We start from the raw sequence: 56414 nt of genomic DNA on the forward strand, positions 1-56414 counted from the left end.
CTTTACTTCAGCTACAGTTACAACTTGCCGTCCGGAGCGACGATTGTCATGGCAGCAGCTATGTTTTTCATTGTGGCATTCATTTTTGCCCCGAAGAAGGGCCTTGTTGGTCAATTAAGAAAGGAGAATGTACATAATGAAGAATAAACTAATGTTGCTTGCTGCGGTGCTGTTTGTGGGTGTTTTGGGAGGATGCGGGAATTCTCCGGAAGAAGATAAAGGAAGTACGGATGCATCAGAAACAACAGAAACCAAACTTAAAGTTGTCTCCACCAACTCCATTATTGGCGACATGGTAGAAAAAGTTGGAGGGGATCTGATCGATGCCCACAGTATCGTGCCAGTTGGGACTGATCCGCACGAATACGAACCCTTGCCAGTAGACATTCGAAAAGCCAGCGAAGCCGATGTTGTGTTTTACAACGGATTGAATCTGGAAACTGGCAATGGCTGGTTTGATAAATTGATGGAAACTGCTGGTAAGTCGGAAGATGAGGATTACTTCGTTGTCAGTAAAAATGTTGAACCGCTATATCTGTCGGGAAACAGTTCGCAACAAGATCCTCATGCTTGGTTGGACATTTCAAACGGCATTCAGTACATCACCGAAATCACTCGCGTCATGAGTGAAAAAGATCCTGAAAATAAAGCAACCTATGAAAAAAATGCGGATGCATACATTGCCGTTTTGACGGAACTGGACAGCGAAGCAAAAAATGAATTTGCTGATATCCCCGAGGAAAAGAAACTGTTGGTGACGAGCGAAGGAGCTTTCAAGTATTTCTCCCAAGCTTACGGATTACAAGCCGCCTATATTTGGGAAATCAATACCGAAGGTCAAGGTACGCCTGACCAGATGAAGCAAATCATTGAAAAAGTACGAAATTCAGAAGTTCCGGTTCTCTTTGTGGAGACGAGTGTCGATCACAGAAGCATGGAACGATTATCAAATGAGGTGGATCTTCCCGTTTACAGCAATCTGTTCACGGATTCTATTGCGAAAGAAGGGGAAGACGGCGACAGCTACTACGATATGATGAAATGGAATCTGGAAAAGATTCATGAAGGTTTGAGCCAGTAAAAGCGATTCGTTACCCTTCTGTTATGGTGCTTGACATTTTGAACAGGTATCGCTAAATTGGAGAAAAGTATATCGTTATCCATGCTTATTAACCATTTGTATAACCTGGTACCAGAAGAGGTGTCCACTCATGACAGCAAAATCATTCACTTTCCAATCAATCGACGGAACGGAAATCTTCGCGATGAAATGGTCGCCGGAAGGTATTCAGAAACCAAAAGCCGCCGTCCAACTTGCACATGGTTACGCAGAACATATCGGACGCTATGATGTTTTTGCAAGCAAACTGGCGGAAGCAGGGATAGTCGTCTACGGAAATGATCATCGCGGCCACGGCAAAACGAACGGGAATGTCGGCAAAGCAATCTGCTTTGCGGATGAGGCAGGATTCGACAAGGTCGTCGCAGATATGCGTGCGCTGACTGAAATCATCCAATCAGAAAACCCAGCCGTTCCGCTGTTCCTGTTTGGCCACAGCATGGGTTCAATGTTGACCAGACGCTACATTCAGTTGTACGGGGACGATCTTACCGGCGCAGTTCTGTCCGGTTCCGGGGTGTTTTCGAATGCCTTGCTGAAGCTCGGCACAGTCGTGGCAGCTTCGGAAATCAAAAGAAATGGAAGAGCATATCCGAGCCTTTTGCTGGACAAGCTGGTCTTCCAGAACTTCAACCGGGGTTTCAAGCCCGCCCGGACGGATTTGGACTGGCTCAGCCGTGACGGAGCAGAAGTGGATAGGTTCTTGGCGGATCCGTTGCGAGGAAAAATCGGTTCAGCTGGCTATTTCCATGATTTCTTCAGCGGTTTGTTGGCCATGAACGATTCTGCGAATATCCAATCGATACCGAAGGACCTGCCGCTGCATTTCATTTCAGGCACCGCCGACCCGGTCGGAGGCAAGGCCGGAAAAGGCATCATCCAGACATGCAGGGCTTACCAACAAGTTGGCCTTCAGGATGTGAGCTACAAACTATATGAGGGTGCCCGTCATGAACTGCTCAATGAAACGAACAAAGATGCGGTAACGCAGGACGTTATCGAGTGGATTGCTGCTCATGTGGAGACCGTTTGATAGGTGCAAAATTAATGGAGCTTACCTGACTTTTCCGGAAATGGAGAAATCAGGTGGGCTTTTTTTGATTTATTTGTGTTTGGAGACAATTCATTGACAAATATATCGTTAGGCGATATATTGTATATAACGATACACGATATATCGGAAGGAGAGATATGTGATGGGAGCACCACTTACGGAATCGATGTTTTACATCCTGCTTTCTTTGTTGCAGCCGAACCACGGTTACGGCATCATGCAACAGGTGGAGGAGCGTACGAAGGGCAGGGTAGCTCTGGGAGCCGGTACGCTGTATGGTGCGTTGAATTCTTTATTGGAGAAGAAATGGATCATGCTGCATAGTCAGGACGATCAGTCCCGCAAAAAGAAGGAATATCTGATTACGGCACTCGGAAAAGAAGTTCTGAATGAGGAAATCGCCAGACTGGGCGAACTTCTCGAAAACGGCAGAAAGGCGATGGGAAATGATGAAAAAATTTAAGCTGTACTACGACAAAGATAAGGAAGAAGCATTCCTGAATGACATGTCCGCAAAAGGCTATGCCATGAAACGTTTCTTCCTGGGGGTGTATACTTTCGAAAAATGCCAGCCGGATGAATATACTTACCGGGTCGATCTCATCAGCGACAAGACGGTCGAGCAGCGCAATGAACTGTACGATTTGATACGTGACTCAGGTGGGGAACTCGTACAGACTTGGGGCATCTGGGCAATCTTCCGGAAAAAAGGCAACTTCGAACTGTATACGGATCCGGAAAGCCAGATCAAACAATTCGAACGTATCCGTACGATATTTGTCCGTTTGGCCATTGTGGAATTCCTGCTTTCCATCCCGCAGTGGTACAATGCAATCCAAACAAAGGAGCCGATTCTCATCTTGATGTCTATGCTTTTGACATTGATTGCCTTTATTTTCCTGAAGCAAGTCGGGACATGCACAAAGAAAATAACAGAACTGGAAAAATTGGCTTAAGTAATTTTTGTTTTCGCTATAAAAGTATTGTTACTGCTTATCCTGAAAATAAGGTTGCTTACAATTTTACTCTTATGCTATGATGGCTGAGTGAATTCATTAAATTTTAATTAAATTAGAATGATGAAACATGTCATTATTTATTTTGGAGGGTAACTATGGATAAAGCATTAATTTTTATGGCGATGGCCGGCTACATGTCGATCATCATCGGTATCGGTTTTTATTACTACAAGCGGTCTAATGAAAGCTCCGATAATTTCTTCTTGGGCGGACGCAGTCTGGGTCCTTGGGTTGCCGCAATCAGTGCGGGAGCTTCGGACATGAGCGGTTGGCTCCTGATGGGTCTTCCGGGCGTGGCTTATTGGTCTGGATTGTCAGACGCATTCTGGACCGCGATCGGCTTGGCATTGGGAACATCTTTGAACTGGATCATCGTCTCGAAACGGTTGCGTCATTATTCCGAATCAGCGGAAGCAATCACATTGCCGGAATTCTTCAGCAATCGATTCCATGAGGACAAACGAGTCATTTTAACGGTATCTTCCACGTTCATATTCGTTTTCTTTTCCGTCTATGCAGCCAGCTGTTTTGTGACGGTAGGGAAGCTCTTCGCTACCTTGTTCGAAGTGCCTTATATCCCGGTGATGATCGCCGGAGCGGTGTTCGTCGTGTTCTACACGTTCATCGGCGGATTTTTGGCTGAGAGTGTTTCCGACTTTATGCAAGGCATCATCATGATTGCGGCTTTGGCTATTGTTTTGGTCGGAGGCGTCGTGCATGCCGGTGGTCCCGGAGCGGTCATCGATAACCTGAAAGGCATCCCAGGATTTTTGGATTTCTTCGGAATTGCAACACCGACATTAGTTGATGGTGTGCAACAAGCTGATGGCGCGATGGCTGCCTTTGGACCTGCAGGCAAATACGGCTTGATCACAATTGCGTCGAGCATGGCTTGGGGACTCGGTTACTTCGGTATGCCACAAGTGCTGTTGCGCTTTATGGCGATCCGTTCGGCTGATGATATCAAGCAATCACGCCGCATCGGCATCATTTGGGCGACACTTTCATTGGGCGCTGCCGTCCTGATCGGTCTGATCGGACGCTCGATGTTCCCGATGGCGTTGACGACTGCTTCAACTTCAGAAACGATCTTCATTGAGATGGCGACGTTATTGTTCCCGCCGCTATTGGCCGGAATCGTCATGTCAGGCATTTTGGCGGCGACGATCAGTTCCGCGGATTCTTATCTGCTGATCGCCGCAAGTGCTTTTTCGAAAAACATCTACAAAGGCGTACTGCGCAAGGATGCCTCCGACCAGCAAATCATGGCAATGACACGGATGATTTTGATTGTTTTGGCTATCGTCGGAATCATCATCGCTTTGGATGAAAACTCCGTCATCTTCACAATCGTTTCCTTCGCCTGGGCGGGCTTCGGTGCAACATTCGGACCGTTGATGCTGTTCTCCTTGTTCTGGAAAAAAACAACGCGTCAAGGTGCCATCGCGGGCATGTTGACAGGCGGAATCGCTGTTTTCATCTGGAAACTTCTGATCAAACCAATCGGCGGCGTGTTCGGCATATACGAACTGTTACCGGCATTCATCCTTTCTTGTGTGGCGATCGTGATCTTCTCCTTGATCGGGGAAAAACCATCCGCTGCGATGGAAGAGGAGTTCGAAATGGTGAAAAGCCAGTCGAAAGGCTAAGTAATACATGTGAAAAAATCAGTGGGCTGTCTCTTAGAGGCAGCCTTTTCGAATTATCCCAGAGATGGAATCTCGGATGTTTCGGAAAGTTGTCACAAAATCGATGCGAATGGTCCTAATATTTGTGATAAGCTGAAAAAGGATTGAAGCAGCGTTTATTTCAGATAAAGCTGTTTTTTTGTTGGGCAAAAGTGAATGAAAAAAATAAGGGAGTGGTTAACTATCAAAGGACACATCAAAGAGATGCTGCACATCAGACAAACGGACGATACTTTGACGCGGGTGATCGGATCCGGGCTGAGCACCGCGGTCCCGTTGATCATCGGACTCATGGCGGGGAACATGCGCATCGGGACATTCGGTGCTCTGGGGGCTTTCGCGTTCCTTTCTTTCCAGCCGTTTACGCCGACGAAACTGGCGAAACGCATTCTCAAGGCAGGGCTTGCCATCATGGCTGGGTTCTTGGCCGGCGCGCTCTCCACATTCGTTCCTTGGATGATACCGATCACGATCAGTCTGGTCAGCCTGATCGGCTTCCTGGTCGTCCGTATCCTGCATATCCCGAATCCAGGCGCCTTCTTCGTCATCATGGTTACATCCATGGGGGCAGGCGTAAAATTGGATATTCCGGGCATGCTCCAAGCGGTCTCCTTCGTGGGCATCGGGGTAGCGGCATCCATCTTCTGGGCGGTTTTGGCGGTCACCTTCAACGAACGTATGTTGAACCGACCTTACCGGAACGACACCCGGAGTTACCGGGAGCACCTTTATGACGCAGTCGAAAATGACTCGGAATTGTTGCTGTCTTCGGTTCATCATGCGGGCATCCTGTTCCTTGCGACCTATCTGGCGCATTCCTTGGGCATAGGCAACTTTTATTGGGTTGCCGTCTCCTGTGCGGCTGTCCTGCAGGGACGCGAACTGAAGGTCATTTTCCATCGCCATGTGCAGCGGATAGTCGGCGGCATGGTGGGCCTTGGCATCGGGATCTTCCTCTTCAGTCTTCAGTTCAGCACGGTGGAAACGGTCGTGGTGCTGATCGTTTTGAATTTCTTTGTGGAATATGCGATGGTGCGGAATTACGGTTTGGCGAACTTCTTTACAAATCCATTGGCGTTGTTGCTGTCCAACTTGTCGAGCAGCGCATTCGAAATGGATTTGATCGGGTTCCGCTTCTACGGATTGGTGCTGGGCAGCATCGTCGGCTTTGCCGGAGCCGCATTGATATCATTCGCTATGGGCATGTACCAGAAGGAACTGAAATTGGCCCATAAGTACCATAAGCGCCAGGAAACACCTTCACGAACGGATTAAAGGCTATAGGACGGCAAATCCGCCGATTTCATGAATATTCATAAACAAATGTCAAATCATCGTTCGGAAAATCCGTGTGAAAAAAATTATAATTTTCTATTCAAAATCATTGACATATACACCATATTTGTATAGAATTTAGCTTGCATAAATTGAATATCTCTTATTAATAGCCGTTGAGACGAGGGGTCGAAGATACGGTGGCAAACCAATCAATCTAATTTTTTTCAGTACAGATTGATATTGGGTGCCCAACCTGAGCGTAGGATTATCCAAGTCCTATGAGCAATAAGAGGAAAAGCAGCTGATAGATATCGAAGCTTTCCTTTGGTTGGAGAGCTTTTTTTATGCCCATTTTTTATATCAAAGGGGGAAATCTATTTGGCTGAAAAGGTTTTATTCAATTCAGACACTTATTTGGAAGGTCATTCTGATAAAATTACTTACCAAATTTCTAACGTTAAAGCAAAAAATATTACACATATCAAAATGCCGCTTTTCGAAGCGCTTGTTAAAAATGCGAAGCAGGACGTTACGCCTTTCGATGTCCCTGGACATAAAATGGGTGCGCAGATGACGCCATTTAAAATGGCAGTCGGTGATATGACGATGCAGATGGATGTCAACTCCATGAAAGAATTGGACTTGTTGAGCCATCCGCAATCCGTCATAAAAGAAGCACAGGAATTGGCTGCAAAAGCATACAATGCCGATCAAGCCTTTTTCTTGGTGAACGGTACGACTGTAGGCATCCAAGCGATGATCATGAGCGTAGTGGGGCCGAACGATTCGATCTTGGTTCCCCGCAACTGCCATAAGTCAGTGATGAGCGGGTTGATCTTGAGCGGCGCAAAGCCGATCTTCATCCAGCCCGAAATGGATTTGGCCTTCGGAATTTCACACGGTATCTCCGTGGAACGCATCATCAAAGGCTTGGATGAAAATCCTAAAGCGAAAGCTCTTTTGGTCACTTATCCGACTTATTTCGGATCCTTGAACGATCTTGAGACTATCTGTGATATCGCACATGAACGCGGTGTTGTTGTCATCGTCGACAGTGCGCACGGCGCGCATTTGCCGTTCATGCCCGGAAAAATGAAGGATCCGATGAAAGCTGGAGCCGATGCGGTGACTTATTCCATGCACAAAACCGGCGGATCTTTGACGCAGAGCTCCTTGATGGTGATGCAAGGGGAGCGCATTTCCGCAACAAAATTACAAAAAGTGCTGAACATGCTGCAATCGACAAGCGCGAACTACTTGTTGATGAGCTCGATCGATGCCGCACGCAGCGAATTGGCGATGTACGGCAAAGACCGCTACAAAAAACTACGTCCGATCGTCAGCGAAGCGATTGAAGCAATCGAAGCATTCGGCGACTATGAAGTATTGAAATCCGACTACATCAAAGATAAATTTGACCAGACTTATGACTGGTCAAAATTGGTGATCCGCGTGAATGATATCGGCCTGACGGGCTTCGAAGTATACACAATCTTGAAGGAAGAATACGGCATCCAAATGGAGTTGGCTGAAGGCTATGTAGTGATGGCAGTGATCAGCACAGCCGATACGCGCGAATCAATCGGAAGACTGGTTGATGCCTTGATGGATGTCCGTAGACGCTACAAAAAAGCAAGCCAACATTTCGATGCGCACGTGATGACTTGCAGCATCAACAAATTGGCCTGCACCCCGCGTGACGCTTTCTATGCCGACAATGAAGTGGTCGGCATCGACGACGCCATCGGCCGCATCAGTGCTGACTCGATCATGATCTACCCGCCAGGAATTCCGTTGATCATCCCTGGTGAAGTGATCTCTGAGGCAGTCGTGCAGCATTACCACTACTACAATGAAACTTTAGGCAACGTCCTGACTGAGGAAAAAATGCCTCATCAGATCAAAGTCCTGAAAGACTGATCAATCGAAACAACAATCAAATAGCATACAGTTGGAGGACGGCAGAAAGTGAAAAATAACATGAACATCCAGACCTTTATCGGCTGCGAATCTTCATTTGAAGAAGCATCTACCGTATTATTCGGGATTCCATTCGACGGAACAACCAGTTTCCGGCCAGGCACACGCTTTGCCATGCAGGCGATCCGCCAAGATTCATTTGGCTTGGAAAGTTATTCCCCTTATTTGGATCGTGATCTTGAAGAAGAGGCCATCCATGATGGCGGAGATCTGGATCTGCCTTTCGGCAACACAGAGCGCGTTTTGAGCGATATCGCAACCTACACAAAAGAAGTATTGGACAATGGCAAAAAATTCTTGATGGTCGGCGGCGAGCACCTCGTGAGCCTGCCTACCATCGAGGCTGCCTATGAAAAATACCCAGATCTGCATGTCATCCATATCGATGCCCACACAGATCTGCGTGAAGACTACATGGGGGAATCCTTGTCGCATGCTTCAGTCATCCGCCGCTGCTTCGACTTCCTGGGAGACGGCCGTATTTTCCAATTCGGTATCCGTTCCGGTCTGAAGGAAGAATTCGAATGGGCGAAAGAGCATACTTATATGGAGAAATTCACCATCGACACGCTGCCGCAGATTGTGCAGCAATTGAAGGATGTTCCCGTTTATGTGACGATTGATCTGGACGTGTTGGATCCTGGTACTTTACCTGGGACGGGCACACCTGAGCCAGGCGGCATTACCTATAAGGAATTGTTGGCGGGTATCGCTGCGTTGCAGGATTTGAACCAGATCGTTTCTGCTGACGTCGTTGAACTTTCTCCGCAATACGATCCGTCAGGCGCTTCTACCGCTATGGCCTGCAAGACTGTCAGAGAAATGCTTTTGACACTTACTAAATAGTACAAAATCAATTACCCGACCTTCAAACTAATCAAGGTCGGGTATTTTTTAATAAAAATCAGCTATTTTCAATCAGAATGTCATGATGAAAGCATCTTGCATTAAAAAGTAATGAAAACGGTAATTGTTTACATGATGATGTTACGAAATCTATCACAAGTCAGTCACCGGTCGTCAGGTTGTATAATTGTGTTATATCAAATGTTTTTTCCAAAGTTAATATTGTTACTATCAAAAAAAAGATGCAACTAATTGTGAAAAAATGAATGAAAATGGATTGTATTTAAATTAGAGTTTGATTATAATATCAGAATAACATAATAGAAAGTAGGGACGCCGAAATGAATAGTTACACTCCTCCAAAAAAACAAGGAATGTATGATCCCGCCTACGAGCATGATGCATGCGGTATGGGATTTGTCGTTGATATCAATGGTAATGGCTCTTATAAATTAGTCTCTGATGCGTTGGATTTATTGGAAAACATGGAGCATAGGGGTGCTTCCGGCGCTGATGCCAAAACAGGTGACGGAGCAGGTATCATGGTGCAGATTCCTCATCATTTTTTCAGCAGGGAGTGCGACGTCCTGGGAATCCATTTGCCTAAAAAAGGTGATTATGGAGTAGGGATGCTCTTTGCCCATAAATATGACGATCTACGTCACGAACAAATGAGAATGGTGGAAGAGATTGTCACTTCCGAAGGTCAAAAAGTATTGGGTTGGCGTGAGGTTCCAATCGACAGCTCTGAAATCGGTGTGACTGCAAAAGCAGCCATTCCGCGTTTTATCCAAGTCTTTGTCGGTAAAGGAAATCCTGAGATGACTGAAATGGATTTCGAACGCAAATTGTTCGTCATCCGTAAATTATCCGAAAAACTAATCGTACCGATGAGCGAAAAAAGAGGCGGCTCGTTCTATTTTGCCAGTTTCTCTTCGAAAACAATCGTCTACAAAGGGATGCTGACTGCAGAACAATTGCGCAGCTTCTATCTTGATTTGACGGATTTGGATTTCACATCCGCTTTGGCGATGGTCCATTCCCGTTTCAGTACGAATACTTTCCCAAGTTGGGAAAGAGCCCATCCAAACCGTTACTTGATCCACAATGGCGAAATCAACACAATCCGCGGGAACATCAATTGGATGCGCGCCCGTCAAGGCAGCATGTCCCAAGATTTGTTGGATGCTAGTGAAAAAATCTATCCGATCGTCGACGAAACAGGGAGCGACTCTTCCCAATTCGACAACAATCTGGAATTCTTGTATCTGAACGGCCGCTCATTGCCGGAAGCTGTCATGATGATGGTTCCTGAGCCTTGGGAAAAGAACAAAACGATGTCGAAATCCAAAAAAGATTTCTATAACTTCAACAACTTCCTGATGGAACCATGGGATGGCCCTGCAGCAATGGGCTTCACGGATGGCGAAATCGTCGGAGCGGTGTTGGACAGAAATGGTTTGCGTCCGTCCCGTTACTATGTGACGAAAGATGATCGCGTAATCCTTTCATCCGAAGTAGGTGTCGTAGATGTACGTCCGGAAGATGTAGCCTATAAAGGCCGTCTGGAGCCAGGCAAGATGCTGTTGATCGATACGAAGCAAAAACGTATCATCTCGGATGAAGAAATCAAAGAAACTGTAGCTGCTAAACAACCTTACGGAGAATGGGCTGAGAAGCATCTGTCCAAAATGAAGGACATTGCGCCTGCTCCATTGACCGAAACGGTTGAGCCTGAAGAATTGTTGCACCAACAGAAAGCTTTCGGTTATACGTTCGAGGACATCCAGTTACTGATCAAACCGATGGCCGTTACAGGTGGCGATTCAGTCGGAGCAATGGGGATCGATTCTCCGTTGGCAGTCCTATCAGACAAACCACAGATGCTTTATCTGTACTTCAAACAATTATTTGCGCAAGTTACGAACCCTCCGATTGATGGGATCCGTGAGGAAATCGTTACTTCCGATACAATGCTTGTCGGAAATTGCGGTAACCTGCTAGATCCGGATAAGGCTGATACGCATGCCATCTACTTGGATAGCCCAATTTTGACGGATTCTGAATTAGCGAAAATCAAAGCATTGCAGGACGACAAATTCAAAACAGCCACTCTTTCCCTTCTTTATCGCGTCGAAGAAGATGCGAAAGGGATGGAAAAAGCTTTGGAACGACTTTTCAGTGCAGCGGACAAAGCCATTGCTTCAGGCGCCAACATTTTGGTCCTTTCCGACCGTGGTGTGAACGCTGAATGGGCAGCCATTCCGGCTTTATTGGCTGTTTCCGGTCTGCATCATCACTTGATCCGCGAAGAAACACGCACGAGCGTCGGCCTTGTGCTGGAATCCGGTGAACCAAGAGAAGTGCATCATTACTGTACATTAGTCGGATACGGCTGTAACGCGGTCAATCCATACTTGACTTATGCGACCATCCGCGAACTTGCTGAAGAAGGCTTGTTGGACGGACTGGATGCTGAGGCAGCGGAAGCGAACTACATCCACGCAGCTGTCCATGGTATGTCCAAAGTATTGACTAAGATGGGTATCTCAACAATGCGCAGTTATCATGGTGCACAAATTTTTGAAGCACTGGGAGTCAACAGCGAAGTTGTCGCTAAATACTTCACAGGTACGCCTACCCGTATCGAAGGTATCGGTCTGCAGGAAATTGCGACAGAAAACAGAATGCGTCATGACAGTGCCTATAAAGCTACAGCGCCTTACAGCGATACGCTGGGAGTGGGCGGTCATTTCCAATACTCGGCCATGGGTGAAGAACACTTGTACAATCCGAGCACGATCTACCGTCTGCAGCAAGCGACTCGCCAAGGGGACTATGAGCAATACAAAGAGTTCTCCCGCGAAATCAATGCTGAAACGAAGGCGTACACGCTGCGTCAACTTATGCAATTCAAGCCAAACGCACAAGACGCAATTCCGATCGAAGAAGTCGAATCGGCTGAAAGCATCGTGAAACGCTTCAAGACCGGTGCGATGTCTTACGGTTCGATCAGTATCGAAGCGCACCAAACCTTAGCGATCGCTATGAACCGTCTCGGCGGGATGAGCAATTCGGGTGAGGGTGGAGAAGATCCGCGCCGTTTCGAATTGGATGAAAACGGAGATTCCCGCAACAGTGCCATCAAGCAAGTCGCTTCCGGACGTTTCGGCGTTACCAGCCACTACTTGGTGAACGCGAAGGAAATCCAGATCAAGATGGCCCAAGGTGCAAAACCGGGTGAAGGCGGACAATTGCCAGGACAGAAAGTGTATCCTGAAATCGCCAAAACACGTGGCTCCATCGCGGGTGTAGGCTTGATTTCACCGCCTCCGCATCATGACATCTACTCCATCGAAGATTTGAAAGAATTGATCTTCGACTTGAAGAATGCCAACCGCCATGCGCGCATCAACGTGAAGTTGGTTTCTGAAGCCGGCGTTGGTACGATTGCTGCCGGTGTTGCGAAAGCAAATGCCGATACGATCCTGATCAGCGGTTATGACGGCGGTACAGGTGCAGCACCAAGAACCAGCATCCGTAATACCGGCTTGCCGTGGGAACTGGGCTTGGCTGAAGCGCACCAAACATTAGTTTTGAACAAATTGCGTGACCGTGTCCGCGTTGAGACCGATGGTAAATTATTGACCGGTCGCGATGTTGCGATCGCCTGCATGTTGGGTGCCGAAGAATTCGGCTTTGCGACAACACCGCTAGTGGCTATCGGCTGCATCATGATGCGTGTCTGCCACCTGAACACATGTCCAGTGGGTATCGCTACGCAAGATGAAACGTTGCGCAAGAACTTCCAAGGCAAACCAGAATACGTCGTGAACTTCATGATGTTCGTTGCCGAAGAATTGCGTGAAATCATGGCGAAATTAGGCTTCCGCACGATCAATGAAATGGTCGGACGCAGCGACAAGCTGAAGATGAAAGAAAATGTGAAGCATTGGAAAGCGAAGACAGTCGATCTGTCAAGCGTGTTGTACCAACCATATGCAGCACCGAATGTCGGCAGATACAACATGACTGAGCAAGACCATGAGTTAGAGAAAACATTGGATATGCGTCGTCTGTTGAGAATCGTGAAACCGGCAATCGACTCCAAGAAACGCATCGTAGCGAAATCCGCTATCCAAAACATCGACCGCGTTGTCGGAACCATCATCGGCAGCGAAATATCGAAAAAATATGGTGCTGAAGGCTTGCCGGAAGATACAATCCAATTGACGTTCGTGGGCTCGGCAGGACAAAGTTTCGGCGCATTCATTCCTAAAGGCATGACATTGACGCTGGAAGGCGATTCGAATGACTACATCGGTAAAGGCTTGTCCGGTGGTAAAATCATCGTACGCGTACCGAATGAGGCTACATTCGCACCTGAAGAAAACATCATCACAGGTAACGTCGCTTTCTATGGCGCAACCAGTGGTAAAGCATACATCAACGGAATCGCCGGAGAACGTTTCTGCGTCCGTAACAGTGGCGTGGATACTGTTGTTGAAGGAATCGGCGACCACGGTTGTGAGTACATGACTGGCGGAACGGTTCTGATCATCGGAAAAACCGGTCGTAACTTCGCTGCCGGGATGTCGGGCGGGGTAGCTTATATCCTTGATTTCGACGAAAACAACCTGAACATGGAAATGGTCAGCGCAACGACAGATTTGAACGGTACAGAGCATGACACAATCAAACGCATGCTGCAGGAGCATATGATCTTTACGGGAAGTCCAAAAGCGCAAAATATCTTGGCTAATTGGGATCAAATGAAATCCCGCTTCACTAAGGTCATCTCCAACGACTACAAGTTCATCCTGGAAAACATCGAAATAGCGAACCAGATGGGCATCACCGGTCAAGACGCAATGCGTTATGCCTTTGATGAGCGCTACAAACCAGTTGTGACAAACTAAGGAGGAGGGATAAGATGGGAAAAGTTACTGGATTTAAGGAATATAGCCGTTCCAATTATGAAAAGATTTCTCCGGAAGTCCGCATCAAAAATTGGGGCGAAATGCGTGAAGAAACATCAGAAGAAAAAATCCGGACCCAAGCGGCCCGTTGTATGAGCTGTGGCATTCCGTTCTGTTCAGCAGGCATCATGCTGCCGAACGGAGCGTCCGGTTGCCCACTGCACAATCTCATCCCCGAATGGAATGACATGGTGTATCGTGGCCAATGGCAAGAAGCATACGAACGTCTAGCCTTGACCAATCCGTTTCCGGAATTCACGGGTCGTGTCTGTCCTGCTCCTTGTGAAGGATCTTGTACAGTCGGACTTATCGGTGAACCCGTTACGATCAGCAGCATCGAATACGAAATCATCGAACACGCTTTCCAGAATGGTTGGGTAAAACCGGCTAAAGCTCCGGCAACCGGCAAACGCGTTGCAGTTGTTGGCTCCGGTCCTGCCGGCCTAGCGACTGCGCACTACTTGACTTCAGTCGGCCATGCGGTCACTGTCTTCGAAAGAAGCGACCGTCCGGGTGGTTTGTTGATGTACGGTATCCCGAACATGAAATTGGACAAGGATATCATCCAAAGAAGACTGGATATCCTGGAAGAAGCCGGCGTGGCCTTTGTCTGCAACACCGAAATCGGCAAAGACATCACTGCCCAGGAATTGGTTGATACGTATGATGCAGTCGTCCTGTGCGGCGGCGCAACCCGCGCCCGTGGGATCAATGTTGAAGGCAACGATGCAAAAGGCGTGCACATGGCCATGGACTTCCTGACTGCAAACACACAAAATATCCTTGCGGGCGAACCGCAGGAAAGTAAAATCACTGCCAAAGACAAACACGTCATCGTAATCGGTGGCGGGGATACCGGTACCGACTGTGTCGGTACATCCATCCGTCATGGCGCGAAGAGCGTTCATCAATTCGAGATCATGCCGAAAGCTCCGGACAAACGTGATGCAGACACGAATCCGTGGCCAGAATGGCCTAAAAAGCTGAAAACGGACTACGGCCAAGAAGAAGCGATCTACTTGACCGGCTCTGATCCGCGCAGCTATGAAATCAATACGACTAAAATCGAAAAGAATGAGGCAGGCGAAGTTACGGCTGTCCATACTGTTCAGATCGAATGGAAACGTGATGCGTTAGGCAGAATGAATCCAGTACCCGTTGAAGGATCCGAAAAAGTCTGGAAAGCGGACTTAGTCTTGCTGGCTATGGGCTTCACCGGTCCTGAAGATACAATTCCGGATGAATTAGCTTTGAAACGCGATCTGCGCAGCAATATCCAAGCAACAGAGACCGACTACAAAACAAACGTGGAAAAAGTCTTTACCTGCGGCGATATGCGCCGTGGACAAAGCTTGGTCGTGTGGGCTTTGCAAGAAGGAAAACTAGCCGCAGGCGAAGTGGACCGTTTCTTGTCAGGCGATACGGACATCTACTAATCAATTGAAAAAACCCGGAGCAGCGTGAATTCGCTGCTTCGGGTTTTTTGTGGTTTTTTGGTGCCGCTGGGGTTGGGATCGCCAGATCCGGCGAGGGCGCGTCTGGCCGGAGGAGGGAATCAGCTCATAGTGTGAACTCCGGTGAAGCCGCGGTGGCCGGAGGAGGAGGTCGAAAATGTACGCCAACTCCGGCGGCCTCCGCCTGGCCGGAGCACACGACGATCCGGGAGTGCTATCCTCCGGTGAACCCACATTTCTGCATTTATTGAAATTCGAAATATAGCTCAAAAAAATGGTATAATACTAGCAACAAATCCTTAAGTGGTTTAAAAAGGATGATTCGAAGGAAAAGAAAGGGTGCAGAGTTGTGAAAAATTGGAAAAGTGTGGCGATTGCCTATGGCCTACCAGCAGTCGTTCTTTTAGGGTATTGGTATTCGGCGTTGACCCCAGTGTCGATCCAGTCACCGGAGTTTTGGACGAATATGTTTTTGTATTTGGTCGCAAGTGCAGCATTGATGAACATCTTGGATCGGTCGAAAGCCGATAAAGTCAACAAAGTTACTGGAGCCATCATCGGAGTCAGTATTGTCTTCATCATCGGAGGAATGCTCTTTGGCTCCCAAATTTTCAGGGCCAAAGATTACGCCAGCCTGATTACGCATACGGAAGGCAATTTTGAGGAGGACCTGACCATCACGGACCCTTCGCAGATACCGACGATCGACCGCGATATGGCGGAGCGTCTGGGAAGCCGTAAGCTTGGCGAAGTCCTCAATTTGGTTTCGCAATTCGACGTCAGCACGGAATACACGCAGATCGCTTATAAAGGCGATTCGGTCCGCGTTTCACCATTGGAATACGTCAGCTTTTTCCGCTGGTTGAACAACCGCGCCGATGGGATTCCGCATTATGTGACCGTCGATATGGTGACGGGTGATTCTGAATTGGTGAATCTGGAGAAGAACATCCGCTATTCACATTCCGGCTATTTCGGTGATGATATCACGCGGCATATCTTTTTCAACTATCCGACTGTGATGTTCGAAAATCCGGTCTTTGAATTGGACGAAGAAGGCAATCCGTATTACATCGCGCCTATCGTTGAAAAGAAATTCAGCTTCATGGGTCCTAAGGAAGTCGTCGGCGTTTTCGTCGTGGATGCTTCCACCGGTGACATCACGCGCTATAGCGTTGCCGATGTGCCTGATTGGGTCGATCGCGTGTTCCCTGCGAACATGGTGATGACGCAGATCAATTACAACGGACAATACCAAGGCGGATACCTGAACAGCGTCATCAGCAAGAAGGGTGTCATTCAAAATGCGGAGGGCTACAACTACATCGTGCTGAATGACGATCTGTATCTGTATACCGGTTTGACTTCCGTCGCGGCAGATGAATCGAATATCGGTTTTGTGCTGGTCAATTCCAGGACCAAGGAATCGAAACGCTACAACATCAGCACAGCGACCGAATGGAGTGCCATGGAGAGCGCCCAGGGATCGGTGCAGGAAAAAGGCTACATCAGCACATTCCCGCTTTTGTTCAATATGGAAAACAAGCCGGTCTATCAATTGTCCTTGAAGGATGATGCTGGTTTGATCAAAATGTACGCCTTTGTGAATGCGACGAACTATCAGAAAGTCGGGACCGGTAATTCCTTGGCTGCTGCCTGGAACGCTTATACTGGCGGCGTCGTTTCCACAACGACCGACGAGGAGGCAGAGGTCGTCGAGACCGAAACACTCAGCGGTGCCATCACTGCTTTGGAATCAGTCGTCATCGACGGCGAAACGACTTATTACTTCATGTTGGAAGGCGATGCAGAAACCATCTATATCGCTAAAGTGTCCATCGATAAGCAATTGCCGTTCATCAAAGCCGGCGACAGTGTGACGATAGAAGTGGACGGCGCTCGCGTCGTATCCATCATCAAACAGTAAGAATAATTTGGAAGAAGAGTCTGCCTCATTTGAAGGTGGGCTCTTTTTTGTTGTGCACTAATGTTGGTGCTGTTGATTCGCCGGAGGAAAAGATCCAAAAAAGATCATCACCTCCGACCACGGCGGCTTCGCCGGAGTTCGGTCTTCCGCAACGCAGCTCTCCTCCGATGAGGGAACTCTCATCGGAGCTGACATTCAAAAAACAACCATTGGCTAAAAAACCGGATAAAACAAAAAACGAAAAAATGACTTTCCTGCAAATGCAAAAAATTGACGGAACAAGGGATGTTGTTGCATAGTAAAGATAAGAATGCATGCGAAAGGAAGCGCTGCGCCATGGCAAATAAAGTAACCCATCCGATCCTGTTTCAAGGCGACCTGAAAAAGAAAGGTCCCTATTTTGAAGGGTGGTATTTCAAGAGTGTTTCAGCAGATGAAAAGACCGTCCTTAGTCTGATTCCCGGCATTTCGATCACCGAGGAAGACCCGCACTGTTTTATCCAGTATTCCTATGTCCATGTCGGAGAAGCGCTCGAAAAAGAGCTGCGGACCGGCTACATCCGTTATCCATTGTCTGCCTTTCGATATAACCAAACTCCTTTTGTGCTGAAAGTCGGCAACAGCGTTTTTTCGGAAACGCTCGTCAGTGTGCATCTCGAAGAGGATGATTTCCGGATAGAAGGCATCCTGAAACTAGGGCCATTCCAAGCGGTCAAACGCACACCGGTGTCGCCATCCATCATGGGTTTTTTTGCCTACATCCCCAACATGGAATGCTACCACGGCGTCATCAGCATGACTCATGCCATCGACGGAACGGTGGCAATCGGGAACAAAACCCGTGATTTTACGGGCGGCAAAGGCTACCTCGAAAAGGACTGGGGAACGTCTTTTCCGCAGGAGTATGTCTGGATCCAATGCAACCATTTTCGGGAGGATAGGACCAGCCTCTTCTTCTCGGTGGCGAAAATCCCTTTCCGGGGGTCCTCGTTCGAAGGCTTCATCTGCAATTTTATCGTGGATGGAGAGGAGTACCGTTTTGCGACCTATAACCGCAGCAAATTCACGTTGGGCCTGTTGACCGATGACCGGATCGAAATCGAAGTGTCCCATGCCTCCGCCTCCCTTACCATCTGTGCGGAAGTGCTCCACGGGGCTGCCTTGGTGGCGCCGACCGAACAGGGGATGAATAAAATCGTCAAAGAAGGGCTTTCCGGCATCATCACAGTCGACTTCACCGACAAGAAGACCGGGAAAATTTATCACGATGTCGGGAATGTTGCCGGCATCGAAGTCGTGCGCTAGTTGTTTGAAAAGTAATAAAAATAATAAAAATTGAAAGAAGGAATCCATATGTTGACAAGCTTATTTCCTTATCTGAATTTCGACGGCAACGCCAAAGAGGCAACGCATTATTATGTTGAGGCACTTGATGGCGAGCTGCTTGGCATCACAACATTCGGGGAGGCTCCGAAGGACGATTCAATTGAGTCTGAGGAATTCTCCTTGCCGCCGGGTGTGGAGGATCTGATCATGAATGCGCAGATCAAACTGAAGAACGGCGCTATGCTGATGGTTTCCGATGTTTTCCCGGGAAGAGGATTCCAAATCGGAAACCATATCTCCTTGACGCTGACATACGATGATGTGGAGGAAGCCCGGGTTGTATTCAACCGCTTGGCTGATGGCGGCTCCATCGGCATGGAACTCCAACAGACTTTCTGGAGCCCGCTGTACGGCAGCCTGACAGACCGCTACGGCATCGAGTGGCAGATTTCCGTGGACGCAGTTTGAACTTCTGCTTTTCAGGAAACTGTCTGATGTTGCAGAATGGAGGGGAAGCAATTGAGCCAAAATCTGTTTACATACCGCATCCAAACGAGCGGCAAACAGTCGCTGACGAACATTGATGTCTATCTCGAGGACGCTCTGGCGAAAAGCGGCGTGAAGGACGGCATCATGGTCGTCTTCTGTCCGCATACGACAGCCGCCATCACGATTAATGAAAACGCCGACCCGGATGTGCAGAAAGACATGAATTGGGGTTATACGGATACGTTTCCGAACAAAGGCAGCTATCACCATGTCGAAGGCAATTCCGATGCCCACATCAAGTCATCCTTGACCGGTGTCAGCGAAACAATCATCGTGGCGGAAGGACGGATGCTGTTGGGTACTTGGCAAAGCATCTATTTCTGGGATTACGATGGCCCGCGCAACCGCAAATTCCACGTGAAGATCATCGCCGGATAGATTTGAAAAGGATTTGAGCAAATTGTTTCGAATTCGAGATAATATCATGTATAATGTAAGAAAAACTAGCGGTAGGTGATGGCATAATGCTGGAGGATATCAAAAAAATATTGGCGGAACACGAACCCGAGCCGATCGGGGAACAGCGCTACTTCTCCGTCCTGCTCCCTTTAATCAGGGTGGATGGGGCGCTTCATGTGCTTTATGAAGTGCGGGGCGAGCATATCTCCCAACCTGGGGATACCTCATTCCCGGGCGGCGCAGTGGAGCCAGGGGAGAGCTTTGAAGAGACGGCAATCCGGGAAACAATGGAAGAGCTGAACATAAAAAGGGACAACATCAATATTTTGGGAGAAATGGACTATATCATGAATGAGCGCGCGATCATCCATTGCTACGTCGGGGAAATCGTCGGCGTAGAAAAGAATGATATCCGCTTCAATAAGGAAGTGCAGGAAATTTTCACCGTGCCGCTACAGTATTTCATGGAAAACCGGCCGACCTACTACTCTTCGACGGTCCGGCTTGAACACCCGGATGATTTCCCGTTCGAACTGATTCCGAACGGCAGGGACTACAAATTCAGGATCGGCGTCCATTCTGTGCCGTTCTACCATCTGGAAACCTATCGGCTCTGGGGATTCACCGCGAACCTGACGGACCGCTTCGTGAGCATACTGGAGCAAAATGAAAATAAGACTGCAGAATAAAAAGCATGAGCCCATTCATTCGAGGGCTCATGCTTTTTTTCGATAGATAAAGGTACCGTGATTGCCTGTTCGGGTGATGAGTACTTCTGCAGCATCCACAACAGGTTTCTCCCTTAAAGGCCGCTTTTGCGAAGCTGAGGGGCAGGCTGGTGCTTTGGTGAGGTTATTTTCTTGGCAGAGATCCTATTTCACTCACTCAAACGCTGAAAACATGCTCACGATAGGTTTCGAAGCTGGTATGCACATGCGGTTGGACTTTTTTCAACGAAACAGGTCGGCCTTCTTCGTTCAGGAAGCAATGCTTGCTTTTGCCGGTCGTGCGCAACTCGCCAGTTGCGACATCGATGACACGGTAGGTCAGGACTAATTTCACTCCGCTGTACGAGTCGATTTCGGTCAGGACATAGACGGAGTCTCCGAAGCGGACCATCGTTTTGTAATGCGCTTCGACGGAAAGGACTGGGCTGATGATACCGGCTTCTTCCAATTTCGCATAATTCGCGCCGATCTGGTCAAGAAAGTCCACGCGGGCTTCCTCGAACCAACGGATGTAATTGGAGTGGTGGATGATCTTCATCTGATCCGTTTCGTAATATTGGGCGACGTGGATATAGGGGTTCAGTTCATTTTTCAAAAAAAGGTTCCTCCTTGTTACAGCATTCTTTCAATAAGAAAAGGAGCAGAAATCTGCTCCTTCTAGTACATATTATTTTGCTTCGATCTCGATCAAGAGGTCTCCGGCTTCGATCTGATCGCCGTCGATGACGTAGATCTGATCGACGACACCGCTGATTGTGGAACGGATCATCGTTTCCATCTTCATCGCTTCGGTGATCACGACTGGATCGCCTTGAGAAACGCGATCGCCGCGTTTGACGAGAACTTCCAATACAGAACCCGGCATTGTTGCGCCGACGTGTTCTTTGTTGGTAGGTTCCGCTTTTTTACGGATCGCTTTCGTGCTGGTGATGGACATGTCTTTGACTTCAATCTCACGGCCTTGGCCATTCAGGTCGAAGTAAAGGATGCGCATCCCGTCCGAATCAGGTTCACCGATCGAGTTCAATTTGATGATCAAGGTTTTCCCTTTTTCGATCTGAACTTCAATCTGCTCGCCCATACGCATGCCGTGGAAGAAAGTAGGGGTGTCAAGTTTTGTGACATCGCCGAACTTATCGTAGACTGCGATATAATCCAGGAAGATTTGTGGGTACATCAGGTAGCTGATAACATCTTCATCGCTGGCTGGACGTTGGGTTTTTTCCTCCAACTCGGCTTTCAAAGCGACAAAATCGATCGGCTCACGCAAGCTGCCTGGTCTTACTGTGATGGCTTGTTTGCCTTTCAGGATGATTTCCTGCAATCTTTCAGGGAATCCGCCTGTAGGTTGACCCAAGTCGCCCTTGAAGAAGCTGATCACGGATTCAGGGAAGTCGATGGAATCGCCTTTTGCGTAGACATCTTCTTCATTCAATTTATTTTGGACCATGAAGAGGGCCATATCGCCGACAACTTTTGAAGATGGTGTCACTTTGACGATGTCGCCGAACATTTTGTTCACGTCAGCGTACATCTCTTTGACTTTATCCCACTCGTCATTCAAGCCGACAGCATTCGCCTGTTGTTGCAGGTTCGTGTATTGTCCGCCCGGCATTTGGTGGTCGTAGACTTCTGTTGAAGTCGTTTGGATGCCGCCTTCGAATTCTTCGTAGTAGTCACGGATATCTTCCCAATAACGGTTGATTTTGTGCACGTTATGGATGTTGATGTCCGGCTCGTGCTCAGAACCTTCCAAAGCATAGTACAAGCTGCTGATGCTTGGTTGGCTGGTCGTACCGCTCATGGCACTCATTGCCACGTCTACGATGTCGACCCCGGCTTTGATCGCTTCTGAGTAAGTGTAGATGCCGTTTCCGCTTGTATCATGCGTATGCAGATGGATCGGCAGATCGACGGTATCCTTCAATTCGCTGATCAGACGGTAAGCCGCTTGCGGTTTCAAAAGGCCGGCCATATCCTTGATCGCGATGATGTGTGCGCCCAGTGATTCAAGCTCTTTGGCCATCTCTTTGTAGTATTGGATCGTGTATTTCGTTTGTGAAGGATCATTGATATCGCCTGTGTAGCAGATTGCTGCTTCGGCGATCTTATTGTTGTCGCGTACGTACTGGATGCTTCTTTCCATCTGTTTCGTCCAGTTCAAGCTGTCGAAGATACGGAAAACGTCGATCCCGTTTTTAGCGGCAAGTCTGATGAACTCTTCCAAACCGTTGTCAGGATAGTTTTGGTATCCGACTGCATTCGATCCACGGAACAGCATCTGCAATAAAGTATCCGGCATTTGCGAGCGCAGTTTCTTCAATCGTTTCCAAGGATCTTCGCTCAGGAAGCGGTAGGCAACGTCGAAGGTAGCTCCTCCCCACATCTCCGAAGAGAACAATTGCGGAATTGCTGCTTGCGTTTCGGCTGCGATGGCTTGCATCTCGTTTGTGCGGATACGGGTAGCCAACAAACTTTGGTGCGCGTCACGAAAAGTTGTATCCGTCAAGAGCACACGGTTTTGATCCTTGATCCATTGGCTGACTGCTGCAGGGCCTTTTTCATCCAAAATGTTTTTGGCTGTAATGATTTTTTGTTCAGGCACGACAATGTCAGTCGGGATTCTAGGTTTGTCATAGAATTTCTTGTGGCCTTTTTGGATGCCCGGGAAGCCATTGACGGTAATGTTTCCGATGTACTGCATCGTTTTGTTACCACGGTCTCGCGTTTTAGGGAATTCGAACAATTCAGGCGTCGTATCGATGAATGTCGTTTTCGCATCGCCTGATACAAAGATTGGGTGCGTAATGACGTTGAACATGAACGGAATGTTCGTTTTCACGCCACGGATACGGAATTCGATCAGGGAACGTTCCATTTTGCGGACGGCTTGGTCGAATGTCGAAGCGTGCACGCATAATTTAACCAATAAGGAGTCGAAGAACGGTGTTACGACCGTACCTTGGAATCCGTTACCTGCATCCAATCGGATACCGAAGCCGCCTGGAGAACGGTAAGTATTGATTTTTCCGGTGTCAGGGAAGAAGTTGTTCAACGGATCTTCCGTTGTGATCCGGCATTGGATAGCAGCGCCGATCAACGGGATATTTGCCTGTTGCGGGATGCCGATTTCTTTATGCAGATCTTGACCTTGTGCGATCAGGATCTGTGACTGCACGATATCGATTCCTGTAATCAATTCTGTGATCGTGTGCTCCACTTGGACACGCGGATTCACTTCGATGAAGTAGAATTGATCGCCTTCCAAAAGGAATTCAACAGTTCCGGCATTCACATAACCGACGTGTTTCATCAATTGAAGAGCAGAGTTGCAGATTTCATGGCGGACTTGATCCGACATGGAAACGCATGGTGCCACTTCGACAACTTTTTGATGGCGGCGCTGCACGGAGCAGTCGCGCTCGTAAAGGTGAACGATGTTGCCATGCTCATCCCCTAAAATCTGGATTTCGATGTGTTTAGGATCTTGGATGTATTTTTCGACATAAATTTCATCGCTGCCGAATGCTGCCAAAGCTTCACTGCGGGCTCTTTCGAAACCTTCGCGGGCTTCTTGTTCGTTGAAGGCCATACGCATGCCGCGTCCGCCGCCGCCTAAAGCCGCTTTGATCATGATCGGGTAGTTGTAGGTTTCCGCAAACTCAATGACTTCGTCGATGTTTGCGACTGGACCGTCTGAACCAGGGATTGACTGGATGCCGGCTTCCACAGCTGCAACTTTTGCTTTGATTTTATCGCCAAAAATGTCCAGATGTTCCAAAGAAGGGCCGATGAATTTGATGCCTTCTTCTTGACAACGTCTAGCGAAGTCGATATTTTCAGATAAGAAACCATATCCAGGATGAATGCCGTCTGCACCGGATTCTTTAGCGATGCGGATCAGGTCTTCGATGTCCAGATAGGCGTCGATAGGCTTTTTGCCTTTTCCGACCAAATAGGCTTCATCTGCTTTAAAACGGTGCACAGAACCTTCATCCTCTTGCGCATAAACGCCCACAGTAGGGATTTTCAGTTCAGTCAGTGCACGAAATACACGTATCGCGATTTCGCCGCGATTTGCAACCAAAACTTTTTTCAATATTTCCACCTCGCCAGTTTATTAAATTCAGAAACATTTCTTATACAATGATTAAAAATGATTCGTGATTTCCGCCAAAGATGAAAATTTGGCGAGAGAAATCAATTATATCTTTTTAATTATTCATTTTACACATTATTCTGCTTGTTTACAACTACCTTTTTAAGAATCTGTTAATAATTGAGAAAAATGTCGTTTTTGGACAAAATACGAACATTTAAAACGAAAGATATTCATAACGTAAGCATATTTTTCGTAATTCGAAATGAACCATGCTATTGTGAGAATGGATTTGCGTTTAATGCGAACGATCTTTTATGAGAGTATATTGCCTGTTTTATGTGCTAAAATAGATAACAAAGGGACGTGAAGCGGTTACACGATAATGTGACGGAAAGCCGAAAAACAGTCGTAAAAAATGCGGAATCCAGGAAAGAAAAGGGGGATTTGTACGTGAGTGAACCAACGATAGGCAAACGCACGCCATTATTTGATTATTATAAAGCGAACGGCGTGAAGCTGATTGATTTCGGGGGCTGGGAGATGCCGATCCAATTTTCCGGTATCCTTGCCGAGCATGAGGCTGTCCGTGAACGCGCCGGACTGTTCGATTGTTCGCATATGGGGGAAATCGAAATATCCGGCAGGGAAGCGGAAAGCTACCTGAACGGGCTGCTGACGAATGATGTCAGTGTGATGACCATCGGACAAGCCCAATACAACATCATGTGTTATCCGGATGGCGGGGCAGTGGACGATGTCATCCTTTTCAAAATGGACGAAGAGCGCTACCTGTTGGTCTGCAATGCTTCCAACACGGATAAAGTCTATGCATGGATGCAGGAAAACAATGGATCGGAAGCGATCCTCAACAATATTTCCGACAGCATCGGTTTGCTTGCCCTGCAAGGACCGGCAGCCATCAAAATCCTGAAGGAATTGACGGATGCCGATCTGGATGCCATCGGAAATTACCATTTCATCGCGGACCAGGAAGTTGCGGGCATTCCGCATGTCCTGATTTCGAGGACGGGCTATACCGGCGAAGACGGCTTTGAACTGTATCTTTCGGGTGAACAGACCGCGTCCTTATGGGAAAAACTGTTGGCAGCCGGGGAAGCCTACGGTGTGTTGCCTTGCGGACTCGGTTCGCGGGACACGCTTCGCCTGGAAGCAGGGATGCCGCTCTACGGGCATGAATTGTCCGAGGAAATCACTCCGTTGGCGGCCGGGCTGGGATTTGCGGTCAAGACGAAAAAAACGAGCGATTTTATCGGCAAAGCTGCCTTGACGACGGCAATCCGCGAAAACGGACCAACCGAAAAAATCATCGGTTTCGAAGCAACCGAAAGAGGGATCCCGCGCGAAGGCTACAAAGTTTTTTCCTTAGAAGGGGAAGAAATTGGGATCGTCACTTCTGGAACGCAATCGCCAACTCTGAAGAAAAGCATCGGAATGGCCTTGGTTAAGTCGGAAGCGGCCGCCATCGGCACAGAAATCCAGATCGAAATACGCAACAAACGCATCCGAGCGACAATCATTCCCAAGCCATTCTACAAAAGAGCTAAATAAAAAACTAATATGCACTCATACTAATGAAAAAAACAATAAACCAGCGCACTGCGCGGAAGGATGATCAACATGGCAGACCACAAAAATTTTTATTACACAAAAGAGCATGAATGGGTAGAAAAAATCACGGATGATACGGTACGCATCGGCATCACGGAACATGCGGCGGAACAACTGGGCGACATCGTGTTCGTCGATTATGTTGCCGATCTGGATGCGGAATTGGCCAAAGGGGACGAAGCGGTCACTGTCGAATCCGTAAAATCCGTTTCGGAAGTCTACGCGCCTGTGTCCGGAACGGTGATTAAGCAAAATGAAGCTTTGGCTGATGCGCCAGAAACCGTCAATGCGGAAGCTTTTGCAGGCGGTTGGATGTACGAAATGCGTTTGAGCGATGCCAGCGAGTTGGACGAGTTGTTGAGCTACGACGAATACGAAGCATTCGTGGCCGAGGAGGAAGCATAAAATGACAGAGGAGCAATTCCGTTATTTACCGGATACAGCCGAAGACGAAAAGGAAATGCTGGCTGTCATCGGAGTCGAAAGCATGGAGGACCTGTTCTCTGATATCCCTGAAGAAATCCGTCTGAAGGAAGAATTGGCGCTTCCGGCTGCCATCTCCGAATCGGAACTATTGAAGCAGATGAAAGATTTGGCCGAAAAAAACGTCAGCGCCGGGCAGATGCCGATCTTCATGGGCGCCGGCGCCTACGATCATTATATTCCGAGCGTGGTCGATGCAGTGATTTCGCGCTCCGAATTTTATACGGCCTATACTCCTTATCAGGCGGAAGCAAGTCAAGGGGAGCTGCAGGCGATTTTTGAATTCCAATCGATGATCAGCAAATTGACCGGGATGGAAGCGACAAACTCTTCCTTATATGATGGGTTTGCTTCCTTGAGCGAAGCGGTCGGTTTGGCAGCGGCAGTCACGAAGCGGAATGAAATAGTCCTTTCGCAGGCGGTCCATCCGAACGCCCGTGCCGTCATCCACGCCGCCGCAAAAGGCCGCGGACTGGAAGTCATTGAAGTGTTGATGGAGAAGGACGTCACCAACTTCAATGTCACCAGATGCTTGACGACTCCGGATACTGCTGCAATCGTAGTCCAGTATCCGAATTTCTTCGGATCGGTGGAAGATTTGGCTGTCGTCAAAAAAATCGCCGAAGACAAAGGCGCACTGTTGATTGTGATGGCCAATCCATTGGCGCTGGGAATCCTCGAAGCGCCCGGCAATTTGGGTGCGGATATCGTCGTCGGCGATACGCAGCCTTTCGGTTTGCCGATGTCCTTCGGCGGACCGCACTGTGGTTACTTCTCCGTGAATCAAAAGCATATCCGAAAAGTTCCCGGCAGAATCGTCGGGGAAACCGTGGATGCCGATGGAGAGCGCGCTTTTGTCCTGACGCTCCAAAGCAGGGAGCAGCATATCCGCCGCGAAAAAGCGACCTCCTACATGAGTTCGAACCAAGCCTTGAACGCTTTGGCTTCCGCCGTCTGCATGGCGGCCCTCGGGAAGCAGGGCGTCCAGGAAATGGCGCAGCTGAACGTCGACAAAGCGGCTTATTTTGCCCAAGCTTTGCAGGATAAAGGCTTCGCAATCTTGAACCAGTCGCCGTTCTTCAATGAGTTCGTCATCGATCTGCCATTCCCGGCCGAAGAAGTGAATCAGGCTTTGCTGGATGCGGGCATCATCGGCGGCTACAGCTTGGCGGAAACCTATAAAAAACCGAATCAGCTGTTGGTTTGTGCCACCGAAAAACGCACAAAGGAAGAAATCGACCGATTCATTGCGGTATTGGAGGGTGTGAACCATGCGTAAAACGAAAAAAGTGATTTTTGAATTAAGTCGTCCGGGTCGCGTCGGCTACAGCTTGCCGAAGAGCGACGTCCCCAAAACGGATTTCAAAGCAAAGCTGCCGGAGCACCTTGTCCGCAAACAGCCGGCTGAACTGCCGGAGATCAGCGAACTGCAGCTGATGCGCCATTACACCAACCTTTCCCAGGACAACTTCGGCGTGGAAAACGGCTTTTATCCGCTGGGATCCTGCACGATGAAATACAATCCGAAAATCAATGAGGTGACCGCCCGTCTGGACGGGTTCGCCAATATCCACCCTTATCAACCGGTGGAGACCGTGCAAGGCGCGCTGCAATTGATGCATGAACTGCAGGAAGATCTGGCGGTCATCACTGGCATGGATGGCGTTTCCCTGCAACCGGCAGCCGGAGCGCACGGCGAATGGACAGGATTGATGATGGTGCGTGCTTACCACGAAAAAAATGGCGACCTGCAGCGCACTAAAGTCTTTGTGCCGGACAGCGCCCATGGTACCAACCCATCCAGTGCGCACATCGCGGGCTTCGATGTGGTAAGCATCCCATCGACAGCTGAAGGCCTGGTCGATCTCGAGGCCTTGCGCAATGCAGTCGATGACCAGACTGCCGCGCTGATGTTGACGAATCCGAATACGCTGGGTCTTTTTGAACGCGACATCGTTCAGATCGCCGAAATCATTCATGGAGCCGGCGGTTTGCTGTATTACGATGGCGCAAACCTGAACGCCATCCTCAGCAAAACGACGCCCGGCACGATGGGCTTCGATATCGTCCACCTGAACCTGCACAAGACCTTCAGCACACCGCATGGCGGCGGAGGCCCGGGAGCCGGTCCGGTAGGCGTAAAAGCCTACTTGAAGGAGTTTCTGCCGATCCCGAGAGTGGAAAAGACGGAAGATGGCTATGTGCTGAACAGCAATCATCCCGCTTCAATCGGCCCGGTCAAAGGCTATTATGGCAACTTCGGCGTCCTAGTCAGAGCCTACACCTACATCCGCACGATGGGTCCGGTCGGCTTGCGCAAAGTATCCGAGAGCGCCGTGCTGCATGCCAATTACCTGCGCAAGCTTCTCGAAAATGATTTCGATACGCCTTACCCGGTCATCTGCAAACACGAATTCGTACTCTCCGGCAACCGCCAGAAGAAGGGCGGCGTGCGGACATTAGATATGGCCAAACGTTTGCTGGATTACGGCTACTACGCCCCGACCGTCTATTTCCCGCTGATCGTCGAGGAAGCCTTGATGATCGAACCGACGGAAACCGAAAGCAAAGAAACGCTCGATGACTTCGCGGACGCACTGATCGCGATCGCCCGCGAAGCTGCCGAAACGCCGGAAACCGTCACCCAGGCTCCGCATCATACATCGGTCAGACGCCTGGATGAAGTGCGCGCTGCAAGAGTGATCAAGGTGAAATACTGATTTGATTCCATAAAAAGAACAGCCCCCGCTTATCCATTGATTAATGGATCGGCGGGGGCTGTTTGTTATCTGTGTGCTGCTTACTGTGCGACAGTCTGCTCCAGCAACAGGTTCATGTTCAGGAAGCCGCGCTCGCTTTTCAGTTGGAAGGCTCGCAGACGCTCATTAAAATCCACGACATTGTCGCTGTCTAGGAAAACCAAAGCCCATTTTTGGGCAGGCACTGGTCCGATGTTCGTTTCGATCACGGCATCGTATTCCGCCATTCCGGCATCCTTGACTTTCAGCATGAAAATACCGGTGGAAGGGCAGCCGCAATCTTCGCCGACCGCATAGAACAGGCTGATGTCCTTGAGTTCGTAGCGTTTTTGGATCTCCGCGATGGCGGAATCGGTAAATGTGAATTTCATAATTTCTATCCCTTTCTTTCTGTATATTAACCGCAAGTGACCGTTCGGGGAAACTGCCTATCCGGTTCTGTTTTCTTACTATAAGTATACGACATATCGCCCAAAAAACAAGAAAAGCCATCTTCCGAGTGGATGATGACTTTTCTAGTTAATCTGCTTTAATAGGCTGTTTTCGTTTGCGGATATACCAAACGATGACGGCGATTCCAACAATTGCGATAATGACGTAAGCGATATTGGAATAGATGTCCATGTAATGGACGATCGTTTCCCACTGCGAGCCGACAGCCGCTCCCAAATAAATCAGGACAGTATTCCAGATGACGGTACCGATAGTCGTGAACAGAAGGAAAAGGCCGAAGTTCATGTTCGCCATCCCGGCTGGTAAAGAGATCAAGCTCCGGATCAATGGCACAAAGCGGCAAAAGAAAACCGTCCAGAAGCCGTAGCGGTCGAACCAGGAATCCGCTTTGTGGATATCAGCATGCGTGATGCGCAGAAGGTTGCCGTACTTGTCGACGATCTTATCCAGTCTTTCGACATCCAAAAGGGTACCGACACCGTAAAGTATCGCGGCCCCGACTACTGCACCGATTGTGGCGGCGACGATCATCAAGGGGATGTTGAGCTCCGTGGTGGTTGTCATAAAACCGCCAAAAGTCAAGATGACTTCAGAAGGGATCGGCGGAAAAAGATTTTCGATCATAATCAAAAATGCTACACCGAAGTAGCCAAATTGCTCCATTATACTTTGAATCCAAGCTTCGATAGTGATTCACTCCTCCAAAAAATAGTTCTATATTATTCTAATGTTCTAATCTAACTATACACGAAGCATCAGCATTTTCAATTTATTTTGAACAATCTTAAGAAAATCCTATCAGAAGTAAGCCGGCAGCATCATGACCACGATCAGTTCCGACGCGCATTTGTCGAATCGTTCTTTTTACATCGATTGGCAATTTTGGTAGAATCAAAGGTATATGGGTTGAAAACATTGAAGAGGTGGGGAGAGTCTTTGGTTAATAAAGAAAAGTCAGGCCGCTTGTTTTGGATGCTGTTCAAATCAACGTTTGTGCTGAGTGCATTTACCTTCGGCGGCGGGTACGTCATCGTGCCGTTGATGCAAAAGAAATTCGTGGAAGAACTCAAATGGATCGATTCGGACGAAATGTTGGACCTGGTGGCTTTGGGGCAGTCCGCGCCGGGTGCGATCGCCGTCAACACGTCCATTTTGGTCGGCTACCGGATGGCGGGATTGCTGGGGGCATTGGTGACGGTCTTCGGGACGGTAACACCGCCGCTTATCATCATCACGCTCATTTCCTATTTTTACATGAATTTCCGCGAAAATCCGATCGTGGATGCTTTGATGATCGGGATGCAGGCCGGTGTGGCGGCAGTCATCGTCAATGTCGTCATCGGCATGGTCAGCGGCGTCGTCAAACAAAGGGACATCATCAACACAGTGCTGTTGATTGCAGCATTCATCGCTTCTTACTTTTTTGATGTCCATGTCGTCCTGATCATTTTCTTGGCCGGACTGATCGGTTTCATCAATCTGAGCTACCATGAGAAGAAAGGGGCGATCAAATGATTTATTTGCAATTATTCTGGTCCTTCTTCCAAATCGGGCTGTTCACGATCGGCGGGGGATATGCATCCTTACCGCTGATCCGGAATGAAATCGTCGTGAACCAAGGCTGGCTGACGATGCAGGAATACACAGACATCATCACGATTTCGCAGATCACCCCGGGTCCGATCGCCATCAATTCGGCGACTTTCGTCGGGACAAAAGTGGGCGGTTTTGGCGGAGCAATCATCGCGACGCTTGGTACGGTCACACCTTCGATCATCCTCTCGCTGATTCTGGCATGGGCCTACTATAAGTACCGTGACATCAAAATCATGCAGGGAATACTCGGCGGGCTCCGTCCGGCTGTAGTGGCTTTGATTGCCGCGGCGGGACTGGCGCTCTTTGTGGCTGCCTTATTCCAATCCGGCGGGACAGCGATCGGCGGGATCACCGTCAATTTCCTTGCGGTTGCCATTTTCCTCGCGGCCCTGTATGCGCTCCGGACCACGAAAATCGATTCGATCTGGCTGATACTGGCCTCGGGAGCCGTGAGCATCCTCTTCCATTTATTCAGCTGACACGGTGTATAATGAAAGACAGCACATTCGCTTCATTTAGATTCATTTTAGAAAGGAAATTGTCATGACGTCAAATCATACAGATAAAGAGCTTCAGGCCAAAAAGAATGTGCCGAAGAAGTGGCACGGTCTGAAACCATCACGCTTCGCGAAGTACCGCAGCTGGATCAACAGCGGCAGTCCGGGGATCTGCGGGACCTATTGCAGCGCCGTGTTGGTGCATGATGCGGTTCTGCATAAATATAAGCATTCACTTGATAAAGATACCTTGTTGGCAGGCTTGCTGACGGTCGTTGACGAATTTCTGCCCTACAAAGGGACCTTCTTTTGGGATGTGCAGCACGGATTGAAATCCTTGCTGGCGGATATTCCGGACTGGACCGTAAAATCGGGCCTCATCACGGAAAAAATCGTTCCGTCGCTGTTGGATCGTCCGGATCCGGTGCCTGTCATAGTGGGGACGACACGGCTGTTCAACAGCAAGTACAAGAACCATTGGGTAGTCGTCTATGCTTACGGCTACAACGAAGACGGAAAGCTTTACTATAAAGCTTACGATAACCATGGCCGTTATCAGGCCATATTGCCGGCATCGCAGACGATCGGTTGTGTCTGGTTGGAAGAAAGAGAGAAAAAATAAATAAGAATATATAGATATTATTGGGAGGAACATGATGAGGGAATATGATTTTATCGCCATCGGAGGCGGCAGCGGCGGTATCGCCACGATGAACCGTGCGGCAGAATATGGTGCCAAAACAGCTGTTATTGAAGGAAATTTATTGGGAGGAACCTGCGTGAACATCGGTTGCGTACCGAAAAAAATCATGTGGTATGCGTCCCAAATATCCGAGGCGATCCACAAATACGGACCGGATTACGGGTTCGCTACAGGCGCGCATAAAATCGACTTCCCGACCTTATTGAAGAACCGGGATGCCTACGTCGAGCGTTCCCGCAACTCCTATCAAGCAGGCTTCGAACGCCGCAATGTCGATGTGATTGAAGGCTTCGCCAAATTCGTCGACAACCATACAGTTGAAGTGAACGGGGAACTGATCCGCTCCAAACATATCCTGATTGCGACCGGCGCGAAACCGATCCGTCCACGGATTCACGGTGCTAAACTCGGGGACGTTTCCGATACGTTCTTCGAATGGACCGAATTGCCGGGCAAAGTCGCGGTAGTCGGTGCGGGCTACATCGCCATCGAATTGGCCGGTGTCCTGCATAATCTGGGCGTGGACACGCATCTGTATGTCCGCTATGATACTCCGCTGCGCAAATACGATGACAGCATCATCGAAGGCCTGATGCAGGAAATCGAAAATGACGGACCGACATTGCACACGCACGCTGTCTCAAAATCTGTGGAAAAGAATGCGGATGGTACTTTGACGCTGCATCTCGAGGACGGCAGATCGGAAGTTTTCGACAAAATCATCTGGGCGATCGGCCGGACTGCCAACATCGACGGGCTCAACATCGAAGCGACTGATGTGAAGGTCAGCGACAAAAAATTCATCATCGTCGACGAATACGAGAACAGCTCAGTCGACGGCATTTATGCAGTTGGCGACGTGACCGGCAAGAACATGCTGACACCTGTTGCGATTGCAGCCGGCCGCAGACTTTCTGAAAGGTTGTTCAACAACAAGCCGAACGAAAAACTGGACTACGATAACATCCCGACCGTGATCTTCAGCCACCCGCCAATCGGCAGCATCGGATTGAGCGAAAAAGACGCTGTAGTGAAGTTTGGTGCGGATCAAGTGAAAGTATACAAGTCCACCTTTGCATCGATGTACACGGCCGTTACAGCCCATCGTCAGCTTGTGAAGATGAAACTGGTCTGTGCAGGGGAAAACGAACAAGTTATCGGACTCCACGGCATCGGCTACGGCGTCGATGAAATGATCCAAGGCTTCGCGGTAGCCATCAAAATGGGCGCCACCAAAGCCGACTTCGACAACACCGTAGCCATCCATCCCACTGGAGCGGAAGAATTTGTGACCATGAGATAGACAAAGTAAAGAAACCTACTGTTTGGCACACCACAAGAGTGCCGATCAGTAGGTTTCTTTTTCTATTATTCGGATAGGGGTTCGAATTCTTTTTTGTAATACTGATAAAGGTCGTCCCAATTCTCCGCAGGACCAGCCTTAACTGGGATTCCGTCCAGAATAGCAGCGATGTTATCCAGGCAAGTGTGCCAGCCGGCGATATCCCTGGGAGTATGTGGGTTAACCACTATGATGTCTTCGCTGAGCTTCAGTGCGGTCTGTCCATCAACTTTCTCGGACAATTCAAAGCGCATGGTGTTTTTATCCCAGCTGAAGGCAAAGTTGGTCGGTTCGGATACTTCAAGTATCGTCATCTCTTCGTAGGACCCGTTTCCGAAGTCAAATCTGATTTTTCCGTCAGGCCGCAACTGCTCGATTTCCAGTTGTGGGAACCATTTTTGCAGCTGCTCGTTGACCGTTAGCATCCGCCAGACGGATTCAATCGGGTGGGGGATGGTTCTGTTGAATTCGGCGATCGTTGATTCATTTTGTTTTTTGATTGTTGCGTACATTCTTCCAGTCCTTTCCGATGTTGTGGCGTGTATATTCATTTTAACTGATTTGTGTCGGGAGCGCCTACTCTTAGCGCTCGTAATTGACTGATTTGATATTTGGTAATCGAAAGTCTGAAGAATCCATCCGAACCAGCCCAATGCACTCTGATTGAAAGAAAAGCCAGCGAAAGTAGACCAGTGTATGCAGAAAACCACGCGGGCGAGCCCGCCTAGGTAACATCATTAGAGTTTTGTATTTTGTTGTTCTGTTTGGAACCCGACCACGTCCGGAAACCCATATCACCAAACTACAAAGAAAAACCCCGCCGCAACAAAGTTGCGACGGGGTTTTTCACATTCATATATTATTCTTTGATTTGGTTCACTTTTTTGTCGTATCCGATACCGCGCAAGATTGCTTTCATAATCTCAACGAATGGGATTACTGACAATGCAGCTGCGACGACGATCATCCATTGTTGACCAGTCATGTCGTAGATACCGAAGATTGTGTTCAATCCAGGTGTGAATGCTACCATCAGCATCAATGCTAAGGAAAGCAGGATTGCGTAGTTGAACATTTTGTTTCCGAACGGGTTGACCGAGAACAATGATTTGAAGACTGACTTACAGTTGAAGGCATGTGACAATTGGATGAATCCTAATGTCAAGAAGGCCATTGCTTCACCGATGTGCAGTTCATAACCATAGTAGCCAGTTGCCAACCAGAATACGAACAACGTGATGGCACCTTCATAGATACCTTGGTAGATCATGCTGGCGAATACGCCGTTCGAGAAGAAGTTGGAAGAACGGCCACGAGGTGCTTGTTCCATAACATCTTTCTCAGCTTCTTCCAAACCTAATGCGATAGCGGGGAATACGTCCGTAACCAAGTTGATCCACAGCAAGTGGATTGGTTCAAGGATTTGCCATCCCAAAACAGTTGCGATGAACAACGTCAATACTTCACCCAAGTTAGCGGAAAGCAAGTATTGAACCGCTTTTTGAATGTTTGCGAAAACTTTACGTCCTTCTTCAACCGCGTGAACGATTGTTGCGAAGTTGTCATCAGCCAATACCATATCGGAAGCGCCTTTAGATACTTCCGTACCTGTGATACCCATACCGATACCGATGTCAGCTTGTTTCAATGATGGTGCATCGTTTACGCCGTCACCAGTCATGGCAACAACTTTACCTTGGTCTTGCCAAGCTTTAACGATACGTACTTTATGTTCAGGAGAAACACGAGCGTATACAGAGTAGTTTTGAACCGTGCGCAAGAAATCATCATCAGAGATATCATTCAATTCAGCACCCGTGATGACGGCTTTAGCAGAAGAGTTCTCATTCAAAATGCCTAAACGCGTTGCGATAGCAGAAGCAGTGTCTCTGTGGTCACCCGTGATCATGACAGTACGGATACCAGCTTTTTGGGCTTGAGCGATCGCTTCTTTTGCTTCCGGACGCTCAGGGTCGATCATACCGATCAGACCGGCAAAGACCAAATCAGTTTCTACTTCTTCAGTCGTCATTTTTGCAGGTACAGCTGCGACATTTTTGAATGCCATCGCCAATACGCGCAATGCTTGGATAGCCAAGCTGTGGTTTGTGTCCAGGATTGCGTTTCTGTCAGCATCTGTGATCGGTGAAATGACGCCTGCTTTGATGATGTGCGTGCAACGTTTCAACAATTCATCAGGAGCGCCTTTTGTTGCGATCATGAATTGATTTCCTTCAGGGTGGATCGTTGACATCAATTTACGGTCTGATTCAAAAGGAACTTCAGCAACACGCGGCATGTCAACCAATTTAGCGGAAAGGTCGAAACCTTTTTCCAAACCATATTGAACCATTGCTGTTTCGGTAGGGTCACCGATCAATGATTTGTCGTTTGCGATTTTTGTGTCATTCGCCAAGTTCATGATCTTCATGACAGGCAATTCCAAGTCGATGTTTTCATCGGCATCGTGGACTTGGCCATCGTAGTAAACTTTTTCGATCGTCATTTTGTTTTGAGTCAATGTACCGGTTTTGTCGGAACAGATGACTTCGGTACCGCCCAATGTTTCAACAGCAGGCAATTTACGGACAAGCGCATTTCTGCTTGCCATTTTTTGCGTACCCAACGCCAAGATGATTGTAGTGATGGCAGGCAAACCTTCAGGAATAGCTGCTACGGCTACGGAGATGGAAACCATCAACATATCCAACCAAGGGCGGCCATTGAAACCGAATCCGATGATGAACATCAATACAGCGATGACCAAAATCAGAATAGTCAAAGATTTACCCATTTGATCTTGGTTGATTTGTAATGGCGTTTTCTTCTCTTCAGCGTTTTGCAGCATGTTCGCGATATGTCCGACTTCTGTGTTCATCCCTGTAAGGACGACGACACCTTCTGCACGGCCATAAGTTACGTTAGTGCTTGAGAACGCCATGTTCTTGCGGTCACCCAAAGCAGCATCGGTTTCAACGTCGCGCAAGTCTTTTTCGACTGGTACGGACTCACCAGTCAAAGCAGCTTCTTCAACTTTAAGCGAATTTACTTCGTAAAGGCGGATATCTGCAGGAACAACATCTCCGGCTTCCAATACGATGATGTCACCAGGCACAAGTAATTCTGACTTGACTTGGATGACTTCTCCACTACGTTTAACGTTGGCAAGAGGTGAAGCCATTTTCTTCAAAGCTTCAATTGCTTCCTCTGCCTTGTTTTCTTGGAAGACACCTAGGAATGCGTTGATGATAACAACAGCTAAGATGATGATAGCGTCAGCGATTTCATGACCGATAGTACCAGAAATGATAGCTGCAGCTAATAGAACGAGAATCATGAAATCCTTGAATTGATCCAAGAATTTTTGCAAAGTGGTGCGTTTTTCACCTGCTTCTAATACGTTCTCGCCATACTCAGCCAATCTCTTCGCGGCTTCCTCTTTCGTAAGTCCACCTCTGGTCGAATTAAGTTCTGCTAAGACTTCCTCTTCCGTTTGCGCGAAGAATGCTTTATTCAGTTGTTCTTTTGACACAGTATTTCCCCTCTCTTGACCTGAATGTAGTAGTGTTAAAATGAAAAGAGACCTATGCATAAAATTGTCTGTCAGACAACACTGTATGCATAAGTCTCACTATTTAAGGTAACACCAGCAGATAGGATTACTCTACTTATTGTTGACGTTACCACAGCCTTGTACTGCTAGTTACTCCCCTATGGAGATATTCAGTTTAACACTCGGACTTATTATATCGACAAAATCATGTAATCGCAACAATTTATTGCCGAAAACGAAAACATTTAAAAAAATGGACACATTTCCGATCAATCGGAAATGTGTCCAGTATCATTAAATCAATGCCAAGATGATGAAGTTAGCCAGGAATAATGCCGAAGAGAACCACACGATCGGGTGGATTTCGTACGCTTTTCCTTTTACGACTTTCACGATGCAGTAGAAGAAGAATCCAGCTGCGATACCATAAGAAATGCTGTAAGAAAGACCCATGAAGATGGATGCGAAGAAAGCCGGGATGGCATCTTCCAGATCATGCCAGTTGATTTCCGTGAATGATCCCATCATCAAAATACCAACAAGGATCAAAGCTGGAGCTGTTGCGGCAGCAGGAACGACACCGATCAGAGGTGCGAAGAATGCACTGATGATGAACATACCGGCAACGACAACCGCAGTCAAACCCGTACGTCCGCCAGCACCGATACCCGCAGCACTTTCTACGTAAGTAGTAGTATTGGAAGTACCGAAGATTGAACCGATAACCGTACCGATTGAATCGGCGAACAAAGCTTTATCCATTTTCGAACTGAATCCGGATCCTTCTTCAAGCGCTTTTTCATCTTCTTCAGAGAAGATGCCAGTACGACGGCCCGTTCCGATGAATGTACCGATCGTATCGAAAGTGTCAGAAAGGCTGAATGCGAAGATAGTCATCAATACTAAAGGCAATTGGGAAACATCGGAGAACAAGGACAAAAGACCTTCTGAACCGAATGCAGCACCGAATGTTACGCCTAATTCCGAAACAGCAGTTGCAAGCGAGTTTGCTTCCAGACTTGCGGTTGAAATATCAACAACACCCATCGGGATACCCAACAGAGTAGTCGCAACGATACCGATAAGGATCGCACCGCGGACATTTTTGACCATCAGTACAGCCGTAATGACCAAACCGATCAAAGCCAATAAAGCAGGCATTTGCGTGAAATTGACCAAGGCAGGGACGATGCCGCCGCCAGTCATGACTGTTCCTACACCGCCAGTGAAAGTCTCAGCAGTTGCGTCGTAAGGAGCGCCATTGATTGCAGTGATGGAGCTGGCGTCGGAAGTGAATTCCAAAAAGCCGGCGTTTTTGATCCCGATATAAGCGATGAAGATGCCGATACCGCCGCTGATTGCGTGCTGCAGGCTTTCAGGAATCGATTTGATGATCATTTTTCTGATTTTTGTTACTGTGATCAGAACGTTGACCATCCCACAGATGAATACCATAGCCAAAGCTTGTTGCCAAGTGAAACCAAGTGAGAAGACGACAGTGAAAGTGAAGAAAGCGTTCAAGCCCATACCCGGTGCCAAAGCATAAGGTACGTTAGCGAAAAGACCCATCACCAATGTGCTGACTGCAGCGGAAATGATAGTTGCCAAGAAGACTGCTTGGCTAGGCATCCCTGATAAAGAAAGGATTGCCGGATTGACGAAAATGATATACGACATTGCGAAGAAAGTTGTGATCCCCGCAACAACTTCTGTGGAAACTGTTGTTCCGTGTTCTTTGAGTTTAAAGAAATTTTCCATTTTGAAAAGATCTCCCATCTGAATTTTTTTTCGGCAGCGACAGGAAACAGTAACAATAAATGATTTCAGATGCTTTCCTTGCTTACCACTCGACTATTATAACCAATCACACAAAAGCTTGCAATAAATAAGTGAATGATTTAATCATTTTATCACTTTAATGTTCGTGATTTGATCGAATTGGTAATGAAAGCGCATAAAAAATGCTATCATTACATCCTAACGTTAGTATTTCGGGAAATTATGGCCTTTTTTTTTGTAAATCTGCCTGAGCAGGAAAGCGGGTGATATGCTAAAATGGGAAAGAGCGAAACAGTCTGAAAGTAAGAAGGTGTTGAGCATGAAAGAAGAAGTGTTTGTGGTGGGCGATGTCCATGGGGAAATCACCTTACTGAAAAAATTATTGGAAAAGTGGGACCGGGAGAAGCAACAGCTGATTTTTATCGGCGATCTGGGGGACCGTGGCGAAAATTCGAAAGCGTGTTTTCTGCTGGCGAAGGAACTGGTGGAAAAGTACGGTGCCATCTATCTGAAGGGTAACCATGAGGACATGCTGTTGCGTTTCATCGGAAAGCCGGAGGAATTCGCGGGCAACTATTTCCTGAACGGCGGTCTGGGTACTCTGGAAAGTTTCCTGCATGAGCGCATCAACGAGGAGTATTCGCCTACCGAAATCGCCTTGATGATGAAACACTACTACAAGAATCTGTTCGCTTTTTTGGCGGAGCTTCCTTTGTACTATGAATGGGAGCAATACGTGTTCGTCCATGCCGGCGTCGATCTGGGCAAGAAGGATTGGCACGACAGCACCGAGGAGGACTTTCTCTGGATCCGCGAACCGTTCCACAAAAAGAAGAACCGCACCGGTAAAACGATCGTGTTCGGGCATACCCCGACCTTTTACCTGCACGGCGACAACGACCGTTCGGATCTTTGGATTTCGGACGATAAAATCGGTATCGATGGCGGAGCCGTCTACGGCGGTTCGCTGCACGGCGTCGTGTTTGACAAAAATGGTCTGAAAGAGGACCATATTATACAGAAATGATGAAGGTGCCGAAACGGCAGTTTTATTTTGAAAGGCAGGAGTAGTTAATAACATGACAGAAACAGCACAACAAATCGTTATGGACTTGGTGAAAGCCGAGCTGAACCAATTCAGACCCGCACAGATCGAGAAAGTACTGCAACTATTGGAAGAGGGCAACACCGTCCCGTTCATCGCGCGCTACCGGAAGGAAGTGACAGGTTCTCTCGATGAGGTCGAAATCCGTCAAATAGAGGAACGCCACCAGTACGCGACAAACTTGCACAAGCGCAAGGAAGAAGTCATCCGCATCATCGAGGAACAAGGCAAATTAACACCTAAACTGCGCGCCGACATCGAGCGTGCCGACAAGATGCAACGCGTCGAGGATCTGTACCGCCCCTACAAACAAAAGCGCCGCACGAAAGCGGCGATCGCCCGCGAAAAAGGACTGGCTCCGTTTGCCGAGTGGCTATTAAGCGGACCAATGAACGGATCCGTCGAGACGAAGGCCAAGGAATTCCTTAATGAGGAAATGGAACTTTCTACTATAGAAGACGTTTTGACCGGAGCCCATGAAATCATCGCCGAAATCATCAGCGACGAACCGGCTTACCGCGAACATATCCGCGAGTTCACGCGCAAAAACGGCCAGATCGTCAGCACCGCCAAGGATACAGATAAGGATGAAAAAGGCGTATATGAAATGTACTACCAGTTTTCCCAAGGCATTTCCTCGCTCGTTTCGCATCGCGTGCTGGCCATGAACCGCGGTGAAAAAACTGGCATCCTCAAGGTCGCCGTTCTGACCGACGAAGATAAAATCTTCGCTTACTTGGCGAAAAAGGTAGTGAAGAATCCAAAAAGCATTGCCGTACCTTATCTGCAAGCCGCATATGAAGACAGCTACCGCCGTTTCATCGGACCGGCCATCGAACGCGAACTGCGCAACGAATTGACAGAGGCCGCCGATGCGCAAGCAATCGATGTCTTCGGCGACAATCTGCGCAACTTGTTGCTGCAGCCGCCTTTGAAAGGAAAAGTTGTGCTCGGATTGGACCCGGCTTACCGTACCGGCTGCAAATTGGCGATCGTTGATGCAACCGGAAAAGTGTTGGCGAAGAGCGTCATTTATCCGCATAAACCGGCCAACCAAGAAAAACGCGCCGCTGCCGGCCCGGCATTCCGCAAAATGCTTTCGGACTACAAAGTGGAGATGGTCGCCATCGGGAACGGAACCGCCAGCCGTGAATCCGAACTGTTCGTCTCCGAGCAGATCAAACAAGTCGCCGAAACCGTTTATTACGTCATCGTCAACGAAGCGGGGGCATCGGTCTACTCAGCAAGTGACATCGCTCGTGAGGAATTCCCGGATTTCCAGGTAGAAGAACGCAGTGCTGTCAGCATCGCCCGCCGCCTACAGGATCCACTTGCAGAATTGGTGAAGATCGATCCGAAATCGGTCGGTGTCGGCCAATACCAGCATGATGTTTCCCAAAAACAACTGGGCGAACGCCTGGACTTCGTCGTCGAAACCGCCGTCAACCAAGTCGGCGTCAATCTGAACACAGCCAGTGCGCCATTGTTGCAGCACGTCGCCGGCCTGAACAAAACAATCGCGAACAACATCGTCGCTTTCCGTGAAGAGAATGGAGCTTTCGATAGTCGCCAACAATTGAAGAAAGTTCCACGCCTTGGCCCGAAAGCTTTCGAACAATCGGTCGGTTTCATGCGCATTGCCGGGGGCAAAAATATCCTCGACAACACGGATATCCATCCGGAATCCTATCCGGCTGCCAAAGAAGTGTTGGCACTGGCAGGGCTCAGTCTTAAGGATATCGGCACCGAACAAGCCCGCGAAGCATTGGGCGCCCTGGACCGCACCAAAGCCCGCGAAGTGACCGGACTAGGGAAAGAAACGCTGCAGGACATCATCGCCGGCCTGACCAAACCGGGCCGCGATCCTCGCGACGAAATCGCCCAACCATTGCTGCGCCAAGATGTGCTGTCGATGGAAGACCTGAAACCGGGCATGGAACTGCAAGGAACCGTCCGCAACGTTGTCGACTTCGGCGCCTTCGTCGACATCGGCGTCAAACAGGACGGCATGGTTCACATCTCCAAACTCAGCAACCGCTTTGTCAAACATCCATCCGATGTGGTCGCAGTCGGCGATATCGTGACCGTATGGGTCGATAATGTCGACACGAACAAAGGCCGTGTTGCTTTGACGATGCTACCGCAAAAATAATGAGGAACAAATAAATGAACGAACAAGAACTGCAGCGATTGGTGGAGCATATTTCACACACTGTTTTCCGGAAACCGTTCCGCCACTGTGCCACCTTCAACCGCCGCCTGCGCACGACGGGCGGGCGCTACCACCTCAACAGCCACAACTTGGATTTCAATCCTTTGGTGCTGGAAGTACACGGGCCGGAAGAACTGGAGAAGGTCGTGAAGCATGAGCTCTGCCATTATCACCTGCATCTGGAAGGAAAAGGGTACCGGCATATCGATGCCGACTTTCGGACTCTATTGAAGGAAAGCGGCGGCAGCCGATTCGTAAAGAATCTGCACCAAACCGGAACTATTGCGCCACCGAAATGGCTTTACAGTTGTAGTGCGTGCGGACAGCTTTATCCAAGGAAAAGAAGGATTGATCTGAAGAAGTATGTATGCGGGAAGTGCAAGGGGAAACTGAAGTTGAAGATCTAATAAACAATTAATCAATATTAAAAGCCCTGAGAATCTGAAATTCTCCGGGCTTTTTGATATATAAAGTTAGTTGAATAAGAGCGTGTTAGACATTAAAAAGATTAATTATGATAGTTTACAAACGATGCTCTAATTTCATTGGGAGGAGTAATGAAATTTTCTTCGATCCAGCCATGAATGATTCCAGCCAATGTATAAGTGAGAATTCTTGCATCAGAGGATAGTTGTTTTTCTGATAAATTGACAAGTGGTGTCCAAGATTCCATTAGATTTTGGTAGATGGTATCCAAACTTTTGAGAGTGAGTTTTCTTTGTTCATCATTTTGAAAGCATAAGGAAATAGCACGTCGATTTTGATAGACATAATCAAAAATGGTTATATCAGACACTTTCATTGATCTGCGTTGGCTTTTGTGAAAATCCTTAAAGCTTATTTTTACCGCAACTGCCAACCCATCCAACAAATCTTTGGTCACATCATCGAGCAAATCGTATTTATCGTAGTAATGGTTATAAAAAGTCGTGCGGTTGTATTCGGCGGTTTCCACTATATCTTTTACGGAGATACAAGCAAAACTTTCCGTTTCCAACAAACGCATTAATGCATCTTTAAATAAATGCTTGGTTCGCCGTGTGCTTCTGCTGTTTGATTCATTTATCATGAAAAACCCTCCTCAAAATCAATAAACTTCTATGTAATGTCAATAAAAACGACACATTTAGTATAGTGTCCATTTTTTGCACAAATAGGCTGAATCTGTGGATTGTATAAAAAAGCAAATGAATTAAAATAAAGGCATAAATAAAACACACCTCAACCAAGCTAGCATAACCCAAACAGCTGGTTAAAGATCAACATAGGTTACATCCAAAACCGTCCAGCAATGGACTCCATTAATTTACCTCATCTAAAATATTTAATTCATTCAAACATCTTTAACATGTTACGTTTTTATTTAAATCTTCTAATTAGTTTCTCTCCTATGCAATTCAACGAAAATAATTCATCCACGAATCATCGCTCAACATCAACGTTATAGCCACCATTACATTCAAAAAACATTCGACTATTAGTAAGTGAAAAATCCGTACCTACCAGTCATAAGATTATTTTTGTATACGGTAAAAAGTAAACACGTGCTTCAAAATTAACTCCTATTTATTTGAGTATAATCTGTTTCTTATCAATTGTACAACTTTTAAATGTCGCCTAAATGTTATTTTTGTAGGCTTGAACTCTATTTTTGAGTAGGCATGACCTGAGAAGTTATATCTATTGAAAAATGGAGTTGTTGCTAAATGAAGCGAGTTCCCATTAAACGGGTATAGGGAAATCGCCTCATAAACAACAATTGCATAAAATACAAAACGGATAGAAAGAGGAGGAAAAGATCATGGAAATCATGAGAAGATTGTTCACTGAAGAAGAAGGGCAAGGCTTGGTTGAGTATGTAATGATTGTCGCTGTTGTTGTTGCTATTGCTGTAGCAGTTAGCGGTTCCGGCTTAGGGGCAATAATTCAAACAAGATTAACGAATCTGATCAATACTGCTGCTGATTAACAAATTCGTAAATCTTTTCAGAGAACAAGCCCGCTATCCTAGCGGGCTCTTTTTCTAAAAAAAATTTATACTCAATCATATCCGTTTATTTAAGAAAATTAATGTAAAAATGAAGCACATTCAATTTCAAAGGAGTTGAGAAAGATGGCGGCCGCAAACAACGTGCTACTATTGTTACTTGTATCGCTATCCGCAGCATTTGACGCCAAGGAACGGCGGATACCCAACAAAATTACCTTTATGGGTATTATTGTTGGCTTGTTATTCAATTTAATTAATGGAGGATGGACAGGGTTATTAAATAGCTTCTTGGGATTGTTGGCAGGGATCGCCATCTTCTTCATCCCTTTTGCCATGGGTGGCATTGGGGCTGGTGACGTGAAATTGATGGGGGCTATAGGTGCTTTGATGGGATGGCGTTTTTCTTTGGAGACGGCCATTTATTCAGCTTTAGTGGGCGGAGCGATGGTTTTCGTTTACTTGGTTTATACCGGGAAGATGCGTGACACACTAAGTGGGATACTATTGGCTCTTGTTCAAGTTTTAAATCGTAGTATCCAAAAAAAGGGATATAGTGAACAGCTTATGAGAGCTGAACAAACCTTTTACAAGAATGGCAAGGAATACAAGAAAATATATATCCCTTACGGCGTAGCGATTGCTGGTGGTACCCTAATGGTGTTGTTTGCATATAGCCAAGGCATACAATTTTTTAAATAAAAAGAGGGTGATGTTCTTGAAAAAAATAATGGAACTGCGAAGTAACGATAAGGGGCAGGGAATGGTGGAATTCATCTTTGTGTTACCGTTCTTATTGCTATTGGTATTCAGCATGGCCGAAACCGGAATGATCCTGAATGCAAAAATAACGGCCACACAAGCTGCTAGACAAGCCGCCAGATCAAGTGTGATTCTACCAAAGGGAGCCGATTATGCCACAGCAGCAGAAAGTAATGTAGCGACATATATGGCTAACGTCGGTATATCTTCCGGCTATTCAGCGGATGCTGCAGTGCTTTCCGATGATGCATTATCAGTGACGGTAATTTATGAATATATACCCAGTTTCATTCCTGGATTGCCGAATCCCTTGCAATTGGAATCAACGGTTGTCATGAGGATTGAATGATCAGAATAAGGTAAAGGAAATTTTGAGAACGCTTTAAAATATAAACATTTGAATAGCGAGGGGTGGATAGGAAATGAAGAACAAAAAAAGGGTATGGATCATAACTATTTTTTTGGCTGTATTAACGACAGGATTAGTCTATGTATACCTCAATCAAGTGGCATCAGCGAGTGAAGCAAACAAAGTAAAAACGGAGACTGTCGTGGTGGCGTTGACCACGATTCCGGGACACATCAAAGTCACCGCGGATATGCTGGAAACAAAAGAAATCGCGGAGGATGCAGTTCATCCGGATGCACTGACGTCTATTGACGATGTTGTAGGGGGAACAACTACCACTGATTTGGTGGCAGGGGAACAGATATTGAGTGAACGGATTGTTTTGGATACCGGAGTTGGACCATTAGCTTATCGGGTGCCGGAAAATATGCGGGCAATCACAGTCCCAACCACAGAAGTGGACAGCATCGGAGGGTATATCATGCCGGGAGATAAAATTGATATTTTAGCACGCTATCCTTCTGCTGAAGATTTACCAGTAGTCGAAAAAATTCAGAATATAGAAGTCTTGGAAAAAGGGCCCTATGCAGCTGGTGTAGAAGGAGAGCAGACAGGGGTACCTACATCAATAACCATTCTGGTTTCGCCCGGACAAGCAGACGTCATTGCCAACGCATCGCTGAATGGTAGTCTTTACTTTACATTACGAAATCCAGTGGACGCGAATATAGTGGAGTAAACATGAATTTAAGGAAAGCGCGGTGAATGAAAATGAACAAAATGAAACTAATACTCTTGGCTGACACAGAGTCTGATCGTCAGAACATCATGGGAATATTGAAAAATATCGATTACGTTAATGTTATTGGAGATTACACCGATGAAGACGCGGCAGGGGATAGTCTGGAAAGATCTTCAGCTGAAATTATGCTACTAGGTGCTGGAGTGAACGGAGCAGGCTATGCTTTTGCAGAAAGAATTTCTGCCATTCATCCTGACCTCGGAATTATTATGCTGGAAAGTGAATTGCTTGAAGAGACCATGCATAATGCCCTTTTTTCAGGCGCAAAGGATGTGCTCGTGAAACCATTGGAACCCGAAAAAGTAGCAAGTGCTATCTATCGGATCCATCAACTGAGTGAAAGGAAAGCGGCCCTACAGAACAACAATGTAAACAAGAAAGTTCGGAAAAGAGATCTTGGCCAAGTGTATACCGTATTCAGTACCAAAGGCGGCGTAGGAAAGACTTTTGTTTCAATAAACTTGGCGGCTTCTCTGGCAAAGAAACAAGATGCTCGGGTTGTGTTGCTCGATTTGGATCTCGATTTTGGCAATGCCGCATTGGCCTTGAATCTCTATCCAAAATTTACTATTTCTGACGTAGTTGATGATATTCGCAATATTGACAGCGATTTAATTGAAAGTTATCTGATGCCACATGAATCAGGAATTAAAGTACTGCCGGCAAACTTACAGCAACAAATGAATGATTACATGAATGCGGAACACATCCGCATCATTTTGGAATCATTGCGGGAATCATTCGACTACATCGTCGTCGATATGCCTGCCCGTTTCGTGGACAAGGTGATGCCTGCGTTGGCTTTGGCAGATACACTTTTGGTTGTTACCACACCGGAAATTTCTTCCGTACGGAACGTGAAGGCATTGTTGGCTACGTTGATGGATTTGAATTTCCCGCAATCGAAAGTAAAGATCATCTTGAACAAAGAGCAGATTCGGGGAGACATCAAGCAGAAAGACATCGAGCTCACGCTGAACAAAAAGGTGGACGCTGCAATCGGATTTGATTATCAAAAGGTTCTGTCTTCTTTAAATAGAGGAATCCCCTTGGTATCGGAGTATCCAAAAAATGTAGTTTCAAAGAATATTGAGAAACTCTGCCTTAGGATTGTACAAGATGAACCATTAAAAGCATAAAAATCAAATATAGCAACCTATCTAAAGAGGGTGAGAAAATGATGAATATCGAGGCATATGGAAATTTCGGCTCCTCTGAAAACAAGGAACTGGGTGAAAATCTGGAGGGGCAGAATGTTATCGCCAAAAGGCGCAGTGATTTGGACGAATTGTCCTATGAGGTTTTGCAGATCGTCATTGATCAAATTCCCGAATCAAAAGCAGGGGACGACCTCTCTGCACAACAAAAGAGAACGCAAGAGAAGATAAATGATGTGATCAATACCATCATTTTTGAACAAAAACGGCATCTTTCCTTTGCGGATAAAAAGCGCGTGAATTTAACCGTAATGAATGAAGTTTATCATTATGGTCCGATTACGGATTTGCTGAATGACGTTACAGTTACGGAAGTAATGGTAAATGGCCCCAAAAAAATATTCGTTGAGCGGGAAGGGAAAATTCAGCAGACGGATAACGAATTTCGTGATGACAAGCATGTCATGCATATCATTGATAGGATCATCTCTCCGTTGGGGAGACGTGTTGATGAGAGTTCTCCATTAGTCGATGCACGCTTGCCGGACGGATCACGTGTCAATGTCATTATCCCACCACTGGCAGTGAAAGGGCCATCCATAACGATCCGGAAATTTGCGAAAGACCCTTTCACTGCTGATGATTTGATTTCTTTCGGAACACTAAGCGCTGACCTTGCCCAATTCTTACGTCACTGCGTAAGAGGACGCACAAATGTATTGGTTTCTGGAGGGACCGGAAGCGGGAAAACCACATTATTGAACATCCTATCCGGTTATATCCCGGATGATGAACGGATCATCACCATTGAAGATGCTGCGGAAGTACAGTTGCAGCAACCGCATGTAGTGACTTTGGAATCTAGGCCGGCCAATATCGAAGGAAAAGGGAAGATAACCATTAGGGATTTAGTGGTCAACTCTTTGCGTATGCGCCCAGACCGCATTATTGTTGGTGAAGTTCGTGGTGGAGAAGCTTTGGATATGCTGCAGGCGATGAATACGGGGCATGATGGCTCGTTAACGACCGTGCACGCCAATACACCTCGTGATAGCTTGTCACGGTTGGAGACAATGGTCATGATGTCTGGAATCGAATTGCCATCCCGCGCGATTCGGGAACAAGTATCTTCAGCCATAAATTTGGTTGTCCAAATCGAAAGAATGTTGGATGGGACCCGTAAAATATCTAAGGTCAGTGAAATTGTCGGTATGGAGGGAGATACCGTTACCTTACAGGACATCTTTATCTTCAATCAAGAAGGAATCGATGAGAAGGGAAAAGTCAGAGGAAGACACCAAGCAACAGGGGTAACACCAAGCTTTTTGCCGAAATTGAAAGCTCACGGCGAGAATGTATCAGCAATCCTTTTCAAGCCATCGAATTTCCACTCGGATATGTTCAGAAAGGGGAATTGATATGTTGCCGATTATGTTGATTTCCGTTTTTTTTACGGTCCTGTCTGCGGTTTATAGCATTTACTTGTTTTTCTTTGAACATAAGCATTCTGTAAAGGAAAGACTGTCACAAACCAGACAGGATGATGTGTTGGCTTCAAGTGAGGAAGACCAGGTTGAGAAAAGGAATAAGCTTTCCGGATGGTTTAACAAATTCAATAAAGATATAGAAAAATCAAAATACTATTTGAATGTACAGTCTAAATTGCTTCAAGCCTACATCAAGATGAAACCGCTCGAATTTGTCAAAATTTCCCTTGCTGCTGGCTTGATAACAGGTATATTGCTCTATCTGATTTCTGGCAACCTGTTATTTTTGTTCATCGGATTTTTTGTGGGATATAAAGTTCCGGAAGTAATTTTGGAAATAGTCAGGAAAAAGAGAGTGCGCAGGTTGAACTCGCAGCTTCCGCAAGCTTTAGGACTGCTTGCTAATGGCTTGCGGGCAGGTTACAGTTTCCCGCAGGCGATGGCGGTCATTACGAAAGAAATGGAAGCCCCCATTGCTGATGAGTTCGGAAAAATTTTACGTGAAAATGCATATGGCAAGCCAATGGAAGAGGCTTTGGTGGACTTTTCTAAACGGACAGATGACGAAGATTTGGACATGTTCATCACTACCCTTTTGATCCAAATGAACGTCGGAGGCGATTTAGCAGAAATTTTGGACACCATTTCGGAAACAATCCGTGAGCGCGTCAAATTAAGAGGGGAAATCAGGACGCTTACCGCACAAAACCGCATGTCTGCTTGGGTTGTCGGCCTCATGCCTTTCGCCTTAGCGTTATTGACATATAAAACGAGCCCAGATCAAGCATTCGCCTTCATCACAAATCCAATTGGAATGATAATGGCCATCGCAGCAGCAGTATTGATGATCATCGGCGTTTTCGCGTTGATCAAAATCGTGAACATAAAAGTATAAAGGGGAGATAAAAATGGAAATTCTGGTTTATAGTTCTGTTTTTTTCACCAGCATGGGAATTCTCTACGTAATCTACGAACGATTTTTCGAGCCGAAAGCGTTAGTAAAAGAGCGTTTGGATAATGTGAAGATCATTTCCGATACGCGGGAGGTTCTTTCTGATGAGATGCATGAGCCTTTCACACAGCGGGTCATCAATCCGGCCTATGAAAAAATGGTAACAAACTTGGGGAAAATTGCCCCTTCTTCGATTCGTGACAAGTACAATGCTTTGCTTACCAGTGCCGGGTTATTGGATAAAATGAAGTACTACAATATCCTTGCGATTCAATTCCTTCTGGTAAGTTTGTTGGTTCTGATGAATTTCGTTATCTCCGGAAGATTTGCAAGGCCGATCAATTCTTCGTTCCTGTTTTTGGCCGTGCTGATGGGATTCTTATTTCCTTATTCGGTCTTGAAATCAAAGTCAGATGAGCGCAAACAACAAATTCAGCATGCTCTGCCTAACTTTCTGGATTTGCTACATGTAACAGTGGAAGCAGGTTTGTCTTTTGACATGTCTATTTATCGCACAACCAGGAAATTGAAAGGGCCGTTGAGTGATGAACTATTATTCACTATGAATGAGATGAATAAAGGGCGAGACCGCTCGGAAGCATTTCGTGATTTGGTGAAACGCACACAGGTTGAAGATTTGGCCACATTCGTCACTTCGATCATTCAGGCTGAAGAACTCGGTTCAAATATCGGGAATGTCCTTCGAATTCAGGCGGAAACAATCCGCACCGCAAAACGCCAGCGGTTAGAAACACAGGCTGCGAAAATCCCAGTCAAAATGACGATTCCTATGACACTATGCCTATTGCCTGCGATGTTGATAGTAGCTGTTGGTCCATCTATCATCAGTATCATGGAGAATTTTTTGAAATGAGAACAGCAGAAAGGAGACGCTCAGCATGTTCATAAAGAAAATATCCTTGGTCGTTATACTTATAAGCCTGTTTATTTTTAATATCCCCTCTATCTGTGCGGAAGAAACAACTACTTCGGAAAAAATTGCTGTTTCCCTAGTGATTGACACCTCTGGGAGTATGGCCGATACGGACCCGAATAACTTGAGAAAGACAGCCGCGGAAATCTTTATTGATCTGCTGAGCCCCGATGACTATTTCGGTGTCGTCATGTTTTCTACTGATGCAGTGGAAGCAATCCCCATGCAACAGGTGGTAAGCATGGAAAATAAAGCAAATTTGAAGTCTACACTTGCCCCTGCCATAACGGCGTCGGGGGATACGGATTATTTAAAAGCTTTACAAGCTGCAGAGTATCAGCTTGATAGTTTTGCAGAGCAAGATGTCCGAAAGGTAATCATCTTTCTGACAGATGGAGTGCCTGATCCAAACTCGGCTCAAAGGGATAATCCGGATTTCATGTCAGAATATATGGACAGCATTTGGGCAACAACGGCAAACATTGGATTGAAGGATTATCCGATTTATACACTAGGATTTGGAAATTCCGATCAGAGCATTCTGCAACGAATTGCAGATGAATCAAATGGTGAAGCGAAATTCATTGAAAGTCCCAGCGCGATTGCAACCAATTTTTTTGAGGTTCTTCGTATGCTGAAAAATCGGCAGACCGTCTTCAACGAAAGCTTGTACATCCAGGGAGAGCATGCTATTCCCTTTTCCGTTGATCCCTATACTTCCCAAGTGACGATGGTTTTGGCAAATGAAAATGCCGGGTTGGATGTGTCCGTCGTCTCGTCAGATGGGCAAACGGTACCTCAAAATTTAGGGGTGCAAAAGAACGATAATTATACCATCATCACATTGAATCAGTATGAGAAGGAATTGACCGGTGAATGGCAATTAATCGTAAACGGGGATGGTAACGTTCAACTGTTCGGAGATAAGGATCTGTTCTTCAAATCCTGGATGGTGGAACCGCAGACAAACATGCAGCATCCTGTAAATGAACCACTTACAGTGGCAGTTGCTGTGCTAGGGGAACTGTCTCCTGATATGACTATTGAAGTCTTGATATCAAAAAACGGCATACCTGAAACGAACAGTATTCAGTTGGCCTTAAAAGATGGTTACTATGTAAGCACATATGATGAAGTAGATCAACAAGGGTCCTATTCTTTGGAGACGGTCGTAAAAGATGGAGATATTTTGGTTACGAAAAGCCTGACCAATATCAAAGTTCAAGAATTGCCTGCTTTGAGAACGGATGAATACGAAAAAGAAAACCTTACCTATAAGCTATCGGAAAGTAAAAAGGTCACTGGATATCTCGAGATGCGTGAGAATGTGGTCGAAAGTCAACAAGGTATAGAAATCACCAGCTTTAATTTGGTGAAGGACTATGCTGATGGGAGACAAGAAATACAGGCGTTATCGGACAGTCCGGATGAAGCCAATGGTGACTTAGTTGGTGGAGATGGAATCTATTCAGCGGTTATGCCATTTGACCAAGAAGGTGAATTTTCCGCGTCTTTGGTTGTGCAAGGAGTCTACAAAGAAGAAATGTTCCAGTTGCAAGAGGATTTTGGAGATTACAGGGTCGTCTCTTCGGGAGAAGTCGTGGGTGCAATTCCGAAGGCTGCTTTGCTTGGGAAACCTGGGGGCGAGATCAGCATCCCAATTCATTTGGAGAATTATTCCGGTAGGAGTGAAACGATAACAGTCGAAGTCGACCCTGCAATCGGTACTGTCCAATCAACCCCAATTTTATTGGAATCAGGTGAAATACTGGACGGTGTTGTTGCGGTGAAACTGTCCGATGGCATCAATTTGGATGATCATAACGTTCAGTTAAGTTTAGTAGCTGTGGATCCTTTGACAGTAGTGACGACAGATCTGTTGGCTGCGGTTTCTGTCGTGTCCGGAACAGACCTATTTATGATAAATTTGAAAGACGCATTCCAAAATAATCAGGATATCATTATCCTGATAACTGTGCTGATGATTTCGTTTGTTGCGATTGGCCGGCTGTTGTATTTCGTCTTAGTCAAGAAAAAAATTAATAACCTGGGTTATTTGGAGTACTACAAAAAAGACTCCATCGATTCTATGATGAAATTCCAGTTACCGAAGAATACATCAGAAATAGCTATTTCTTTTGGGGGACACAATAAAACTCCTGATGTAAGTATCCAGGAATCCCAATACAAATATACTTTGAACCTTGTCGTGGTGAAAAATAACAAGGGGATGAAATGGGTTGAAGGATATAAATCGCTATCAAAAGGCTACAAACCATTTCACCTACTATTGAATGCGGAAGCTCCAGGTATATTCATGATTGATGGAGAAGTTCTAACAAATAGTGAAATATTTGATCAGGATACATTTGAAACTGGGGGATATACATTTGTATATAGAACGGAAGTAAAAAGTCTCAAGGAACAAGAAAAAGCAAAAAATGTGCTGGAAGGTAAGATGTGATATGGGTAAATTAGTGAATAGAGAGACGAATGAGGTCATTCTAGAGAATGCCAAGGTCGCAGATAGCTTCATCAGCCGATTCTTTGGGTTGATGGGGAAAAAGGATTTGCCTGAAGAGGCAGGTCTGATTATAAAACCATGCAATAGTGTGCATTGTTTTTTCATGAGATTCCCTATAGATGTCATCTTTGTGGATTCCGATGATAGGGTCGTCCATATTATGCCCGCAATGAACCCAGGAAGAATTTCTCCGATTGTTAGGGAAGCAACATATGTGATTGAGAGTAATGCGCACACATTGAGCGAAAAATTACGGATTGGTGATGCAATCTCTGTCGGAAAATAGGTAAAAGACATCAATGAAAGATAAATGGCTCACAGAGAAATCTTTTTTACGAAGGAGGGAAGGCAATGCTGAAGAAATTAAGAAAATTAAAGAAAGAAGAACACGGACAGGCATTAGTTTTTTTTGTCGGGATATTTGCGATACTGTTGGCTGTTATGGCTTTTGTTATGGATGTAGGCAATGTATATGTAGAAAAAGCGAAACTTCAAAATGCAGTAGATGCAGCAGCTTTAGCCGGTGCGTTTGACTTGCCCAACGAAACTAATGCTATAGCTAGTGCGGGCATATATTTTGACTCAAACGGGTATGAAGATATTGTTCCCCAAATAGACCATGATGCTGATAGTGTAAAGGTAAACGCAACTAAGCAGGTAGTGTATACATTTGCACAAATCATTGGGTTGAATTACGCAAATGTAACTGCCAGTGCCACCGCCACCATAAGTCCAGCGGATGGTGTTACTGGGGTAATTCCTGTAGGCGTTGTGCAACAGGCTTTCATCGTTGGAAAGGAATATACTTTGAAAGAAGGTGGAGGAGACGGGTCTAACGGAAACTTTGGCGGTTTAGACTTTATGACATTAATCAGTTTTGAAAAAAGCAGTTTCAACAAAGGGGGAGCTACATTATTTCAACAGCTTATTACGGAAGGGTATGATCAACCCATTTTTGTAAATGAGAAGGTGGATACAAAACCTGGAGCCATGACGGGTAAAAGCCTTACAGAAAAACAAATAGTTTACATACCGATAGTTGATACCATGGATGTCAATGGGAAGAGAACGGTCACAATTGTCGGGTTCGCTGTTTTTGAAATAAAATCGTATTATCAAGATGACAAAGTTGACATAGAATACGTGGATGAAAAGAAGAAAACGCAGAAAATCAAACAAGGGGTGATTGTAGGGACTTTTCAATACAAAGTGGTCGGAAGTAGTGTTGCAGGTGAACAAACTGACTTTGGTTTGCATAATGTGAGACTTACTGAATAGCATATATCTCAATTACAATTTTATAAATAATACTCTGGTACGCGTAGCCACTGTTTCATCTGCAAATCCGAAAAAAGCTTGATGCCTTAGATGAAGCAATGAGGCAACTTATATTACTGAATGCAAAAGTTGAGTAGATATGAAAAAAGCATCGAGTTACCCTTTGTATGGGAATAGTCGATGTTTTTTGTACGATTGGCGAGATGGAGACGCGAGATTTAAGTGTGTATGTTTTAATTAAGAATTATTCCCCAACGTTGATTTCTTTGCGGTTATTCAAGGCCAACGCTTCCAAGTATTTATAAAGAGGTAGAATATCGATTGTTTTTGGAAATTCAAATTTTCGCATTTCGAGACTTTCTGCGTGTGCTTTTATTTTGATGTTCTTCAGGTAGGTGATTGTGATCTCGCTATCATCAAATCCAAAACCAGCTGTTTCCATTTCTACATCAACGATATTCATAAGATAAATGGATTTGAATGATGTCCTTTTGCTAGTCGTAGCTTGTTTGTCCACAAATAATATGCGTACATTGGTGAATACAATAGCATCTCGAATCAATTGATAACCCGTTTCGATAGCTTCACACTCAAAGAGATATTTTGCGTATTTCTGCTCCAAATCTTCCTTTGATTGCGTGGACAGGGTGCCTAAACACCTTGCATGATATTACCGAATTCAAATTTTGCCAATTGCTTTTCCTCCCAAATATATGTGGATAGTATTAGTATACTGAAACGTTTCATATTTGCGTATATTATTAAATAATCATGATCCTATTAATTTATAGAAAATCAATAAGCAGACGTTGACAGAAATGATCTTCAAAAGTATAATGAAATAGTTGGTTTTGCGGTCATGGCGGAATGGCAGACGCGCCAGCTTGAGGGGCTGGTGGGAGTATCTCCCGTGGAAGTTCGAGTCTTCTTGGCCGCATAATAATAGTAAAATAAAGGCTCTCTGTCAAATGGTGTTGATGAGACATTCTATCTGTTGAAATAAGGGAGCCACATTCACAAACTCCAGAAGAGAATTTTCTCTTTTGGAGTTTTTTTATATTGCCTGAAGAAGATTGAATTGGATAAAAATCCGATTTCGGAAATGAATGATGTTCCTGTAGCCGTAGGATACTCTCTTGATGACCTTTATTTTGTTGTTTATCCCTTCGATTACTCCGTTGGAGTAGGTATAGGAGAGACTGTTAAGAATGTATTCTTCGGCGCCCTTGAGTGACTTAATAGCTTTTGTCATGTTGGGCGAAAGGGATTTATGGGGTTCATTCAGAAAATTTTTAAATAGCTCTTTTTCTTTATGATTCACAGCATATTTGATAGTCTGGTAGGCGTCATAATTTGCTTTTAAAGTGGGATCGATTCCCAACAGATAATCCACAATATCCTTGTCAAACATACCTTTTTTAAAGAGTCTGTGATAGCGGTAATTGGTAAAATCCAGCTTGTCTTGGTCCAAAAGTAATAATTTCCAGTAGTTCTTCAATTTTGTATAATCCCGCCGATCCTTTGGTTCGGATGACTTCCGGAGACCATTCATCACTTGAATACGGGTTTGGTTTAACGCGCGATTCACCTGCAGAATAATGTGGAACCGATCGATGATAATC

48 protein-coding genes, 1 tRNA gene, 1 pseudogene and 1 riboswitch (1 of these 51 only partly in view) are annotated in these 56414 nt (G+C 46.5%); of the genes and pseudogenes, 40 read left to right on the top strand and 10 right to left on the bottom strand.

The window, feature by feature from the left end:
- From C7R73_RS09225 to C7R73_RS09305, 17 genes are all read left to right on the top strand, one after another.
- Nucleotides 1-147: the 3' portion of a metal ABC transporter permease gene (locus C7R73_RS09225; protein ID WP_106450235.1), read on the top strand. The gene continues 711 nt to the left of window position 1, outside the view; the window shows 147 of its 858 coding nt (coding positions 712-858); its start codon lies off the left edge, out of view; it ends in the stop codon at nucleotides 145-147.
- Nucleotides 137-1081, top strand: a complete 945-nt coding sequence (gene efaA / locus C7R73_RS09230; protein ID WP_106450236.1) for an Mn/Fe ABC transporter substrate-binding lipoprotein EfaA — start codon at nucleotides 137-139, stop codon at nucleotides 1079-1081. The genes C7R73_RS09225 and efaA overlap by 11 nt, the downstream gene beginning before the upstream one ends.
- Before the next feature lie 130 nt (nucleotides 1082-1211).
- Entirely contained in the window at nucleotides 1212-2153 is a 942-nt protein-coding gene (locus tag C7R73_RS09235; protein WP_106450237.1) for an alpha/beta hydrolase, read from the top strand.
- 163 nt (nucleotides 2154-2316) lie between these two features.
- A complete protein-coding gene (locus C7R73_RS09240; protein WP_106450238.1) occupies nucleotides 2317-2637 on the top strand; it encodes a PadR family transcriptional regulator in 321 nt (106 codons plus the stop codon).
- Nucleotides 2621-3130 carry a DUF2812 domain-containing protein gene (locus tag C7R73_RS09245; RefSeq protein ID WP_161525916.1) on the top strand — a complete coding sequence of 170 codons (510 nt, stop codon included), beginning with the start codon at nucleotides 2621-2623 and terminating at the stop codon, nucleotides 3128-3130. The genes C7R73_RS09240 and C7R73_RS09245 overlap by 17 nt, the downstream gene beginning before the upstream one ends.
- Before the next feature lie 158 nt (nucleotides 3131-3288).
- Nucleotides 3289-4842: a sodium/proline symporter gene (locus C7R73_RS09250; RefSeq protein WP_106450240.1), complete on the top strand. Its 1554-nt coding sequence runs from the start codon at nucleotides 3289-3291 to the stop codon at nucleotides 4840-4842.
- A gap of 195 nt (nucleotides 4843-5037) precedes the next feature.
- Complete coding sequence (locus C7R73_RS09255; RefSeq protein ID WP_106450241.1) at nucleotides 5038-6156, top strand: FUSC family protein; 1119 nt, start codon at nucleotides 5038-5040, stop codon at nucleotides 6154-6156.
- Between the two features lie 160 nt (nucleotides 6157-6316).
- Nucleotides 6317-6451: riboswitch (SAM riboswitch) on the top strand.
- An 86-nt stretch (nucleotides 6452-6537) separates the two neighbouring features.
- Nucleotides 6538-8079, top strand: coding sequence for an aminotransferase class I/II-fold pyridoxal phosphate-dependent enzyme (locus C7R73_RS09260; RefSeq protein ID WP_205076499.1), 1542 nt, complete (start codon nucleotides 6538-6540; stop codon nucleotides 8077-8079).
- 48 nt (nucleotides 8080-8127) lie between these two features.
- Nucleotides 8128-8985 (top strand): agmatinase, encoded by an 858-nt coding sequence (gene speB, locus C7R73_RS09265; protein ID WP_239992609.1) that lies wholly within the window; start codon nucleotides 8128-8130, stop codon nucleotides 8983-8985.
- A gap of 341 nt (nucleotides 8986-9326) precedes the next feature.
- A complete protein-coding gene (gltB, locus tag C7R73_RS09270) occupies nucleotides 9327-13904 on the top strand; it encodes a glutamate synthase large subunit (RefSeq protein ID WP_106450242.1) in 4578 nt (1525 codons plus the stop codon).
- A gap of 14 nt (nucleotides 13905-13918) precedes the next feature.
- Nucleotides 13919-15400, top strand: a complete 1482-nt coding sequence (locus C7R73_RS09275) for a glutamate synthase subunit beta (RefSeq protein ID WP_106450243.1) — start codon at nucleotides 13919-13921, stop codon at nucleotides 15398-15400.
- 367 nt (nucleotides 15401-15767) lie between these two features.
- Complete coding sequence (locus tag C7R73_RS09280; RefSeq protein ID WP_153060383.1) at nucleotides 15768-17345, top strand: hypothetical protein; 1578 nt, start codon at nucleotides 15768-15770, stop codon at nucleotides 17343-17345.
- 29 nt (nucleotides 17346-17374) lie between these two features.
- Complete coding sequence (locus C7R73_RS09285; protein WP_153060384.1) at nucleotides 17375-17644, top strand: hypothetical protein; 270 nt, start codon at nucleotides 17375-17377, stop codon at nucleotides 17642-17644.
- Nucleotides 17645-17681: 37 nt separating this feature from the next.
- The gene (locus tag C7R73_RS09290) at nucleotides 17682-18650 is read left to right on the top strand and encodes a tocopherol cyclase family protein (RefSeq protein ID WP_106450246.1); all 969 of its coding nucleotides are present in this window, start codon (nucleotides 17682-17684) and stop codon (nucleotides 18648-18650) included.
- Nucleotides 18651-18698: 48 nt separating this feature from the next.
- Entirely contained in the window at nucleotides 18699-19139 is a 441-nt protein-coding gene (locus C7R73_RS09295; RefSeq protein WP_106450247.1) for a VOC family protein, read from the top strand.
- A 51-nt stretch (nucleotides 19140-19190) separates the two neighbouring features.
- Nucleotides 19191-19598 carry a secondary thiamine-phosphate synthase enzyme YjbQ gene (locus tag C7R73_RS09300; RefSeq protein WP_106450248.1) on the top strand — a complete coding sequence of 136 codons (408 nt, stop codon included), beginning with the start codon at nucleotides 19191-19193 and terminating at the stop codon, nucleotides 19596-19598.
- 86 nt (nucleotides 19599-19684) lie between these two features.
- Nucleotides 19685-20308: an NUDIX hydrolase gene (locus tag C7R73_RS09305; RefSeq protein WP_106450249.1), complete on the top strand. Its 624-nt coding sequence runs from the start codon at nucleotides 19685-19687 to the stop codon at nucleotides 20306-20308.
- 196 nt (nucleotides 20309-20504) lie between these two features.
- Here the strand turns inward: C7R73_RS09305 and C7R73_RS09310 are convergent, their stop codons facing one another.
- Together C7R73_RS09310 and C7R73_RS09315 are read right to left on the bottom strand one after the other, a co-directional pair.
- On the bottom strand, nucleotides 20505-20942 hold the full coding sequence (locus C7R73_RS09310; protein ID WP_106450250.1) for an acyl-CoA thioesterase: 438 nt from the start codon (nucleotides 20940-20942) through the stop codon (nucleotides 20505-20507).
- Nucleotides 20943-21014: 72 nt separating this feature from the next.
- Entirely contained in the window at nucleotides 21015-24446 is a 3432-nt protein-coding gene (locus C7R73_RS09315) for a pyruvate carboxylase (protein ID WP_106450251.1), read from the bottom strand.
- 453 nt (nucleotides 24447-24899) lie between these two features.
- Between C7R73_RS09315 and gcvT the strand changes: the two genes are divergently transcribed.
- From gcvT to gcvPB, 4 genes are all read left to right on the top strand, one after another.
- Complete coding sequence (gene gcvT / locus C7R73_RS09320) at nucleotides 24900-26018, top strand: glycine cleavage system aminomethyltransferase GcvT (protein WP_239992610.1); 1119 nt, start codon at nucleotides 24900-24902, stop codon at nucleotides 26016-26018.
- Between the two features lie 69 nt (nucleotides 26019-26087).
- Nucleotides 26088-26483 (top strand): glycine cleavage system protein GcvH, encoded by a 396-nt coding sequence (gene gcvH, locus C7R73_RS09325; RefSeq protein ID WP_106450252.1) that lies wholly within the window; start codon nucleotides 26088-26090, stop codon nucleotides 26481-26483.
- A gap of 1 nt (nucleotide 26484) precedes the next feature.
- Complete coding sequence (gcvPA, locus tag C7R73_RS09330; RefSeq protein WP_106450253.1) at nucleotides 26485-27840, top strand: aminomethyl-transferring glycine dehydrogenase subunit GcvPA; 1356 nt, start codon at nucleotides 26485-26487, stop codon at nucleotides 27838-27840.
- Nucleotides 27833-29281 carry an aminomethyl-transferring glycine dehydrogenase subunit GcvPB gene (gene gcvPB / locus C7R73_RS09335; RefSeq protein ID WP_106450254.1) on the top strand — a complete coding sequence of 483 codons (1449 nt, stop codon included), beginning with the start codon at nucleotides 27833-27835 and terminating at the stop codon, nucleotides 29279-29281. Before gcvPA ends, gcvPB begins: the two co-directional genes overlap by 8 nt.
- 80 nt (nucleotides 29282-29361) lie before the next feature.
- On the opposite strand, the gene C7R73_RS09340 is transcribed toward gcvPB, so the two are convergent.
- Both C7R73_RS09340 and C7R73_RS09345 read right to left on the bottom strand, forming a co-directional pair.
- Entirely contained in the window at nucleotides 29362-29691 is a 330-nt protein-coding gene (locus C7R73_RS09340; RefSeq protein WP_106450255.1) for an iron-sulfur cluster biosynthesis family protein, read from the bottom strand.
- Between the two features lie 148 nt (nucleotides 29692-29839).
- Nucleotides 29840-30436: a DedA family protein gene (locus tag C7R73_RS09345; RefSeq protein WP_205076500.1), complete on the bottom strand. Its 597-nt coding sequence runs from the start codon at nucleotides 30434-30436 to the stop codon at nucleotides 29840-29842.
- Nucleotides 30437-30709: 273 nt separating this feature from the next.
- On the opposite strand from C7R73_RS09345, the gene C7R73_RS09350 reads away from it, so the two are divergent.
- From C7R73_RS09350 to gorA, 4 genes are all read left to right on the top strand, one after another.
- Entirely contained in the window at nucleotides 30710-31288 is a 579-nt protein-coding gene (locus C7R73_RS09350) for a chromate transporter (protein WP_239992611.1), read from the top strand.
- On the top strand, nucleotides 31285-31848 hold the full coding sequence (locus C7R73_RS09355; RefSeq protein WP_106450257.1) for a chromate transporter: 564 nt from the start codon (nucleotides 31285-31287) through the stop codon (nucleotides 31846-31848). The genes C7R73_RS09350 and C7R73_RS09355 overlap by 4 nt, the downstream gene beginning before the upstream one ends.
- A gap of 64 nt (nucleotides 31849-31912) precedes the next feature.
- Complete coding sequence (locus tag C7R73_RS09360; RefSeq protein ID WP_106450258.1) at nucleotides 31913-32488, top strand: dihydrolipoamide dehydrogenase; 576 nt, start codon at nucleotides 31913-31915, stop codon at nucleotides 32486-32488.
- A gap of 34 nt (nucleotides 32489-32522) precedes the next feature.
- On the top strand, nucleotides 32523-33872 hold the full coding sequence (gene gorA / locus C7R73_RS09365) for a glutathione-disulfide reductase (RefSeq protein ID WP_106450259.1): 1350 nt from the start codon (nucleotides 32523-32525) through the stop codon (nucleotides 33870-33872).
- Between the two features lie 65 nt (nucleotides 33873-33937).
- Here gorA and C7R73_RS09370 read toward each other — a convergent pair whose 3' ends face one another.
- From C7R73_RS09370 to C7R73_RS09380, 3 genes are all read right to left on the bottom strand, one after another.
- A complete protein-coding gene (locus tag C7R73_RS09370) occupies nucleotides 33938-34423 on the bottom strand; it encodes an SRPBCC family protein (protein WP_161525917.1) in 486 nt (161 codons plus the stop codon).
- 347 nt (nucleotides 34424-34770) lie between these two features.
- The gene (locus C7R73_RS09375; RefSeq protein ID WP_239992612.1) at nucleotides 34771-37443 is read right to left on the bottom strand and encodes a cation-translocating P-type ATPase; all 2673 of its coding nucleotides are present in this window, start codon (nucleotides 37441-37443) and stop codon (nucleotides 34771-34773) included.
- Nucleotides 37444-37758: 315 nt separating this feature from the next.
- Nucleotides 37759-39222 (bottom strand): NCS2 family permease, encoded by a 1464-nt coding sequence (locus tag C7R73_RS09380; RefSeq protein ID WP_106450262.1) that lies wholly within the window; start codon nucleotides 39220-39222, stop codon nucleotides 37759-37761.
- Between the two features lie 340 nt (nucleotides 39223-39562).
- On the opposite strand from C7R73_RS09380, the gene C7R73_RS09385 reads away from it, so the two are divergent.
- From C7R73_RS09385 to C7R73_RS09395, 3 genes are read left to right on the top strand one after another with little or no spacing between them, the layout of a single operon-like run.
- A complete protein-coding gene (locus C7R73_RS09385; protein ID WP_106450263.1) occupies nucleotides 39563-40270 on the top strand; it encodes a metallophosphoesterase family protein in 708 nt (235 codons plus the stop codon).
- Between the two features lie 52 nt (nucleotides 40271-40322).
- Nucleotides 40323-42500: a Tex family protein gene (locus tag C7R73_RS09390; protein ID WP_106450264.1), complete on the top strand. Its 2178-nt coding sequence runs from the start codon at nucleotides 40323-40325 to the stop codon at nucleotides 42498-42500.
- Nucleotides 42501-42514: 14 nt separating this feature from the next.
- Nucleotides 42515-42967, top strand: a complete 453-nt coding sequence (locus tag C7R73_RS09395) for a SprT family protein (protein ID WP_106450265.1) — start codon at nucleotides 42515-42517, stop codon at nucleotides 42965-42967.
- Between the two features lie 101 nt (nucleotides 42968-43068).
- Here the strand turns inward: C7R73_RS09395 and C7R73_RS09400 are convergent, their stop codons facing one another.
- Nucleotides 43069-43629 carry a TetR/AcrR family transcriptional regulator gene (locus tag C7R73_RS09400; protein WP_106450266.1) on the bottom strand — a complete coding sequence of 187 codons (561 nt, stop codon included), beginning with the start codon at nucleotides 43627-43629 and terminating at the stop codon, nucleotides 43069-43071.
- Nucleotides 43630-44361: 732 nt separating this feature from the next.
- Here C7R73_RS09400 and C7R73_RS13770 point away from each other — a divergent pair.
- The 11 genes from C7R73_RS13770 to C7R73_RS09450 all read left to right on the top strand — a co-directional run bounded on the left by C7R73_RS13770 (nucleotide 44362) and on the right by C7R73_RS09450 (nucleotide 54792).
- The gene (locus C7R73_RS13770; protein ID WP_192875256.1) at nucleotides 44362-44529 is read left to right on the top strand and encodes a hypothetical protein; all 168 of its coding nucleotides are present in this window, start codon (nucleotides 44362-44364) and stop codon (nucleotides 44527-44529) included.
- Nucleotides 44530-44673: 144 nt separating this feature from the next.
- Complete coding sequence (locus C7R73_RS09405) at nucleotides 44674-45249, top strand: A24 family peptidase (RefSeq protein ID WP_106450267.1); 576 nt, start codon at nucleotides 44674-44676, stop codon at nucleotides 45247-45249.
- A 16-nt stretch (nucleotides 45250-45265) separates the two neighbouring features.
- Nucleotides 45266-45658 (top strand): TadE/TadG family type IV pilus assembly protein, encoded by a 393-nt coding sequence (locus C7R73_RS09410; protein WP_161525918.1) that lies wholly within the window; start codon nucleotides 45266-45268, stop codon nucleotides 45656-45658.
- A 73-nt stretch (nucleotides 45659-45731) separates the two neighbouring features.
- Complete coding sequence (gene cpaB / locus C7R73_RS09415) at nucleotides 45732-46397, top strand: Flp pilus assembly protein CpaB (RefSeq protein WP_106450269.1); 666 nt, start codon at nucleotides 45732-45734, stop codon at nucleotides 46395-46397.
- Between the two features lie 26 nt (nucleotides 46398-46423).
- Nucleotides 46424-47599, top strand: a complete 1176-nt coding sequence (locus C7R73_RS09420) for a CpaE/TadZ family protein (RefSeq protein ID WP_106450270.1) — start codon at nucleotides 46424-46426, stop codon at nucleotides 47597-47599.
- 38 nt (nucleotides 47600-47637) lie between these two features.
- Complete coding sequence (locus tag C7R73_RS09425) at nucleotides 47638-49035, top strand: TadA family conjugal transfer-associated ATPase (protein ID WP_106450271.1); 1398 nt, start codon at nucleotides 47638-47640, stop codon at nucleotides 49033-49035.
- A 130-nt stretch (nucleotides 49036-49165) separates the two neighbouring features.
- The gene (locus tag C7R73_RS09430; RefSeq protein ID WP_161525919.1) at nucleotides 49166-49999 is read left to right on the top strand and encodes a type II secretion system F family protein; all 834 of its coding nucleotides are present in this window, start codon (nucleotides 49166-49168) and stop codon (nucleotides 49997-49999) included.
- Between the two features lie 13 nt (nucleotides 50000-50012).
- Entirely contained in the window at nucleotides 50013-50930 is a 918-nt protein-coding gene (locus tag C7R73_RS09435; protein WP_106450273.1) for a type II secretion system F family protein, read from the top strand.
- A gap of 25 nt (nucleotides 50931-50955) precedes the next feature.
- Complete coding sequence (locus C7R73_RS09440) at nucleotides 50956-53454, top strand: vWA domain-containing protein (protein ID WP_106450274.1); 2499 nt, start codon at nucleotides 50956-50958, stop codon at nucleotides 53452-53454.
- 1 nt (nucleotide 53455) lies between these two features.
- Nucleotides 53456-53800 (top strand): DUF192 domain-containing protein, encoded by a 345-nt coding sequence (locus C7R73_RS09445; RefSeq protein ID WP_106450275.1) that lies wholly within the window; start codon nucleotides 53456-53458, stop codon nucleotides 53798-53800.
- Between the two features lie 65 nt (nucleotides 53801-53865).
- A complete protein-coding gene (locus C7R73_RS09450) occupies nucleotides 53866-54792 on the top strand; it encodes a pilus assembly protein TadG-related protein (RefSeq protein WP_106450276.1) in 927 nt (308 codons plus the stop codon).
- Between the two features lie 244 nt (nucleotides 54793-55036).
- Here the strand turns inward: C7R73_RS09450 and C7R73_RS09455 are convergent.
- Nucleotides 55037-55458: pseudogene (locus tag C7R73_RS09455) on the bottom strand (PH domain-containing protein).
- Between the two features lie 187 nt (nucleotides 55459-55645).
- Here C7R73_RS09455 and C7R73_RS09460 point away from each other — a divergent pair.
- Nucleotides 55646-55729: transfer RNA gene (locus tag C7R73_RS09460), tRNA-Leu, on the top strand.
- Between the two features lie 117 nt (nucleotides 55730-55846).
- On the opposite strand, the gene C7R73_RS09465 is transcribed toward C7R73_RS09460, so the two are convergent.
- A partial coding sequence (locus C7R73_RS09465; protein WP_161525920.1) for a transposase occupies nucleotides 55847-56414 on the bottom strand: 568 nt, incomplete at its 5' end.

Origin of the sequence: Trichococcus alkaliphilus (assembly GCF_003008695.1) — a bacterium.
GTDB lineage: Bacteria > Bacillota > Bacilli > Lactobacillales > Aerococcaceae > Trichococcus > Trichococcus alkaliphilus.

What these genes read in the sequence shown, in the direction of transcription:
- efaA (WP_106450236.1), top strand. Translation starts at nt 137, where the DNA reads ATGAAGAATAAACTAATGTTGCTTGCTGCGGTGCTGTTTGTGGGTGTT.
- C7R73_RS09235 (WP_106450237.1), top strand. Translation starts at nt 1,212, where the DNA reads ATGACAGCAAAATCATTCACTTTCCAATCAATCGACGGAACGGAAATC.
- C7R73_RS09240 (WP_106450238.1), top strand. Translation starts at nt 2,317, where the DNA reads ATGGGAGCACCACTTACGGAATCGATGTTTTACATCCTGCTTTCTTTG.
- C7R73_RS09245 (WP_161525916.1), top strand. Translation starts at nt 2,621, where the DNA reads ATGATGAAAAAATTTAAGCTGTACTACGACAAAGATAAGGAAGAAGCA.
- C7R73_RS09250 (WP_106450240.1), top strand. Translation starts at nt 3,289, where the DNA reads ATGGATAAAGCATTAATTTTTATGGCGATGGCCGGCTACATGTCGATC.
- C7R73_RS09255 (WP_106450241.1), top strand. Translation starts at nt 5,038, where the DNA reads ATGAAAAAAATAAGGGAGTGGTTAACTATCAAAGGACACATCAAAGAG.
- gltB (WP_106450242.1), top strand. Translation starts at nt 9,327, where the DNA reads ATGAATAGTTACACTCCTCCAAAAAAACAAGGAATGTATGATCCCGCC.
- C7R73_RS09275 (WP_106450243.1), top strand. Translation starts at nt 13,919, where the DNA reads ATGGGAAAAGTTACTGGATTTAAGGAATATAGCCGTTCCAATTATGAA.
- C7R73_RS09290 (WP_106450246.1), top strand. Translation starts at nt 17,682, where the DNA reads ATGGCAAATAAAGTAACCCATCCGATCCTGTTTCAAGGCGACCTGAAA.
- C7R73_RS09295 (WP_106450247.1), top strand. Translation starts at nt 18,699, where the DNA reads ATGTTGACAAGCTTATTTCCTTATCTGAATTTCGACGGCAACGCCAAA.
- C7R73_RS09305 (WP_106450249.1), top strand. Translation starts at nt 19,685, where the DNA reads ATGCTGGAGGATATCAAAAAAATATTGGCGGAACACGAACCCGAGCCG.
- gcvH (WP_106450252.1), top strand. Translation starts at nt 26,088, where the DNA reads ATGGCAGACCACAAAAATTTTTATTACACAAAAGAGCATGAATGGGTA.
- gcvPA (WP_106450253.1), top strand. Translation starts at nt 26,485, where the DNA reads ATGACAGAGGAGCAATTCCGTTATTTACCGGATACAGCCGAAGACGAA.
- gcvPB (WP_106450254.1), top strand. Translation starts at nt 27,833, where the DNA reads ATGCGTAAAACGAAAAAAGTGATTTTTGAATTAAGTCGTCCGGGTCGC.
- C7R73_RS09340 (WP_106450255.1), bottom strand. Translation starts at nt 29,691, where the DNA reads ATGAAATTCACATTTACCGATTCCGCCATCGCGGAGATCCAAAAACGC.
- C7R73_RS09345 (WP_205076500.1), bottom strand. Translation starts at nt 30,436, where the DNA reads ATGGAGCAATTTGGCTACTTCGGTGTAGCATTTTTGATTATGATCGAA.
- C7R73_RS09355 (WP_106450257.1), top strand. Translation starts at nt 31,285, where the DNA reads ATGATTTATTTGCAATTATTCTGGTCCTTCTTCCAAATCGGGCTGTTC.
- C7R73_RS09360 (WP_106450258.1), top strand. Translation starts at nt 31,913, where the DNA reads ATGACGTCAAATCATACAGATAAAGAGCTTCAGGCCAAAAAGAATGTG.
- gorA (WP_106450259.1), top strand. Translation starts at nt 32,523, where the DNA reads ATGAGGGAATATGATTTTATCGCCATCGGAGGCGGCAGCGGCGGTATC.
- C7R73_RS09370 (WP_161525917.1), bottom strand. Translation starts at nt 34,423, where the DNA reads ATGTACGCAACAATCAAAAAACAAAATGAATCAACGATCGCCGAATTC.
- C7R73_RS09380 (WP_106450262.1), bottom strand. Translation starts at nt 39,222, where the DNA reads ATGGAAAATTTCTTTAAACTCAAAGAACACGGAACAACAGTTTCCACA.
- C7R73_RS09385 (WP_106450263.1), top strand. Translation starts at nt 39,563, where the DNA reads ATGAAAGAAGAAGTGTTTGTGGTGGGCGATGTCCATGGGGAAATCACC.
- C7R73_RS09390 (WP_106450264.1), top strand. Translation starts at nt 40,323, where the DNA reads ATGACAGAAACAGCACAACAAATCGTTATGGACTTGGTGAAAGCCGAG.
- C7R73_RS09395 (WP_106450265.1), top strand. Translation starts at nt 42,515, where the DNA reads ATGAACGAACAAGAACTGCAGCGATTGGTGGAGCATATTTCACACACT.
- C7R73_RS09400 (WP_106450266.1), bottom strand. Translation starts at nt 43,629, where the DNA reads ATGATAAATGAATCAAACAGCAGAAGCACACGGCGAACCAAGCATTTA.
- C7R73_RS13770 (WP_192875256.1), top strand. Translation starts at nt 44,362, where the DNA reads ATGGAAATCATGAGAAGATTGTTCACTGAAGAAGAAGGGCAAGGCTTG.
- C7R73_RS09405 (WP_106450267.1), top strand. Translation starts at nt 44,674, where the DNA reads ATGGCGGCCGCAAACAACGTGCTACTATTGTTACTTGTATCGCTATCC.
- cpaB (WP_106450269.1), top strand. Translation starts at nt 45,732, where the DNA reads ATGAAGAACAAAAAAAGGGTATGGATCATAACTATTTTTTTGGCTGTA.
- C7R73_RS09420 (WP_106450270.1), top strand. Translation starts at nt 46,424, where the DNA reads ATGAAAATGAACAAAATGAAACTAATACTCTTGGCTGACACAGAGTCT.
- C7R73_RS09425 (WP_106450271.1), top strand. Translation starts at nt 47,638, where the DNA reads ATGATGAATATCGAGGCATATGGAAATTTCGGCTCCTCTGAAAACAAG.
- C7R73_RS09435 (WP_106450273.1), top strand. Translation starts at nt 50,013, where the DNA reads ATGGAAATTCTGGTTTATAGTTCTGTTTTTTTCACCAGCATGGGAATT.
- C7R73_RS09440 (WP_106450274.1), top strand. Translation starts at nt 50,956, where the DNA reads ATGTTCATAAAGAAAATATCCTTGGTCGTTATACTTATAAGCCTGTTT.
- C7R73_RS09445 (WP_106450275.1), top strand. Translation starts at nt 53,456, where the DNA reads ATGGGTAAATTAGTGAATAGAGAGACGAATGAGGTCATTCTAGAGAAT.
- C7R73_RS09450 (WP_106450276.1), top strand. Translation starts at nt 53,866, where the DNA reads ATGCTGAAGAAATTAAGAAAATTAAAGAAAGAAGAACACGGACAGGCA.